This is a genomic window from Mongoliimonas terrestris, assembly GCF_001927285.1.
GTDB lineage: Bacteria > Pseudomonadota > Alphaproteobacteria > Rhizobiales > Pleomorphomonadaceae > Chthonobacter > Chthonobacter terrestris.
On the sequence record NZ_MSIG01000018.1, the window covers coordinates 2,501 to 59,039 of the forward strand.

General features: G+C 70.4%; 49 protein-coding genes (1 of these 49 only partly in view). 25 read left to right on the top strand and 24 right to left on the bottom strand.

The features are described 5' to 3' along the window. The first annotated feature begins 42 nt into the window (after positions 1 to 42). Positions 43 to 1,266 carry a metallophosphoesterase family protein gene (locus BUQ68_RS19425; protein ID WP_075217683.1) on the top strand — a complete coding sequence of 408 codons (1,224 nt, stop codon included), beginning with the start codon at positions 43 to 45 and terminating at the stop codon, positions 1,264 to 1,266. Then, on the top strand, positions 1,266 to 4,748 hold the full coding sequence (locus tag BUQ68_RS24470) for an ATP-binding protein (RefSeq protein ID WP_075217684.1): 3,483 nt from the start codon (positions 1,266 to 1,268) through the stop codon (positions 4,746 to 4,748). The genes BUQ68_RS19425 and BUQ68_RS24470 overlap by 1 nt, the downstream gene beginning before the upstream one ends. A 25-nt stretch (positions 4,749 to 4,773) precedes the next feature. Here the strand turns inward: BUQ68_RS24470 and BUQ68_RS19435 are convergent, their stop codons facing one another. Next, positions 4,774 to 5,184, bottom strand: coding sequence for a GFA family protein (locus BUQ68_RS19435; protein ID WP_075217685.1), 411 nt, complete (start codon positions 5,182 to 5,184; stop codon positions 4,774 to 4,776). A 68-nt stretch (positions 5,185 to 5,252) separates the two neighbouring features. Further along, entirely contained in the window at positions 5,253 to 5,675 is a 423-nt protein-coding gene (arfB, locus tag BUQ68_RS19440) for an alternative ribosome rescue aminoacyl-tRNA hydrolase ArfB (RefSeq protein ID WP_075217686.1), read from the bottom strand. A 141-nt stretch (positions 5,676 to 5,816) separates the two neighbouring features. On the opposite strand from arfB, the gene BUQ68_RS19445 reads away from it, so the two are divergent. Next, positions 5,817 to 7,064: a TIGR03862 family flavoprotein gene (locus BUQ68_RS19445; RefSeq protein ID WP_075217687.1), complete on the top strand. Its 1,248-nt coding sequence runs from the start codon at positions 5,817 to 5,819 to the stop codon at positions 7,062 to 7,064. 345 nt (positions 7,065 to 7,409) lie between these two features. Here BUQ68_RS19445 and fae read toward each other — a convergent pair whose 3' ends face one another. The 3 genes from fae to BUQ68_RS19460 form a co-directional block, all read right to left on the bottom strand. Continuing rightward, on the bottom strand, positions 7,410 to 7,949 hold the full coding sequence (gene fae, locus BUQ68_RS19450; protein ID WP_075217688.1) for a formaldehyde-activating enzyme: 540 nt from the start codon (positions 7,947 to 7,949) through the stop codon (positions 7,410 to 7,412). A gap of 119 nt (positions 7,950 to 8,068) precedes the next feature. Continuing rightward, positions 8,069 to 8,938: a bifunctional methylenetetrahydrofolate dehydrogenase/methenyltetrahydrofolate cyclohydrolase FolD gene (folD, locus tag BUQ68_RS19455; protein WP_075217689.1), complete on the bottom strand. Its 870-nt coding sequence runs from the start codon at positions 8,936 to 8,938 to the stop codon at positions 8,069 to 8,071. Between the two features lie 412 nt (positions 8,939 to 9,350). After that, on the bottom strand, positions 9,351 to 9,968 hold the full coding sequence (locus tag BUQ68_RS19460; RefSeq protein WP_075217690.1) for an EF-hand domain-containing protein: 618 nt from the start codon (positions 9,966 to 9,968) through the stop codon (positions 9,351 to 9,353). A 260-nt stretch (positions 9,969 to 10,228) separates the two neighbouring features. Here BUQ68_RS19460 and BUQ68_RS19465 point away from each other — a divergent pair, with 260 nt between their 5' ends. From BUQ68_RS19465 to BUQ68_RS19490, 6 genes are all read left to right on the top strand, one after another. After that, a complete protein-coding gene (locus tag BUQ68_RS19465) occupies positions 10,229 to 10,957 on the top strand; it encodes a response regulator (RefSeq protein ID WP_075217691.1) in 729 nt (242 codons plus the stop codon). Positions 10,958 to 10,968: 11 nt separating this feature from the next. Beyond that, a complete protein-coding gene (locus tag BUQ68_RS19470) occupies positions 10,969 to 12,414 on the top strand; it encodes a HAMP domain-containing histidine kinase (RefSeq protein WP_075217736.1) in 1,446 nt (481 codons plus the stop codon). A 172-nt stretch (positions 12,415 to 12,586) separates the two neighbouring features. Continuing rightward, positions 12,587 to 13,111, top strand: coding sequence for a peptide deformylase (gene def / locus BUQ68_RS19475; protein WP_075217692.1), 525 nt, complete (start codon positions 12,587 to 12,589; stop codon positions 13,109 to 13,111). Between the two features lie 141 nt (positions 13,112 to 13,252). After that, positions 13,253 to 14,185 (top strand): methionyl-tRNA formyltransferase, encoded by a 933-nt coding sequence (gene fmt / locus BUQ68_RS19480; RefSeq protein WP_075217693.1) that lies wholly within the window; start codon positions 13,253 to 13,255, stop codon positions 14,183 to 14,185. Positions 14,186 to 14,188: 3 nt separating this feature from the next. Further along, positions 14,189 to 14,932 (top strand): tRNA pseudouridine(38-40) synthase TruA, encoded by a 744-nt coding sequence (truA, locus tag BUQ68_RS19485; protein ID WP_075217694.1) that lies wholly within the window; start codon positions 14,189 to 14,191, stop codon positions 14,930 to 14,932. 146 nt (positions 14,933 to 15,078) lie between these two features. Next, positions 15,079 to 15,531, top strand: a complete 453-nt coding sequence (locus BUQ68_RS19490) for a nuclear transport factor 2 family protein (RefSeq protein ID WP_075217695.1) — start codon at positions 15,079 to 15,081, stop codon at positions 15,529 to 15,531. A 144-nt stretch (positions 15,532 to 15,675) separates the two neighbouring features. Here BUQ68_RS19490 and glgB read toward each other — a convergent pair whose 3' ends face one another. The 7 genes from glgB to BUQ68_RS19525 form a co-directional block, all read right to left on the bottom strand. After that, positions 15,676 to 17,865 (bottom strand): 1,4-alpha-glucan branching protein GlgB, encoded by a 2,190-nt coding sequence (gene glgB, locus BUQ68_RS19495; protein WP_075217696.1) that lies wholly within the window; start codon positions 17,863 to 17,865, stop codon positions 15,676 to 15,678. 476 nt (positions 17,866 to 18,341) lie between these two features. After that, positions 18,342 to 19,790, bottom strand: coding sequence for a gamma-aminobutyraldehyde dehydrogenase (locus tag BUQ68_RS19500; protein WP_075217697.1), 1,449 nt, complete (start codon positions 19,788 to 19,790; stop codon positions 18,342 to 18,344). A gap of 50 nt (positions 19,791 to 19,840) precedes the next feature. After that, a complete protein-coding gene (locus BUQ68_RS19505; RefSeq protein ID WP_075217698.1) occupies positions 19,841 to 20,644 on the bottom strand; it encodes an ABC transporter permease in 804 nt (267 codons plus the stop codon). A gap of 233 nt (positions 20,645 to 20,877) precedes the next feature. Next, positions 20,878 to 21,822 (bottom strand): ABC transporter permease, encoded by a 945-nt coding sequence (locus tag BUQ68_RS19510; protein WP_075217699.1) that lies wholly within the window; start codon positions 21,820 to 21,822, stop codon positions 20,878 to 20,880. A 4-nt stretch (positions 21,823 to 21,826) separates the two neighbouring features. Next, the gene (locus tag BUQ68_RS19515) at positions 21,827 to 22,822 is read right to left on the bottom strand and encodes an ABC transporter ATP-binding protein (protein WP_075217700.1); all 996 of its coding nucleotides are present in this window, start codon (positions 22,820 to 22,822) and stop codon (positions 21,827 to 21,829) included. 330 nt (positions 22,823 to 23,152) lie between these two features. Further along, on the bottom strand, positions 23,153 to 24,322 hold the full coding sequence (locus tag BUQ68_RS19520) for an ABC transporter substrate-binding protein (protein WP_083656738.1): 1,170 nt from the start codon (positions 24,320 to 24,322) through the stop codon (positions 23,153 to 23,155). Between the two features lie 142 nt (positions 24,323 to 24,464). Next, positions 24,465 to 25,406, bottom strand: a complete 942-nt coding sequence (locus BUQ68_RS19525; RefSeq protein ID WP_075217701.1) for a LysR family transcriptional regulator — start codon at positions 25,404 to 25,406, stop codon at positions 24,465 to 24,467. A gap of 73 nt (positions 25,407 to 25,479) precedes the next feature. Here BUQ68_RS19525 and BUQ68_RS19530 point away from each other — a divergent pair, with 73 nt between their 5' ends. Then, the gene (locus BUQ68_RS19530) at positions 25,480 to 26,661 is read left to right on the top strand and encodes an AAA family ATPase (RefSeq protein ID WP_075217702.1); all 1,182 of its coding nucleotides are present in this window, start codon (positions 25,480 to 25,482) and stop codon (positions 26,659 to 26,661) included. 4 nt (positions 26,662 to 26,665) lie between these two features. On the opposite strand, the gene recD2 is transcribed toward BUQ68_RS19530, so the two are convergent. Then, the gene (recD2, locus tag BUQ68_RS19535; protein ID WP_075217703.1) at positions 26,666 to 28,849 is read right to left on the bottom strand and encodes an SF1B family DNA helicase RecD2; all 2,184 of its coding nucleotides are present in this window, start codon (positions 28,847 to 28,849) and stop codon (positions 26,666 to 26,668) included. Positions 28,850 to 29,002: 153 nt separating this feature from the next. Here recD2 and BUQ68_RS19540 point away from each other — a divergent pair, with 153 nt between their 5' ends. Further along, entirely contained in the window at positions 29,003 to 30,589 is a 1,587-nt protein-coding gene (locus tag BUQ68_RS19540) for an OpgD/OpgG family glucan biosynthesis protein (protein WP_075217704.1), read from the top strand. Positions 30,590 to 30,652: 63 nt separating this feature from the next. Here BUQ68_RS19540 and BUQ68_RS19545 read toward each other — a convergent pair whose 3' ends face one another. From BUQ68_RS19545 to BUQ68_RS19555, 3 genes are all read right to left on the bottom strand, one after another. After that, positions 30,653 to 31,573: a C40 family peptidase gene (locus BUQ68_RS19545; protein ID WP_075217705.1), complete on the bottom strand. Its 921-nt coding sequence runs from the start codon at positions 31,571 to 31,573 to the stop codon at positions 30,653 to 30,655. Beyond that, the gene (locus BUQ68_RS19550; RefSeq protein WP_075217706.1) at positions 31,570 to 31,920 is read right to left on the bottom strand and encodes a MarR family transcriptional regulator; all 351 of its coding nucleotides are present in this window, start codon (positions 31,918 to 31,920) and stop codon (positions 31,570 to 31,572) included. The genes BUQ68_RS19545 and BUQ68_RS19550 overlap by 4 nt, the downstream gene beginning before the upstream one ends. A 464-nt stretch (positions 31,921 to 32,384) precedes the next feature. Beyond that, positions 32,385 to 33,332, bottom strand: a complete 948-nt coding sequence (locus BUQ68_RS19555; protein WP_075217707.1) for a glycosyltransferase family 8 protein — start codon at positions 33,330 to 33,332, stop codon at positions 32,385 to 32,387. Positions 33,333 to 33,743: 411 nt separating this feature from the next. Here BUQ68_RS19555 and BUQ68_RS19560 point away from each other — a divergent pair, with 411 nt between their 5' ends. Then, a complete protein-coding gene (locus BUQ68_RS19560; protein ID WP_075217738.1) occupies positions 33,744 to 34,664 on the top strand; it encodes a LysR family transcriptional regulator in 921 nt (306 codons plus the stop codon). 37 nt (positions 34,665 to 34,701) lie between these two features. Next, positions 34,702 to 35,502 carry a dimethylarginine dimethylaminohydrolase family protein gene (locus BUQ68_RS19565; RefSeq protein ID WP_075217708.1) on the top strand — a complete coding sequence of 267 codons (801 nt, stop codon included), beginning with the start codon at positions 34,702 to 34,704 and terminating at the stop codon, positions 35,500 to 35,502. 55 nt (positions 35,503 to 35,557) lie between these two features. On the opposite strand, the gene BUQ68_RS19570 is transcribed toward BUQ68_RS19565, so the two are convergent. From BUQ68_RS19570 to BUQ68_RS19595, 6 genes are all read right to left on the bottom strand, one after another. Then, complete coding sequence (locus BUQ68_RS19570; protein ID WP_075217709.1) at positions 35,558 to 36,232, bottom strand: ABC transporter permease; 675 nt, start codon at positions 36,230 to 36,232, stop codon at positions 35,558 to 35,560. Between the two features lie 2 nt (positions 36,233 to 36,234). Then, positions 36,235 to 36,954, bottom strand: a complete 720-nt coding sequence (locus BUQ68_RS19575) for an ABC transporter permease (RefSeq protein WP_075217710.1) — start codon at positions 36,952 to 36,954, stop codon at positions 36,235 to 36,237. A gap of 222 nt (positions 36,955 to 37,176) precedes the next feature. Next, positions 37,177 to 37,953, bottom strand: a complete 777-nt coding sequence (locus BUQ68_RS19580; protein WP_095407386.1) for a transporter substrate-binding domain-containing protein — start codon at positions 37,951 to 37,953, stop codon at positions 37,177 to 37,179. Between the two features lie 200 nt (positions 37,954 to 38,153). Continuing rightward, positions 38,154 to 39,212 (bottom strand): succinylglutamate desuccinylase/aspartoacylase domain-containing protein, encoded by a 1,059-nt coding sequence (locus tag BUQ68_RS19585; RefSeq protein ID WP_075217711.1) that lies wholly within the window; start codon positions 39,210 to 39,212, stop codon positions 38,154 to 38,156. Between the two features lie 81 nt (positions 39,213 to 39,293). Continuing rightward, positions 39,294 to 40,754 (bottom strand): siroheme synthase CysG, encoded by a 1,461-nt coding sequence (cysG, locus tag BUQ68_RS19590; protein WP_075217712.1) that lies wholly within the window; start codon positions 40,752 to 40,754, stop codon positions 39,294 to 39,296. A 248-nt stretch (positions 40,755 to 41,002) separates the two neighbouring features. Beyond that, a complete protein-coding gene (locus BUQ68_RS19595; RefSeq protein ID WP_075217713.1) occupies positions 41,003 to 41,923 on the bottom strand; it encodes a sugar kinase in 921 nt (306 codons plus the stop codon). Between the two features lie 417 nt (positions 41,924 to 42,340). Here BUQ68_RS19595 and uxaC point away from each other — a divergent pair, with 417 nt between their 5' ends. From uxaC to BUQ68_RS19645, 10 genes are all read left to right on the top strand, one after another. After that, positions 42,341 to 43,744 carry a glucuronate isomerase gene (gene uxaC / locus BUQ68_RS19600; RefSeq protein ID WP_075217740.1) on the top strand — a complete coding sequence of 468 codons (1,404 nt, stop codon included), beginning with the start codon at positions 42,341 to 42,343 and terminating at the stop codon, positions 43,742 to 43,744. A 43-nt stretch (positions 43,745 to 43,787) separates the two neighbouring features. Next, a complete protein-coding gene (locus BUQ68_RS19605) occupies positions 43,788 to 44,768 on the top strand; it encodes a TRAP transporter substrate-binding protein (protein ID WP_075217714.1) in 981 nt (326 codons plus the stop codon). Positions 44,769 to 44,937: 169 nt separating this feature from the next. Then, positions 44,938 to 45,462 carry a TRAP transporter small permease gene (locus BUQ68_RS19610; RefSeq protein WP_075217715.1) on the top strand — a complete coding sequence of 175 codons (525 nt, stop codon included), beginning with the start codon at positions 44,938 to 44,940 and terminating at the stop codon, positions 45,460 to 45,462. Beyond that, complete coding sequence (locus BUQ68_RS19615; protein WP_075217716.1) at positions 45,462 to 46,742, top strand: TRAP transporter large permease; 1,281 nt, start codon at positions 45,462 to 45,464, stop codon at positions 46,740 to 46,742. Before BUQ68_RS19610 ends, BUQ68_RS19615 begins: the two co-directional genes overlap by 1 nt. A 77-nt stretch (positions 46,743 to 46,819) precedes the next feature. Beyond that, positions 46,820 to 48,298 carry a mannitol dehydrogenase family protein gene (locus BUQ68_RS19620; protein WP_075217717.1) on the top strand — a complete coding sequence of 493 codons (1,479 nt, stop codon included), beginning with the start codon at positions 46,820 to 46,822 and terminating at the stop codon, positions 48,296 to 48,298. Beyond that, on the top strand, positions 48,295 to 49,818 hold the full coding sequence (locus BUQ68_RS19625; protein ID WP_075217718.1) for a UxaA family hydrolase: 1,524 nt from the start codon (positions 48,295 to 48,297) through the stop codon (positions 49,816 to 49,818). The genes BUQ68_RS19620 and BUQ68_RS19625 overlap by 4 nt, the downstream gene beginning before the upstream one ends. Positions 49,819 to 49,906: 88 nt before the next feature. After that, positions 49,907 to 50,677 (top strand): FadR/GntR family transcriptional regulator, encoded by a 771-nt coding sequence (locus BUQ68_RS19630; RefSeq protein ID WP_075217719.1) that lies wholly within the window; start codon positions 49,907 to 49,909, stop codon positions 50,675 to 50,677. Positions 50,678 to 50,861: 184 nt separating this feature from the next. After that, complete coding sequence (gene kduI, locus BUQ68_RS19635; RefSeq protein WP_075217720.1) at positions 50,862 to 51,698, top strand: 5-dehydro-4-deoxy-D-glucuronate isomerase; 837 nt, start codon at positions 50,862 to 50,864, stop codon at positions 51,696 to 51,698. Positions 51,699 to 51,709: 11 nt separating this feature from the next. Beyond that, the gene (gene kduD / locus BUQ68_RS19640) at positions 51,710 to 52,459 is read left to right on the top strand and encodes a 2-dehydro-3-deoxy-D-gluconate 5-dehydrogenase KduD (protein ID WP_075217741.1); all 750 of its coding nucleotides are present in this window, start codon (positions 51,710 to 51,712) and stop codon (positions 52,457 to 52,459) included. Between the two features lie 23 nt (positions 52,460 to 52,482). After that, positions 52,483 to 52,827, top strand: a complete 345-nt coding sequence (locus tag BUQ68_RS19645) for a cupin domain-containing protein (RefSeq protein WP_075217721.1) — start codon at positions 52,483 to 52,485, stop codon at positions 52,825 to 52,827. A gap of 82 nt (positions 52,828 to 52,909) precedes the next feature. Here the strand turns inward: BUQ68_RS19645 and BUQ68_RS19650 are convergent, their stop codons facing one another. Both BUQ68_RS19650 and BUQ68_RS19655 read right to left on the bottom strand, forming a co-directional pair. Further along, positions 52,910 to 55,009, bottom strand: coding sequence for a DUF6030 family protein (locus BUQ68_RS19650; protein WP_075217722.1), 2,100 nt, complete (start codon positions 55,007 to 55,009; stop codon positions 52,910 to 52,912). Between the two features lie 188 nt (positions 55,010 to 55,197). Then, entirely contained in the window at positions 55,198 to 55,620 is a 423-nt protein-coding gene (locus BUQ68_RS19655) for an organic hydroperoxide resistance protein (RefSeq protein ID WP_075217723.1), read from the bottom strand. Positions 55,621 to 55,783: 163 nt separating this feature from the next. Between BUQ68_RS19655 and BUQ68_RS19660 the strand changes: the two genes are divergently transcribed. Further along, a complete protein-coding gene (locus tag BUQ68_RS19660) occupies positions 55,784 to 56,281 on the top strand; it encodes a MarR family winged helix-turn-helix transcriptional regulator (RefSeq protein WP_075217724.1) in 498 nt (165 codons plus the stop codon). A gap of 101 nt (positions 56,282 to 56,382) precedes the next feature. Beyond that, a protein-coding gene (kefF, locus tag BUQ68_RS19665) for a glutathione-regulated potassium-efflux system oxidoreductase KefF (RefSeq protein ID WP_075217725.1) crosses the window boundary here: on the top strand, positions 56,383 to 56,539 show its 5' portion. It continues 404 nt past the right edge of the window; only the first 157 of its 561 coding nucleotides appear in the window; its start codon is at positions 56,383 to 56,385; its stop codon lies off the right edge, out of view.

Genomic DNA, 56,539 nt, shown 5'->3' on the forward strand with positions numbered 1-56,539 from the left:
ACGTTCTCGACACGCCCGACCTGTCCGCTCCCGGAGTCCCGCTTGGCCTTTCGCTTCCTGCACGCCGCTGATCTTCACCTTGGCAGCCCGCTCGCCGGGCTTCGGATCCGTGCCCCGGAGCTCGCGTCCCTCTTCGACCGGGCGTCCCGCCGCGCCTTCGAAGCTCTGGTCGATCTGGCCATCGACGAGAAGGTCGCCTTCGTGGTCATCGCCGGTGACGTCTTCGACCAGGATTGGCAGGACTATGCCACCGGGCAGCTGTTCGTGCGCGGGCTGGCACGCCTGTCGCGCGCCGGGATCCGGGCCATCATCATTCGGGGCAATCACGACGCCGAGCATGTGATGACCCGAAGCCTTCCGCTGCCGGACGGCATGGCGTGGCTCGGCGCCGACGCCGCGGGAACGGTCGACCTTCCGGAGGTCGGCGCCGCCGTGCACGGCATGAGTTTCAAGACGCGGGCCGTGACGGAGAACATGATCCCCCGCTATCCGGCCGCCATGCCCGGCCGGTTCAACATCGGCCTTCTCCACACGTCGCTCGATGGCCGGCCGGACCATTCCGGCTATGCGCCGTGCAGCATCGCCGACCTTGCCCGGCTCGGCTACGCCTACTGGGGCCTCGGGCATATCCATACCCGCGAGGTGGTCCAGCAAGATCCCTTCGTGGTCTATCCCGGCAACATCCAGGGCCGCCATGTGCGCGAAGCCGGCGAGCGCAGCGCGACCCTCGTGACCGTCACGGACGGGCGGGTTTCCGCGATCGAACACCGGCCCGTGGACGCGGCAAGGTGGGCGCTCGTTGAGGTGGACGTCTCCGGTGCGGAGACCCTCGATGCCGTGCATGACCGCGCACGGGCTCGGCTGGAGGACGCCGCCACCGCGGCCGCCGGACGCCCCCTCGCCGTGCGCGTCCGGGTCATCGGCGAGACCGTTCTGCACGACCGGCTGCTCGCCGACCGCGAGCGGTTCGCCGCCGAACTCCAAGCCCTGGCGGCGGCGGTCTCCGAGACGGTCGCGATCGAACGGGTCAAGGCCGAGACACGGCCGCCGCGCGGGTTCGGCGGGATCGCCGTGGCTCTCGACGATCTCGACGAGGCTTTCGCCGCCGTGTTGGCCGATCCGGCCATCGCGGCGGACCTTGCCGCCGACCTCGCGCTCATCAAGGGCAAGCTGCCGCCGCTCGCGGCCGGTCGTCTCGAAGGGGATACGGAGGGCGTTCTCGCCGCCGCCCGCGCGCTCATCCAGTCCCGGCTCGCCAACCCCTGATGCGCCTCCTCGCTCTTCATCTGGACCGCTGGGGTCCATTCACTGATCGCACCCTGCTGTTTCCGCCGGACAAGCCGCTGGTGGTGGTTCACGGCCGCAACGAAGCGGGGAAGTCTTCGGCTCTCGCCGGCCTGGTGGATGCTCTCTACGGCATCGAGGCCCGGAGCCGGTTCGATTTTCTGCACGACTACGGGTCCATGCGGGTCGGCGCGACGCTGCAGACCAAGGACGGACGGCGCGTCGACTTCCGTCGCCGAAAGGGCAACCGCGCCACCTTGCGGGACGACACCGGCGACGGCGTGCTGCCGGACGACGCGCTCGTCCCCTTTCTCGGCCGGGTCGACCGCGCCCTCTTCCTGGAGGCGTTCGGGCTCGACCAGGACCGGCTCCGCGCTGGAGCAAGGGCGCTGGCGAAAGGCGAAGGCCGGCTGGGCGAAGCGCTGCTCTCCGCGGCGCCCGGCCTCGGCCGCCTGGTGGAGCTCCGTCGGATCGTCACCGAAGAAGCCGCAGCCACGTTCACGGAGCGCCGCTCGGCCGGAAAACCCGTCTATGCGGCGATGGATCGCTATCTGGAGGCGCGCAAGCGGGTCACCGACCTGTCGTTGACCGCCGAAGCCGTCCAGCGGGCACGGGCGGACCTCGACGGCGCGTCCGCCAAGGTCGCCGCGCTCGACACGGAACGGCGGCAGGCGCGCATCGACGAGGCACGCCTGCAGAGGCTGGCGCGAGCCCTGCCGCATCTGGCGGCGCTCGACAGGCTCGTCACGAGCCGACTTGCCCTTGGCGAAGTGCCTGATCTGGCGGCTGATTTCGCCGACACGCTCCAGGCGGCGGAGGGGGAGCGCGAACGGCTTGCCGAACGCCGCAACGTCCTCCTTGCCGACCGGCAGCGGGAGGTCGACGGACTTGCCGCCCTCACGGTGGACGCGGCGCTGACCGAGGCGGCGGAGCGGATCCGCCGGCTCGCCGACGGGCGCCGGCAACGGGAGGCCGCGAGTGCCACCGTGGCGGATTTCGGCGGACGCATTCTGCGTCTGGAGGAGGACCTTGCCGACCAGGCCCGGCGGCTGGGGTTTGCGGACGCCGGCGACGTGATCGTCCGCCGCCCGACCGCCGCAGCGATCGCGCGGATCCGGGAGTTGATTGCCGCCCGCGCCACGCTCGACGCCCGATTGGAGGCGACCCAGCGCCAGGTTTCCGAGGCGCGGGACAGGCTGGCCCGGCTGAAGGGCCTGCGAGAGGCGGATCCGGCCGGGGGCGATCCCCGTCCGCTGCGGGCCAGCCTCGACGTGCTCGGCGCTCTGGAGGCGGCGTTGAAGCACGTAGCCGGCCGACGGGCCGCCGCGGCGACGGCCGTCCAGCGGCTGGAGGAGGCGGCGCGGAACGCCGGATTGGGTCCGGGCGCGCCGATCCGCGCGCGCCGGCTGCCCGCGCGGGCCGAGGTGGAGGCCGCGCGGGTCGCCGGTGAGACCGCGGGCCGGGCCGTGGAGAGCGCGGCCGAGCGGCTGGCGGACGCGCGGCGCCGAAAAACCGAAGCGGAACGGGTGCTTGGCGGTGCCGCACCCGACGCGGAGGTTCCGGCTCTTGCCGCAGTGACCGAGGCCCGCGCCCACCGGACGGCGGCGTGGACTGCAGTTCGGGCGGTGCTCTTCGGCGAGGCGGAAGCGTCGGCCTCGGAGCGGTTTTCGGCGGCGCGGACACTCGACGCGGCCATCGAGACCGCCGATCGGCTGGTGGATCGGCGGCTCGCCGCCGCCGACAAGGCCGCTGCGGCGGACCGCCGGCAAGAGGACGTGCTGGCGGCGGAAAGGGCTGTCGCCGACGCCGGCCTTAGTCTCGACGCCGCGACGGCGGCAGCCGGAACCGTGGCGGCCAGTTGGGCTGCGCGCCTTGTCGAATACGATCTGGAGCCGACGCTCTCGCCGGCACAGGCCCTCGCGGCGCTCGACCGGCAGGCGGACCTGGTGGCTCTCGCCGATGCGGCGGAGGCCGCGAAGGCGGACTGCTGGGTTGCCGAGGAGGAGGCGGATCGTCTCTGTGCGGCGCTCCGCCGGCTTGCCGCCGACGTGGGCGAAACGTTCGATGTGGCAGATCTTTCAGGGACTTACGCACGCGCGCGGGCGGCGGTCGGCGAGCGGGAGGAGGCTTGGGCCGCCGCCCGCCGACGGGACGAGGCGATCGTGGAGGCCATGAGCCACGTGGAAGCCGGCGGCGAGACGGCCGCGCGGGCGGCAGAGGCGCTGGCCGCCTGGACCGGCCAATGGTCGGCCGCGGTGGCGGCGATCGGGCTTGCCCCGACCGCGTCGACGGTCGAGGCGGAGGCGGCGCTTTCGGTCTGGACCGAGGTCCCGCAGACGGCCATGCGCTTGCACGAGGCGCGCGATCTGTTGGCCAAAACAGAGCGGGAATCCGCCCGTTTCGACGCGGCGGCGGAGGCGCTCCGGGTCGCGGTCGCGCCCGATCTGTCCGCCGGGATGAGCGGGACCGACGTGGTCCAGCGGCTCACCGAGCGCCTGGACGAGGCGGTGCGGACGAGCGAGCGGCGGGATGCCGCCAGGGAGCGGCTGAGGACGATCGAGGCGGATCTCGCCCGGGTCGAGGAGGCGACGGCTGCCGCCGCGGCGGCGCTCGCCCGACTGGCGGCGGCTGCGGGCCAGCCCGCGGGGGGGGATCTGAGGGCGGTGGTCCGGCTCGCCGAGCGGGCGGCGGCGGTCGATGGCGAGATCGCCCTGCATCGGTCGGCGCTCCTCCGGGAAGCCGGGGACGATGAGGCTAGCCTTCGGGCGGCCTTGGCGAATTTCGACGCGGACAGCCTCGGGGCGGCGCTGGTGGAGGCCGGCGAGACCCTTGCGCGCCTCGACCTTGCGCACGAGGAGGCCGTGGCCGGACGGACCGTGGCGGAGAAGGCCTACGAGGCCGTCATCGGCCGCGATGGGGCGGAATCCGCAGGCCAGGAGGCGGAGACCGCGCTTGCCGATCTTGTCGACGTTTCAGAGACTTGGCGTGTCCTGCAGGCGGCGAGCCGGCTCGCCGGGGCGGTCGTGGAGGAGTTCCGGCGGCGGCACCAGAACCCGGTTCTCGCGGAGGCGAGCCGCTTCTTCGCGGACCTGACGGAGGGGCGCTATGGCGGCCTTGCGCCGGACTATGACGCGGACGGGGAGGCAAGGCTCGTGGCGGTGCGGGCGGACGACCGGCGGCTGGCGCCGGAGGCCCTTTCGGAGGGGACCCGCGATCAGCTCTATCTCTCTCTAAGACTTGCGACTTTGCTCGATCACGGCAGTCGGGCGGAGGCGCTTCCATTCATTGGGGACGATCTGTTCGTGACGTTCGACGAGGGCCGGACGGCGGCCGGATTGGCCGCTCTCGCCCGGTTCGGCGAGAGCGCGCAGGCCATCCTCTTCACCCACCACGAGCACGTGGCCCGCATCGCCGCCGAGACCCTGCCCGACCGGGCCGCCGTCATCCGGCTGGAAGAGCGCTGATTCCACTCGGCTTTTCGCCGCCGGCTCACACGTCGTAAGGCACGTCCTCCGGGTGGCGCGGCAGGTCGTCGGCGATGCAGAGCCAGCTCGGTCGGGCGGAATCCCAGCCGTGGACGGTGGGGCGGACGGCCTCCGGGTCGTCCAGGGTGGCGACGGTTATCCCCGTGGAGCGGCCGGCGGGGTAGGTCATGGCGATCTGGCTGCCGCAGCGGGTGCAGAAGTGCCGGCTGGCCTTCGGGGAGGAGACGAAAACCCCGAGCGTTCCGCGGGTTAGCGTGAAGTCGGCGGGCTCCACCTGGATCCAGGCGGGCGCCAGACCGCCGGTCGACTTGCGGCACATGACGCAGTGACAGTAGTCGATGTAGGGGGTGTTGAAGCGGACTTTGTAGCGCACCGCGCCGCAGAGACAGCCGCCTTCGAGCACCGGATCCGACATGGCCCATCCTCCCTGTAGAGACGGCCCCAGCATCGCGCCGCATGATGACACCGGGTGGCAGCAGCCGATCAGTCGTCGCCCGGCGGCGACTGACGGTTGCGCTTGACGCTGCTGCGCTTGGCCTTGCCGTCGAGGCGGCGGAGCTTGCTGGAATAGGTGGGCTTGGTGGCGACGCGCGGCTTCGGCGGCACCGCCGCCTCCTTGAGGATGTCCACCAGCCGATCGACCGCGTCGGCGCGGTTGCGCTCCTGGGTGCGGTGGCGCTGGGCGGTGATCACGATGGCGCCGTCGCGGGTTACCTTGCGGCCGGCGATGCGGGCGGCGCGCACCTTCACGTCCCACGGGATGCTGGCGGCGTTGTAGAGGTCGTAGCGCAGCGACACCGCCGTCGCGACCTTGTTGACGTTCTGCCCGCCCGGCCCGGAGGCCTGGACGAAGCTCTCGGTCAGGTCGTTCTCGTCGATGAAGAGGGTGTCGGTGACGCGGATCATGGCGGGACCCTACACGAGGGTTTCGCCGGACGGAACGGTCCCGGCGCCGGCTGCGACCCTTGATCCGGGGCGTCAAACCGGGCACTCACGGCGGCTCCTGGCCCCATCGAGGTATAACATGTCGCCCTACGTAGTCCCGTCATGTCGCCCCTTGTAGCCGTGGTCGGCGGAGGCCCCGCGGGTCTCGCGGCGGCGGAGCGCTTGTCGGAGCACGGCATCGCCGTCGTGGTCTACGACCGCATGCCGACTGTCGGCCGGAAGTTCCTGCTCGCCGGCAAGTCGGGGCTCAACCTCACCCACGCGGAACCCTTCGACGCATTCATCGGCCGCTATGGATCGACGGGATCGGCGGCACTTGGACCGAGCCTCGAGGCGATGCCGCCCGACGCCGTTCGGGCGTGGGCGGACGGGCTCGGGGCGGAGACCTTCGTCGGGACGTCGGGGCGGATCTTCCCCAAGGTGATGAAGGCCTCGCCGCTCTTGCGCGCCTGGCTCAGGCGGCTGGAGGCGCGGGGGGTGACGATCCGCACCCGGCACCGCTGGACCGGCTTCGCGGACGGGGGGCTCGGCTTCGAGACGCCGGACGGGCCGGTGATCGTCCGGCCTGTCGCGACCGTGCTGGCGCTCGGTGGCGCTTCCTGGCCCAGGCTCGGCTCCGACGGGGCCTGGGTGGAGACGCTGGCGGCGGCCGGCGCGCCGTCGACGCCGTTGGAGGCCTCCAACGCCGGGGTGCACGTGGCCTGGTCGGCGCACCTGCGGGAGCGCTTCGCCGGGGCGCCGGTGAAGTCGGTGATCGCCAAGGTCGACGGCCTCAAAGTGCCGGGGGAATGCGTGGTGACGGCGCGGGGCCTGGAAGGCGGGCTCGTCTACGCGCTCGGCGCGGCGCTTCGGGCGGCACGGGCCGAGGGGCGGCCGGCGGTGATCCGCTTCGACCTGATGCCGGGCCGATCAGCGGACCGGCTTGTCCGCGACCTCTCCCGGCCGCGCGGCAAGGAGAGCCGGGCGTCGTTTCTGCGGAAGACGGTGGGGCTTGAAGGGGTGAAGGCGGCGCTTCTGCGGGAGGTGGCGGGCGCGGACCTGCCGGCGGATCCGGCCGCGCTCGCGGGGCTCCTGAAGGCGCTGCCGATCCCGGTCGGAGCGCCCTTCCCCATCGCCGAGGCCATCTCCACGGCCGGCGGCGTGCGGTTCGACGGGCTCGACGACGGGCTGATGATCCGCGCCCGGCCGGGCGTGTTCGTGGCCGGGGAGATGCTGGACTGGGACGCGCCCACCGGCGGCTACCTGCTGACCGCCTGCTTCGCCACCGGCCGCAGGGCCGCGGACGGCGTGGCGCGCTGGCTTGGGCGCGGCGGTTCGGGCGAACTGTCAGCCGGCTCAGGAAACGGATGAAGGAGCGCATCCGGACGTGGATCGGGAAGACGCTGATGCTCCGTCGAGGATGAAGCGGGTGAGACGACGGGTGAGGACCGGCGGAGGGGTTCAGACTTCACGTGCGGGGATCGATGCAAGGGATTCTGTTGAATCGACTTTCTTGCATTCTTGAAGTGGTTTGGAGCGTTGGTCGTCTGGAAGGCTGTCGGCCGGGAAACGGTCTGCGCAAGCGAAACGGCAGACCCCTCCCCCGGCCTCCGGCCGAACCCGCGACGCAGTCACGGGACTGCTTCGCCTTGCCCCTCGGCCGAACCCGCAAGGGGGAGGGATTTTTGGCGGCGGGCTTCTACGGCGCTCTTCGGCTCAATAGTCGACCACGCCGTCGAGGGCGTAGTGCTTGATCGTCTTGCGGTTGGCGATCAGCTCGTCGATGGTCGGCTCGCCCTTGAGGGCGCGGGCGATGGCGAGCTTGGTGGCCTCGTAGTTGGTGTCGTAGAGGTTCTTCTTGTCGAGGTTCGCATCGTCCGCGCAGCGCGGGTCGAGCCAGACCATGATGATCATGCAGACGTCGTCGACGATCTCCTTGGGGATGATCCCCTCGGCGACCGCGTCCACGATGGCGTCGCCGATGGCGCCCTGCACCACGCCGCCGAGGAGGTTCACGTACTCGGCCGACTGGATGGTGACCTTGGTGGTCATCATGGTGGCCGGGCGGACCAGCTGGTTGCAGTCGCGCACCACGAACATGCGGGTGTGGCCCTGGGCCTGGCCCATCATGGTGGCGAAGGCCTGGCCGGCCGGGCCCTTGGTGGAGCCGATGAGCACCTCCGGCATGGCGTCGGTGGCCTGGCCCTCGGCCGCGAACACGGTGGCCTCACCCACCTTGAACCAGATGTCGGACATCGAGACTCTCCTGCGTTGAAACAAAACGAAGGCCGCGAGCTAGACCATTCCGCGCGGACGATGTCCAGCGCCGGGATGGCCGCACGCGGCCCCTTGGTGGTCGATGCCCGGCGGTCTCGTCAGGCGGCGCCTGAGGCCCGGCGGGCGCTGTCGAGCGTGTTCAGCATCAGGCAGGCGATGGTCATCGGGCCGACGCCGCGCGGCACCGGCGTGATGGCGCCCGCCACCTCCTTGGCGCTGTCGAAGTCCACGTCGCCGACGATCTTGCCCTTGCCGTCCACCTCGATGCGGTTGATGCCGACGTCGATGACGATGGCGCCCGGCTTGATCCAGTCGCCCTTGACCATCAGCGGCCGGCCGACGGCGGCCACCAGCACGTCGGCCGTGCGGCAGACGGCCGGCAGGTCCTTGGTGCGGGAGTGGGCGATGGTGACGGTGGCGTTCTTCTGCAGGAGAAGCTGGGCCATCGGCTTGCCGACGATGTTGGAGCGGCCGATCACCACGGCGGTCTTGCCGGAGAGATCCGGCAGGATGCGGTCGATCAGGATCTGCGACCCGCGCGGGGTGCAGGGCACGAAGCCCGGCAGGCCGACCGAGAGGCGGCCGGCGTTGACCGGGTGGAAGCCGTCCACGTCCTTGTCCGGGTCGATGAGGCCGAGCACCTTGTCGCTGTCGATCTGCTTGGGGAGTGGCAGCTGAACGAGGATGCCGTGCACGGCGGGATCGGCGTTGAGGCGCTTGACGAGCGCCAGCACCTCCTCCTCGGTGGCGGACTCCGAGAGCTTGAACTCCAGGCTTTTCAGGCCACACTCGGCGGTCGCCTTCAGCTTGTTGCGCACGTAGACCGCGCTTGCCGGATCCTCGCCGACCAGCACCACGGCAAGGCCCGGGACCACGCCGTGGCTGGCCTTGAGGGCGGCGGCTTCGCGGGAAACCTGTTCGCGAAGTTCGGCTGCGGCGGCAAAACCGTCGATGATGGACGCAGTCATCTCAACTCCCTATCCAAGGCCTACCGGCGTTCCAGGTTCGCTGCCGCTCCGGCACCGTGCCCCCGCCCCTTTCGCCCCGTTGCTGCTTTTCCTTTTGCGACGCTGCCTGACGGAAGTCATCCGAAAAGGCAGCCTTGAGGCAACTCGACGCAGGAGATTGCCATCAAATACATGGATGAAGGCAGATAAGGCGCGGCATGTACAGGGAAAGCGGGCAGTTTCACTGTTTCTTTGCTTGGCTTCAGAAGAAGTTTACACCGGATCGGGATGGCGGAAAGGCCGCGTCGTGGCCCGGTGCAGATGGACCGGCGATGCTTTCCTTCCACTCTCCCACCACTCCTCAACCCCCCACACGAAAACCCCGCCCGCCGGTTCGGCGGACGGGGCTTTCTCTTCAATCGGCTTCAACCCGTCACGGCGTGTCGTCGCCCTCATCCACCGGCGCGTCCGGCCCGCCCATCGGGCCGTCGCCCATCGGACCGTTGCCCATCCCCGGGCCGTTGCCCATGCCCGGGCCGCGGCCTTCGCCGCGCTCGCCCTGCCACCAGCCGCGGCGGCCTTCGCCACGACCCTCACCGCGGCGGCCGTCCGTCGGCGCCAGGGCGCCGTCGCCGTCGCGGTCCATGCGGGCGACCATGCCGTCGGTGCGGCGGTTGAACTCCTCGCGGGTCACCTGGCCGTCGCCGTCCCGGTCGAGCCGCTGGAAGGCGCGGACCATGCGCTCCCGGTGCTCGGCGTTGTAGAGGGTCTCGAACTGGTCGATCGAGATGGACTGGCCGTTGGCGCCGGCCGCCGTGGTGAAGCGCTCCGCCTGCACGGCGTCGATCTCCGCCTGGGTGACCTTGCCGTCCTTGTCGGTGTCGTAGCGCTCCATCAGCATGCGCGCCATGCCGGGTCCGCCGTGGCGGCCCCCGTGGTGGCCATCGCGGTGACCGCGCCAGCCGTCCCGGTCGCCGGGACCGGCATGGGCGAGCGGCATGGCGGCGACGAAGGCCGCGGCGACCACGGCCGTCCAGGTGAGGGTCTTCATGGGCATTCTCCTTGACCTTTCTGTCCCGGCGGCGCCGGAGGCGCCGGCCGGGGGCGGCGTTGGTGTGCCGCCGACAAGGCCAACATAGGCATCGAATGTCGCATAACTTCGTCCCGAAACCGGGCAAGTGTCGCCGACCATGTCAGGCACCCGCCCTGACACAGGTGGATACAAGTTCGGCTGGCCCCTTGGCCGGTCGCCGTGACAGATAGGGTCATGACAGATCGGGGCCTCGCCCCGTCCGACCGGCGGACCCGCGCATGACCGACCCCTCCCCGCACATCCTCGTCGTGGACGACCATCGCGACATCCGCGACCTGATCGGCCGCTACCTCACCAAGAACGGCTTCCGGGTGACCACCGCGGAAAACGCCGCCGCCGCCCGCAAGGCCATGAAGGCGGCCGCCATCGACCTCCTGGTTCTCGACATCATGATGCCGGGCGAGGACGGCCTGTCGCTCTGCCGGCACGTGCGCGAGAGCGGCGACACGCCGGTCATCCTCCTCACCGCCATGGCGGAGGACACCGACCGGGTGGTGGGCCTGGAGATCGGCGCCGACGACTATCTGACCAAGCCGTTCAACCCGCGCGAACTCCTCGCCCGCATCCGGGCAGTGCTCCGACGCACCCAGGCGGTGCCGAAGCCGCGCGATCCGCTCGCCGCCAAGCGGCTCGCCTTCGACCGCTTCGTGCTCGACGTCGCCCGCCGCGAGCTCTTCGACGACGCCGGCGTCGGCATGCCGCTCTCCACCGCCGAGTTTCAGCTGCTCGCCGCCTTCCTGAAGCGGCCCAACATGGTGCTCTCCCGCGACCAGCTGATGGACCTCACCTCCGGCCGCACCCCGCAGGTGTTCGACCGCTCCATCGACAATCAGGTCAGCCGGCTGCGCAAGAAGATCGAGGCGGACCCGAAGGCGCCGCACCTCATCAAGACCGTCTGGGGCGGCGGCTACATGTTTTCCGCTGACGTGACGGAGATCGACGGGTGAAGCTTCGCCTGATGCCTCGCAGCCTCGCCGGCCAGCTGATCGCGCTCCTCCTCGGGGCGCTGATCGTCGGCCAGATGCTGTCCGTCGTCTATTTCGCCATGAGCCGGCGCGACGCCATCGAGCAGGCGACCCGCGAGCAGGTGCTCGCCCGCGCCGCCGCTCTCGTCCGCCTGGTGGACGACGTGCCGGCCGACGTGGAGGAGCGCGTCGTGCAGGCGGCGAGCACCAACCGGGTGCGCTACACCATCGACCCGGACCCGCTGATCGGCCCCCAGGCGCCGGACGACGACGCCTTCGCCGCCTCGGTGATCCGCGACGCCTTCGACGGGCGCGAGGTGCGCGCCGAGGTGCGCGGCCGTCCGCTCCAGGAGTTCCGCGACCGCCGCGACGGCCGCCGCGAGGCCGAAGAAGAACGGGACGACGACGGCCGGCGGGAGCGCGGGCCGCCGGACGGCGCCGCCAGGGGGGCCGGCGGGCCGGAGCGCGACCTTGCCGGCCGCGGCCGGCCGCTTATCCCGGTGGTCAGCGTCTCCGCCCGGCTCGCCGACGGGCGCTGGCTGAACGCGGAGACCATCCTGCCGCGCCCGAGCCTCTGGGCCTGGCCGATGGCGACCCAGACCCTGCTCGTCGCCGCCGGCATCGTGCTCGTCGCCGCCTTCATGGTCCGGCGGATCACCCGGCCGCTCCGCGACCTTGCCGGGGCCGCCGACCGGATGGGCCGCGGCGAGACCGTCGACGCCTTGCCGGAGACCGGCCCGGAGGAGGTGCGCCGGACCGTGCAGGCGTTCAACGCCATGCACGACCGGGTCCGCCGCTTCGTCGCCGACCGCACCCGCATGCTCGCCGCCATCAGCCACGACCTGCGCACCCCGCTCACCTCGCTGCGCCTGCGCGCCGAGTTCGTCGACGACCCGGAGGTGCGCGACCGCATCATCGAGACGGTGGAGGAGATGAGCCGGATGACCGAGGCGACCCTCGCCTTCGCCCGCGACGATGCCCTCGCCGAGGACTCCCACCCGACCGACCTCGCCGCCCTCGTCTCCGCCGTCGCCGACGACTTCGCCGACATCGGCCATCCGGTGACGGTGGAGGGACCGGACAAGCTGGAGATGCCGCTCCGGCCGGTCTCGCTCCGCCGGGCGCTCCGCAACCTCGTGGAGAACGCCATCCGCTACGGCACCAGCGCCCGCATCCACGTGGCGGCGACGCCGACCGAGGCGATCATCACCGTGGACGACGACGGTCCCGGCATCCCGCCCGACCGGCTGGAGGAGGTGTTCGAGCCCTTCGTGCGGTTGGAGACATCCCGCAACCTGGACACCGGCGGCGTCGGCCTCGGCCTCTCCACCGCCCGCTCCATCGTGCGCCGGCACGGGGGAGACCTGACCCTCGCCAACCGCGCCGAGGGGGGCCTCCGGGCGACGATCCGGCTGCCGCGGGCGACCGGGCGGGGGTGAGCGGACGGGCGCCGACCCGAAGCCGGCTGCACCGGGCGACATCGGGGCGACAAGGCCGCTACGGGGCCGCTACAAGGCCCAACCAAGACGTCGTCGGCGCAACAGGATGTTCGACGGATGTCCGGTTTCGTGCCGTATTGACCGCCGTTCCGGCTTCCCATATTTCCGATCCATGTCCATCCGTCCGCTCGTGATCCTCCCCGATTCCCAGCTCCGTCTCGTGTCGTCGCCGGTGGGCGAGATCACGCCGGAGGTTCGTCGTCTGGTCGACGACATGTTCGAGACCATGTACGACGCCCCCGGTATCGGTCTTGCGGCGATCCAGGTCGGCGCGCCGCTGCGCATCGTCACCATCGACGTGTCGAGAGACGACGACGCGCGGGTGCCGCAGGTCTTCATCAACCCGGAAGTTCTTTCCGTGTCGGAGGAGACCTCGACCTACGAGGAAGGCTGCCTCTCCATCCCGGAATACTTCGAAGAGGTGGAGCGTCCCTCGCGCGTGACGGTCCGATACAGGGATCTGACCGGCGAAACCAAGGAGGTGGAGGCCGAGGGCATCCTCGCCACCTGCCTCCAGCACGAGATCGATCACCTGAACGGCGTGCTCTTCATCGATCACATCTCCAAGCTGAAGCGCGACCGGGTGGTGCGCAAGTTCACCAAGCAGGCCCGCGAGCGCGCCAAGGGCGTCGCCTGACTGCCGCCGGTCTGCTGGACCGCGCTGCTGCTTGGGTCTAAGACAAGGCGCCAGTGACGGGCTCGTGCCGTCCTAACCCTTTGGCGACGTTGAGTTTGCGCTGCCACCAAGGCGCCGACGCCGCGTCGCCCGGATACGCTGATGCCGCTCAAGATCGTCTTCATGGGCACGCCCGACTTCGCGGTGCCGGTGCTCGTCTCCCTGATCGGCCACGGCCACGAGGTGGTGGCCGCCTACACCCGCGCGCCCCGCCCCGCCGGCCGGGGCCTTGCCGAACGGCGCTCGCCGGTGCACGAGCAGGCGGACGCCTTCGGCATTCCGGTGTTCACCCCGAAGACCCTGAAGGACCCGGACGCCCAGGCGATCTTCGCCAGCCACGAGGCCGACGTCGCGGTCGTGGTGGCCTACGGCCTCCTGCTGCCGACGCCGATTCTGGAAGCGCCGACCGAGGGTTGCCTCAATCTCCACGCGTCCCTCCTGCCGCGCTGGCGCGGCGCCGCGCCCATCAACCGGGCCATCATGGCCGGCGACAGCGAAACCGGCGTCATGGTGATGCGCATGGAGGAAGGGCTCGACACCGGCCCGGTCGCCATGGCCGAGCGGCTGGCGATCGGCCCGGACATGACCGCCGGCGAATTGCACGACGCCCTCGCCCCCCTCGGCGCCGACCTGATGATCCGCGCCCTCGGCGGCCTGGAGCGCGGCGGCCTCACCTACCGGCCGCAGGCGGAGGACGGCGTCGTCTACGCCCACAAGCTCGGCAACGCGGAGACCCGCATCGATTGGACCCGGCCGTCCAAGGCCGTCCACGACCACGCCCGCGGCCTCGCCCCCTTCCCCGGCGCCTGGTTTTCCGCCGACCTCGGCAAGGGACCGGAGCGGGTGAAGGTGGTGCGCACCTTCCGGGCGGAGGGCGCCGGAGCGCCCGGCACCCTCCTCGACGGCGACGGCACGGTCGGCTGCGGCGAGGGCGCTGTCCGGCTCGCCACGGTCCAGCGGGCCGGGTCCAAGGCCATGTCCTTCCAGGACTTTTTCCGAGGCGCCCGGCTCGCCCCCGGCGCCGTGTTCGGCTGACCCATGCCGCGCTACAGGATCCACGTGGAGTATGACGGCACCCCGTTCGTCGGCTGGCAGCGGCAGGCGGACTGGGCCGGTGAGAGCGTGCAAGGCCTGATCGAGACGGCGATCTTCCACTTCACCCACGAGCGGGTGACCCTGAAGGGCGCCGGCCGCACCGACGCGGGCGTCCACGCCACCGGCCAGGTTGCCCATTTCGACCTTGCGGCGCCCGTCCGCCCCGGCACCATCCGCGACGCCGCCAACGTGCACCTCCGCCCCTGGCCGGTGACCATCGTGGACGCGGAGGCGGTCGGCGACGACTTCGACGCCCGCTTTTCCGCCCGCCGCCGCCACTATGTCTACCGGATTTTCGACCGCCGCGCCCCGCCGACCCTCGACCGGCACCTGGTCTGGCACGTGCCGAAGCGGCTCGACGCGGAGGCCATGCACGCCGCCGCCCGGCGCCTCCTCGGCCATCACGACTTCACCACCTTCCGCTCCACCCACTGCCAATCCGCCAGTCCGATGAAAACCTTGGACCGGCTGGACGTGGTGCGCGCCGGCGACGAGATCCGCGTCCTCACCGATGCCCGCTCCTTCCTGCACAACCAGGTGCGGTCCATGGTCGGCAGCCTGCGCAAGGTCGGCGACGGCAGCTGGACGGCGGACGATATCGCCGCGGCGCTGAAGGCCGCCGACCGGACCGCCTGCGGCCCGGTGGCGCCGGCCGCCGGCCTCTGCCTCGTCCAGGTCGACTATTGAGCGGGCGACCGCAGAGCGTCAGCGCCAGCCTGACCTTACGGAAATTTAATCGATTAGATCTCTTCAACGCCTACGTGGTTCCACCTAGCTGAGGCTGAGCCCGGCGGCGGGAGGCCGTCGGCGCCTTAGCCCAGTGGAGGAACCCCATGACTGCGAAGCATTCGATTGCCGTTGCCGTGTCGTCCCTCGTCCTCGTCGCCGCCACGCCGGCGCTCGCCAACACGGCCGGCTGCGTCGAGATGGACGCCACCAAGGCCACCGCCCTGTTCGACCGCTGGGCCAAGGCCCTGCCGGGCCAGAACCCGGACCTCGTTCTCGCCCACTACACCAACGAGCACACGTTCAAGCCGCACGACAAGGACGGCGCGATGAGCGAGCGCACCGAAATCCGCGACTACTGGAACACCTTCGTGGACGTCACCCCGCGCGCGACGCTGAAGGAGAGCACCGCCCAGATCGACTGCGACACGGTGGTGAAGACCGGCGTCAAGGAGATCGTCGCCGGCTCCGAGACGGTGACCGCCAACTTCACCATGGAGTTCCAGAACACCGACGGCGTCTGGCTGATCTCCCGCCACGAGATCACTCCCGTCAACTGACACCAGCGTCCCCCGCCCAGGGGACGGTCAGCGGGCCCCGGATCCCGCTGACCGTCCCGTCGGAGGACCGGCCGGCTCGGGCGTCTCCACCCCGGTGGAGGCGCCCGGTCGCGTCTTGAACGCCCGGGATCCGCGGTTTTCCGGTCACCGCAGGAGCCGGAACACCACGGTGGCGAGCGGCGGCAGGGTGAGAGTGAGCGACTGCGCGTGCCCGTGGCTCGCCTCCGCCTCCGTCTCCAGCGCACCCCCGTTGCCGACATTGCTGCCGCCGTAGAGCGCCGCGTCGGTGTTCATCACCTCTTCCCAGGTGCCCGCCACGGGCACGCCCACCCGATAGCCGCCGCGCGGCACCGGCGTGAAGTTGCAGACGACGAGCGCCGGCGGATCGGTCTCGAAGCCGTGGCGCAGATAGGCGTAGACCGAGTGGTCCCGGTCGTCGCCGATCACCCACTGGAACCCGCCCGGCTCGTGGTCGCGGGCGTGCAGCGCCGGTTCGGCCCGGTAGAGCGTGTTGAGGTCGCGGACGAGCCGGTTGAGGCCGGCGTGCTCCGGCTTCTCCAGCAGCCACCAGTCGAGCTCGCCGTCGTGGTTCCACTCCCGCTCCTGGGCGATCTCGCCGCCCATGAAGATCAGCTTCTTGCCCGGATGCGTCCACATCAGGCCGTAGTAGGCCCTAAGCGTCGCCATCCGCTGCCAGGCGTCGCCCGGCATGCGGCCGATCAGCGAGCGCTTGCCGTGCACGACCTCGTCGTGGCTGAGCGGCAGCACGAAGCGTTCGGAGAAGGCGTAGACGAGGCCGAAGGTGATGGCGTCGTGGTGGAAGCGCCGGTGCACCGGCTCGCGTCCCGCATAGCCGAGCGTGTCGTGCATCCAGCCCATGTTCCACTTCAGCGAAAACCCCAGGCCGCCGTGGGCGAGGTCGCCGGTGACCCCCGGCCAGGCGGTGGATTCCTCCGCGATGGTCAGCGCGTTGGGCACCTCGAACCGGACCACCCCGTTGAAATGCTTGAGGAAGGCCACCGCCTCCAGGTTCTCCCGGCCGCCGTGCTGGTTGGGGATCCACTCCCCGTGCTTGCGGGAATAGTCGCGGTAGAGCATGGAGGCGACCGCGTCGACCCTCAGCCCGTCTACGTGGAAGCGCTGCAGCCATTCCAGCGCCGAGGCCACCAGGAAGCCGATCACCTCGGTGCGGCCGAAGTTGTAGATCAGCGTGTTCCAGTCCTGATGGAAGCCCTCGCGCGGGTCCTCGTGCTCGTAGAGGGCCGTGCCGTCGAACCGCGCGAGCCCATGGCTGTCGGCCGGGAAATGGGCCGGCACCCAGTCGAGGATGACGCCCACCTCCTCCTGGTGGCAGCGGTCGACGAAGCGGGCGAAGTCGGCCGGCTCGCCGTAGCGGGCAGTGGGCGCGAACATCCCGAGCGGCTGGTAGCCCCAGGAGCCGCCGAACGGGTGCTCGGTGATCGGCAGGAACTCGATGTGGGTGAAGCCCATGTGCCGCACGTAGGGCACCAGCGTGTCGGCGAGGAAGGCCCAGTCCACGGCACCGTCCGGCCGGCGGCGCCAGGATCCCGGATGCACCTCGTAGATGCTCATGGGCGCCGTCGCGGCCTGCCGGTCGGCGCGCGCGGTAAGCCAGGCTTCGTCGGTCCAGGCGAAGGGCGCCGGGTCGGCCACGATGGAGGCGGTGGCGGGAGGATGCTCGAACCGGCGGGCGAGCGGATCGGCCTTCAGCGGCAGCACGGTGCCGTCGGCCGCCATGATCTCGTACTTGTAGCGCTCGCCGGGGCCGAGCCGCGGCAGGAAGAGCTCCCACACCCCGCATTCGCGGCGCAGCCGCATCGGGTGGCGCCGCCCGTCCCAGGCGTTGAAGTCGCCGACCACCGACACCCGCCGGGCGTTCGGCGCCCAGACGGCGAAGCGCACCCCCGGCACGCCCTCCACCGTGGTGACCACCGCCCCGAGCGTGTCGGCGAGCTGCCGGTGGGCGCCCTCGGCCAGAAGATAGACGTCCATCTCGCCGAGGAGCAGCGGGAAGGCGTAAGGGTCCTCCGCCTCGTGCGTGCCGGCGTCCCAGGTGGCGCGAATCGTGTAGTGCTCCGGCAGACGCTCCACCGGGGCGACCCAGAGGCCGGCCTCCACGTGCGCGAAGGTGCCGACCGTCTCGCCGCCCGACCGCACCTCGGCGCTGACGGCATTCGGCAGGAAAGCGCGGATCACGCTGCCGCGCGGCGTGCGATGCGGCCCGAGCACGGCGAACGGATCCCCGTGCGCGCCGTCCACGATCGCCCGAAGGGCGCCCGCCTCCAGTCCCGCTCTCACGCTCTCCACCGCCATGGGGACCTCCCGTCCTCGTTCGTTTGGCGAGAGCCTTATCCGAAACGACGGAGGGAGCAAGCCGTGGGATGGGCGCTGGCGCGCCGGCGGACGTGCGCGGGGGTGCGCGGAGGGTGGCGGAGAAGGCGGAGGACGGCGGAGGGTGGCTGAGAAGGCGCCGCCCTCCCCCCAGGTCGTCACCCCGGCGAACGCCGGGGTCCAACCGACGGAGTCATCACCCGCACCGGCACGGAGTTTCCGCCGTCGGTTGGATCCCGGCGTACGCCGGGACGACGGCCGATCGGCGGCATCCTGCCCTCCCCCAGGTCGTCACCGCGGCGAACGCCGGGGCCCGACCGACGGAACCATCACCCGCACCGGCGCGGAATATCCGCCGTCGGTTGGATCCCGGCGTACGCCGGGATGACGGTACAGGTGGGCTATCCGGAGACACCCACCTTGTGAAAGGGCGCGCCCGCCCCCCTCCCCGCCGCCCCTCAGGCGAACTTCACCATCACATGGCGGACGACGGAATAGTCCTCCAGGGCGTACTGGCTCATGTCCTTGCCGTAGCCGGACTGCTTCAGGCCGCCGTGGGGCATCTCGTTGGTCAGCATGAAGTGGCAGTTGACCCAGGTGCAGCCGTAGCGGAGCCGGCTCGCCACATTCATCGCCTTGGCGACGTCGCGGGTCCACACCGACGAGGCGAGGCCGTAGTCGCTGTCGTTGGCCCAGGTCACCGCCTCGTCCGGGTCGGAGAAGCGGGTGACCGACACCACCGGGCCGAACACCTCGCGCCGGACGATCTCGTCGGACTGGAGCGCGCCCGCCACCACGGTCGGCTCGTAGAAGAAGCCGGCGCCGGAGGCGACCTTGCCGCCGGTGACGATCTCGATGTGCTTCTGCTCGGAGGCGCGCTCCACGAAGCTCGCCACCCGGTCGCGCTGGCGCCGGGAGATCAGCGGCCCGATCTCGTTGGCCTCGTCGTCCTCGTGCGCGTAGGCGATCGACGACACCGCCGAGGCGAGGTCCGCCACCAGCTTGTCGTAGACCTTCTCGCCCGCGTAGATGCGGCAGGCGGCGGTGCAGTCCTGGCCGGCGTTGTAGTAGCCGAAGGTGCGAATGCCTTCCACGACCGCGTCGATGTCGGCGTCGTCGAACACGATCACCGGCGCCTTTCCGCCGAGCTCCAGGTGGGTGCGCTTGACCGTGGCGGCGGCGGCGGCGAGCACCTTCTTGCCGGTGGCGACGTCGCCGGTCAGCGACACCATGGAGACCTTCGGGTGGTTGATGAGGGTGGAGCCGACGCTGCCGCCGCGCCCGACGATGACGTTGAGGACGCCGCCCGGCAGGATGTCGGCCGCCACCTTGGCGAGGCGCAGCGTGGTCAGCGGCGTCTGCTCGGAGGGCTTGATCACCACCGTGTTGCCGGCGGCGAGCGCCGGGCCGAGCTTCCAGGCCGCCATCATCAGGGGATAGTTCCACGGCGCGATGGAGGCGACCACGCCGATCGGGTCGCGCCGGATCATGGACGTGTGGCCGGCGATGTACTCGCCCGCCGCCTGGCCCGGCAGGGTGCGGCAGGCGCCGGCGAAGAAGCGGAACACGTCGACGACGGCTGGGATCTCGTCGCGGAGCACGGCCGGATAGGGTTTGCCGCAGTTGAGCGCCTCCACGGCGGCAAAGCCCTCCGCGTCGTCCTCGATGGCCTGGGCGAGCTTCAGGAGGTAGCCCGCCCGCTCGCCCGGGGTGGTGCGCGACCAGGACGCGAAGGCCGCGTCGGCGGCTTCGACAGCCGCGTCGATCTGCGAGGGCGAGGCCTCCGGCAGGGTGAGGATGGTCTCGCCGGTCTTCGGGGCGAGCACCGTCTCGGCATCCTCGGTGCCGGCGACGAAATCGGTGCCGATCAGCATGGCGGTGTCGGAGACGACGGGGTTGGTGAGCATGCGGGCCTCCCTGGTCTTAACGGTTGGTCGAAACGCGATCGAGGTCGGACTCACTTGCCCGCGCCGGCCGTTTCGGCCGTGTCGCGGGTGAGGATGTAGGCGGCGAGGATGGGCAGGAAGGTGACCACGATGACGAACACCGCCACCACGTTGGTCACCGGGCGCTGACGCGGGCGGATCAGTTCGGACAGCATCCAGATCGGCAGCGTGGTCTGCTGGCCGGCCGTGAAGGTGGTCACGATCACCTCGTCGAAGGAGAGCGCGAAGGCCAGCATGCCGCCGGCGAGCAGCGACGTGGCAAGGTTCGGCAGGATCACGTGCCGGAAGGTCTGGAACCCGTCCGCCCCGAGGTCCATCGACGCCTCGATCAGCGACGGCGAGGTTCGCCGCAGCCGCGCCACCGCGTTGTTGTGCACCACCACGATGCAGAAGGTCGCGTGGCCGAGCACGATGGTCCAGAAGCTGAACGGGATGTCGCCGAGCGAGAAGGCGGCGCGAAGCGCCAGCCCCGTGACGATCCCCGGCATGGCGATCGGCAGGATGATGAGAAGCGACACCGCCTCCCGCCCGAAGAAGCGCGACCGGGCGAGCGCCCCGGCGGCGAGCGTGCCGAGGACGAGGGCGAGGACGGTGGCGATGGTGGCGACCTGGAGCGACAGGGTGAGCGCGTCCCAGATGTCCTGGCGCTCGTAGGCGACCGCGAACCAGCGGGTCGTGTAGCCCGGCGGCGGGAACTGGTAGCTCTTCTCCTCGGTGGAGAAGGCGTAGAGCACGATGAAGGCGAGCGGCAGGTGCAGGAAGAGCAACCCGGCCGCGGCGGCGAGCTTCAGGGAGAAGGAGGCGCGCTCAGGCATGGGGGCGGCTCCGGGTGGGGTGTGGGCGGGGCTGCGGAGCAGGCGCTGTTGTCGGACGGCGTCGGCGGTTCACCCCCCTCCCCAACCCTCCCCCACAAGGGGAGAGGGGGTCCGACGAGGCTCCGGCGGCTCTGTCGGTCAAGCGTCGGTCGGCGCCGCCCGTGCCCCCTCCCCCCTCGTGGGGGAGGGTTGGGGAGAGGGGGGAACCACCCCCGCCGATCGATGAGCACCCCTCACATCGCATCGAATGCCCCCATCCGCCGGGCGATCATCAGATACGCCCCCATGATGACGATCGGCACCACCGAGAAGGCGGCGGCGAGGGGGATGTTGCCGGCGACGCCCTGCTGAACGTAGACGACCTGACCGAGATAGTAGGTGCTGGTGCCGACGATCTGCGGGACGATGTAGTCGCCGAGCGTGAGCGAGAAGGTGAAGATCGACCCGGCAGCAAAGCCCGGCAGGGCGAGCGGCAGCACCACGTGGCGGAAGGTGGCGCGCGGGTCGCCGCCGAGGTCCGCGGAGGCCTCCAGCACCGAGCGCGGCACCCGCTCCAGCGCCGCCTGCAGCGGCAGGATCATGAAGGGCACCCAGAGGTAGACGAAGACGATGAAGGTGCCGTAGGTGGACACCGAAAAGGACGGCCCGCCGAGCCCCGGCACGGCGAGGATCGCGTCGACGAGCGGCATCAGCCCGGTCGCTTCTGCCGCATAGGTGACGACGCCCTCCTTGGCGAGGATCAGCTTCCAGGCGTAGATCCGGACGAGGTAGCTCGACCAGAGCGGCAGCATGACGGCGAGATAGAAGGCCGCCTTCAGCCGTCCCCGCGCATAGCGGGCGGCGTACCAGGCGATCGGGAAGGCGAGGAGCGCCGAGGCGAGCGTGACGGCCGCCGCCATCAGCACCGAGCGGCGGATGATGTCGAAGTTGGCCGGCGCGAAGAGCTCGCCGTAGGTGCGGAGCGTGAACTCGCGGACGACGAGGCCGGTGAACTCGTCGATGGAGAAGAAGGACTGGGCGAGAAGCGCCACCAGCGAGCCGACGAAGACGACCCCGAGCCAGAGGAGCGGCGGCGCCAGGAGCACCAGCACCAGCACGCCCGGCCGCGACAGGAGAAGATCCGACAGGCGGCCGCGCAAGCCGATCGGGCGGGTCGGGGCGGCGAGGCCGGACGCCATCGGGTCAGCCCTCCAGCCGGGCGGCGGCGCCGGGCGCCACCGACAGGGCGACCGGGTCGCCGGCCTCGAAGGCCGGCGCGGACGCCGGCGCGACGGCGGCGAGCGATGCCCCGTCGAGCGCGAGCCGGTAGCGCCGCGTGGCGCCCTGGTAGTCCACGTCGGTGACGACGGCGTGCACGCCACCCGGGGCCGCGGCGGCGGCCGTGACGGTCAGCTTCTCGGCCCGCAGCGCATAGAGGCCCGCCGGCAGGCCCAGCCGGGCGGCGATCGGCGGCTCCAGCACGTTGGCGCCGCCGACGAAATCGGCCACGAAGCGGGTGCGCGGCCGCTCGTAGATCTCCTCCGGCGGCCCCACCTGCACCACCTTCCCGGCGTTGAACACGGCCACCCGGTCGGCCATGGCGAGCGCCTCGGTCTGGTCGTGGGTGACGAACACGAAGGTGATGCCGAGCCGCGCCTGCAGCGCCTTCAGCTCGGTCTGCATCTCGCCGCGGAGCTTCAGGTCGAGCGCGCCGAGCGGCTCGTCGAGGAGCAGCACCTTCGGTTCGTTGACGAGCGCCCGGGCGAGCGCCACCCGCTGCCGCTGGCCGCCGGAAAGCTGCGCCGGCCGCCGGTCTCCGTAGCCGGAGAGGCGCACGAGATCGAGCATCTCGGCGGCGAGCGCCCGGCGCTCCACCTTGCGGATGCCGCGGATCATCAGGCCGTAGGCGACGTTATCGATGACGCTCATATGGGGGAAGAGCGCGTAGTCCTGGAACACGGTGTTCACCGCCCGCCGATAAGGCGGCACGCCCTCCACATGCTGGCCGAACACCTCGATCGTCCCGGCGGTCGGCTGCTCGAACCCGCCGATCAGGCGCAGGCACGTGGTCTTGCCCGAACCGGACGGCCCCAGCATGGCGAAGAACTCGCCCGGTTCGATCGCCAGATCCACCTCGTCCACGGCCTTGACCGGACCGAAATGACGGGACACCCCGGAAAAGCGCACGGCGGTCGTCATCGGGTGGATTCCTGGGGCGAGGCGGGTGTGGTCGAGCGGGCGCATGGGCGGGGGTCCGGACTGACGATCAGCGGAAGGCGGACGCGGCTGGGAACGCGGGTTTTCCGGACCGGCGGAGGATCTCCCCCCACCCGGCCCTCCCCCTCAAGGGGGGAGGGTTTCGGTGGAGCAAGGGGTCAGGGCGTTCGCGAAGTCGGTCAGCCGATGACTGCCCGAACCGCCATCATAAGCCCTCCCCCCTTGAGGGGGAGGGTTGGGTGGGGGGGGACACCGCGACATCAGGACGACATCACGGCCACATCGCCCCTCCATCCCCCCCTACATCCCGCGTCAACGCCCGCCGAGGACGGCGATGTAGTCGGTCACCCACTTGTAGTAGGGCACGCAGGCTTCCTGGGTGGCGCACTTGGCGACGGGGGTGCGCCAGAAGCGGATCTTCTCGAAGTTGTCGAGGCCGTTGATCTTGCAGCCCTCCTCGCCGAGAAGCGCGTTGCCGGTGCAGGCCTCCAGGTTGGACGGCACGGAGCCGAACCAGGCGGCGAGGTCGCCCTGGACCTTGGGGCTGATGGAATGCTCCATCCACTTATAAGCGCAGTTCGGATGCGGCGCGTCGGCGTGCATCATGGTGGTGTCGGCCCAGCCGGTGGCGCCTTCCGCCGGCACCGTGGAGGCGATCGGTTTGCCCTGGCTTTTCAGGATGTTGACCTGGAACGGCCAGGACGAGGAGGCCACCACGCCCTCGTTGGTGAAGTCGTCGATCTGGATGAAGGCGTCGTGCCAGTAGCGGTGCACGATCTTGCGCTGCTCGCGCAGGAGCGTCAGCGCCTCCTTGTATTGCGCCTCGGTCAGCTCGTACGGGTCCTTGATGCCGAGGTCCGGCTTGTGGGTCATCAGGTAGAGGGCGGCATCGGCAATGTAGATCGGGCCGTCGAAAGCCTGCACCCGCCCCTGATTGGGCTTGCCGTCCGGCAGGTCCATGGGCTCGAACACCACGTTCCAGGAGGTCGGCGGGGTCGGGAAGACGTCGGTGCTGTACATCAGCACGTTGGAGCCCCACTGGTAGGGCACGCCGTAGTGCACGCCGCCGACCGTGTGCCAGGGCGCAGCCTTCAGCCGCTCGTCCACCTTGCTCCACGACGGGATCAGCGCGGTGTTGATCGGCTGCACCGTCTTGCCGGCGATGAGGCGGAGCGACGCGTCGCCGGAGGCGGTGACGAGGTCGAAGCCGCCCTCGTTCATGAGCGCCACCATCTCGTCGGAGGTGCCGGCGGTCTTCACCGTGACCTTGCAGCCGGTCTCGGCCTCGAACGACGTCACCCAGTCATAGGCCTTGTCGGTCTCGCCGCGCTCGATATAGCCGGGCCAGGCGACGATGGAGACCTCGCCCTCGCCGTCCCCGATCGCCTGCAGCGGCTCCTGGGCGATGGCGACGGGCACGACGGAATGGCTGAGAAGGGCGGCGACGGCGACCACCGCCGTCGGGCGCGACAAGCTCCGCATGGCACTCTCCCTGAAGGGCTGCCGGGGTGGCAGCCGGCGTGAGCCCGGCGGGTCGTCCCCCTCGTTTGTTGATTGTCGAGACCCCCGCCCGGGGTTCGATGGAGAGAGTGGAACCTCTCCCGACGTTTCGCCAGACCATAATTCAGAATGGCATTATCGGTTTTGCCGATAGATCCGCCCGTGCCCGGTCCATGCGCCGCATGCGCCCGATTTCGATGAAATCCTGGGCAATCCGCGGCAGGGACGCGCCCCGACGCCAGGCGATGCCGACCTTCACGGTCGGCAGCGGCTCCGACGCCGGCCGCGCCTCGATGCGGTCGCCTTCCAGCGACCAGGGCCGGTAGACCAGCGTCGGCAGGATGGTGATGCCGGCGCCGGTCGCCACCAGGCTGCGCACCGCCTCCACGGAGCGGGTGCGGAAGGCGGTGCGCGGCCGGAAGCCGTGCTCGCGCCAGAAGGCCCGGGTGGTGCCCTCGATCTCGTCCACCGTCAGCACGATGTGCGCCTCGCGGGCCGCGTCGGCGAGCGACACGTCCGCCTGCCGGCCGAGCGGATGGCCGAGCGGCAGCCAAACCTGGTAGGGCTCCTCGCCGAGTATCTCCACGTGGAGGGCCGGGTCGGTGCCCCGGTCCGGCACCACCACCACGGCCACGTCCAGCTCGCCGTTGACGAGCAGGTGCTCCAGGTAGTCGCGGTCGTCCTCCACCGCGTAGACGATGACGCCGGGGTTGGCGCGCCGGTAGCGGGCGAGGAGGTCGGAGAACACATAGCCGGCGACGAGGGCCGTCACGCCCACGTGCAGTTCGCCCGTGCCGCTCGGCGCCTCTTCGGCGAGCGATCGCCGCGCGTCCGCCACCGTCTCCAGGATGCGGCCGGCGTGACGCAGGAACATCTGCCCCTTGTGCGTCAGCGCCACGCCGCGCCCGTGCCGTGCCACCAGCTGAAACCCGAGATCCGCCTCCAGCTCCTTCACCGCCTCGGTGACGGTCGACTGCGAAATCGACAGGAGCTGCGCCGCCCCGGAGATGGACCCGGTGTCGGCGACCGCGACGAAATACTGGAGCTGGCGAAGCTTGAAGGCCATGGCGCTCGATTGCATCTGGAGCGAGTTTATCTATTTTGAACGTCACGTCGATATAAACGGATAAACTCACTCCATGGACCGTGTCCGCAACCCGTTCGCGCCCGGCGCCGGCAACCCTCCTCCGGAGTTGGCAGGCCGGCAAACGCTGCTTGACGACATAGCCACCGGGCTCGGGCGGACGGCCATGGGACGGCCCGCCCAAGGCACCATTCTGGTCGGACTGCGCGGCGTCGGCAAAACCGTGCTTCTCGTCAAAGCCCAAGAGCTCGCAGAGGGTCTCCACTACCGTACCTTGCTGACGGAAGCGCGAGAAGGTCGGCCACTTCCGGACTTGATCGTACCGGGTCTGAAGAGCCTGTTGTACAGCCTCAGCACCATCGAGAGTGCGAAGGAGCTTTCCAAGCGAGCGATCCGGGTTCTGCGTAGCTTCGTGGCGTCGATCAAGATATCGATCGACGACTTCGAGTACGGGTTGTCCGTCGATCCGGAACCCGGGGTAGCCGACTCCGGCACGCTGGAGTCCGATCTGCCCGACCTCTTCGAGGCTGTCGGAATGGCCGCTCGCGCAGCAGGCCGCCCCGTACTCCTTCTGGTCGATGAACTCCAATACTTCGACGAGCGGGAATTCGGTTCGCTGATCATGGCGATGCACCGCATCAGCCAGAAGGGCCTGCCGATACATTTCATCGGCGCGGGTCTTCCCCAGATCCTCGGACTGGCCGGCGAGTCCAAGTCCTACGCGGAACGCCTTTTCCGGTATCCACGGATCGGCGCTCTGGCGACCCCCGACGCGCACGCCGCCATCGTCAACCCCGTCGAGGACGAAGGAGCCGCCATCGACGAGGCTGCCGTCCGCCGCATTATCGAGATTACCGAAGGATATCCCTACTTCCTGCAGCAATGGTCGCATGACGCCTGGAATATCTGCACGACGGACCGCATCACCGAAGACGACGTGATCAAGGCGAACGTCGTCTCGGTCGGCGAATTGGACGAAAGCTTCTTCCGTGTGCGGTTCGACCGATGCACGCCTGCCGAGAAGCGCTACATGAGAGCGCTCGCCGAACTCGGCCCGGGACCTCATCGATCCGGCGAAATCGCCGATCTGCTTGGAGTGAAGACCACAAGCGTCGGACCCGTTCGCGGAAAGCTCATTCGAAAGGGCATGATCTATTCGCCCCAACATGGGGACACAGCATTCACGGTACCGCTGTTCGACGCCTATATGCGGCGCGCCATGCCGACCTTGGACTGACCGTTCACCCCGCCAGCATCGTCTTCAGCCGGGTCCAGCGTTTGCGCGATCGGGTGCCGGCGACCGCCGTTTCCAGGGCGTAGGGTTCGGCGACCAGCACGACCAGAGCCTTGCCGCGCGTGGTGGCCGTGTAGAGGAGGTTGCGGGCGAGCATGATGGAATGCTCGCGGACGAGCGGGATCACCACGGCCGGGTACTCGCTGCCCTGGCTCTTGTGGATGGTGATCGCATAGGCCCGCTGCAGGGCCTCCAGGTCCTGCAGGCCGTAGGAGACCTCGCGGCCGTCGAAGCCGACCACCAGTTCGTCGTCCTTGGCGCGGATGCGGCGGATGAGGCCGAGGTCGCCGTTGAAGACGTCCCGGTCGTAGTCGTTCTCCACCTGCATGACCTTGTCGCCGACGGCGAGTGTCTGGCCGAGCCGCTCCACGCTGTCGAGGGGCGCGGGGTTCAGGAGCCTGGCGAGTTCGTCGTTGAGGTTGCGGGCGCCGACCAGCCCCTTCTGCATGGGGGTGATCACCTGCACGTCGCGCATGGCGTCGAGGCCGAAGCGGCGGGGGATGCGGGTGCCGACCACCTCCAGCACCTTGGCAAGGGCATCCTCCGGGCCGCTGGCGTTGATCAGGTAGAAGTCCGCCGTCTCGCCGGCGGCCGGCGCCACCGGCATCTCGCCGCGGTTGATCCGGTGGGCGTTGACGATGATGCGGCTCTCCTCCGCCTGGCGGAAGATCTCCGTCAGCCGGGCGACCGGGACGAGGCCGGAGGCGATCACGTCGGAGAGCACCTGGCCGGGACCGACGGAGGGCAGTTGGTCCACGTCGCCGACGAGGATGAGGCCGGCGTCCGGCGGCATGGCCTCCAGGAGCGCCGCCATCAGGGCGACGTCCACCATCGAGGCCTCGTCGATGACGACGAGGTCCGCCTCCAGCGGCTCGCCCGGGCCGCGGCGGAAGCCGCCGGTCGCCGGGTCGATCTCCAGCAGCCGGTGGATGGTCCGCGCCTCCCGGCCGGTCTGGTCGGCCATCCGCCGGGCGGCGCGGCCGGTGGGGGCGGCGAGCGCCACCCGCATCTTGCGGGCCGCTACGGTGGCGAGCAGCGCGTCGAGGAGCGTGGTCTTGCCGACGCCGGGGCCGCCGGTGATGACCGCGACCTTGGACGCCGCCACCGTGGCGAGCGCCGCCCGCTGGGACGGCGACAGCGTCTTCTTCGTGCCGGCCTCGAAGGTCTCGATGGCGCGGGCGACGTCCACCGCCCCCCAGGGCGGCCGGCCATCGGCGAGCTTCTTCAGGCGGACGGCGACGCTGGTCTCGAAACGGGCGAGCCGCTTGGCGGCCAGACACGGCACGTCGTCGATCAGCGCCTCCTCCACGTCGCCGTGGCGGATCGCCTCGGCGATGGCGTCGGTCACCGCGTCCGGGTCGACGCCGAGGAGGCGCGCGGCGCGGTTGGCGATCTCGTCGCGCGGCACCGCCGTGTGGCCGTTGTCGGCGAAATCCTCCAGGGCGTAGGTGACGCCGGCGCGCAGCCGCTCCGGCGCGGTGCGGGTGACGCCGAACTTCTCGGCGATCTCGTCGGCGCCCTCGAAGCCGATGCCGCGCACCTCGCGGGCGAGCCGGTAGGGATCCTCCTCGATCACCTTCACGGCGTCCGGGCCGAAGTGGCGCCAGATGCGCACGGCCCTGGCGGTGCCGACGCCCTTCTCCTGGAAGGCGATCATGATTTCCTTGACTGATTTCCGCTCCCGGTAGCTCTCGGCGATGCGGGCGGCGAGCTGGCGGCCGATGCCCGGCACGGTGACGAGCCGCATGGGCTCGGTCTCGATCACGTCGAGGGCCTTGGCGCCGAAGGTCTGCACGATGCGCTCGGCCATGGCGGGGCCGACGCCGGCGATCAGGCCGGAGCCGAGGAAGCGCGCCACCGCGTCGCGGCCGGTCGGCTCGCGGGTGGCCAGGCTTTCCGCCTTGAACTGCAGGCCGTGGGTGCGGTCGGTGGTCCAGTTGCCCTCCGCCTCGATCTTCTCGCCGGCGGAGACGGACGGAACGTGCCCGACCACGGCCACGGGCTCCTTGCGGCCGGTCACCTTCACGCGGAGCACGGCAAACCCGTTTTCCTCGTTGTGGAAGGTGACTCGCTCCACGGTGCCGGTGATCCGCTCGAACAGTCGGGACTCGGGCGCTCTCTCGTCTGTCATCGCCCTCGTTATGCCGTCTTCCGTCGCTTTTTGTCGACCCGCCTCGCCGCCGTTGACGGCAGGCCCGCACCGTTTGTACATGCCATGCGGAACCGGCCCGGTTTTCTCCGGATCACCCCGGGTTCCGCTCCTTTGCGAGAGGCTCCGCTTCCCATGACCGCGCTGACCCGCCGTGACGTGCTCGGGGCGCTTGCCGCCCTCGGATTGACCCCCGCGCTGCCGGCGCCCCTGGCGCTCGCCGAGGAGGCGACCACCCTCGGCAACCCCCGACCCTTCTCGTTCGACGTGCTGATCGCGGAGGCCAAGACCCGCGCCGCCGCGCCCTATGCGCCGATCCCGGTGCGGGCGAGCGACGTTCTGGAGACGATCGACTACGATCAGCACTGGAAGATCAAGTTCCGCAAGGACCACACGGTCCAGATCGGCGACGGCAAGGCGCCGCTGCGCTTCTTCCACCTCGGCCGCTACTTCAAGGAGCCGGTGGGCATCTACCTGGTGGACGGTCCGGAAGCCCGGCCGGTTCAATATGCGCCTGATTTCTTTGACATTCCGGCTGACAGCCCGGCGCGCGGCCTGCCGCGCGACATCGGCTTCGCCGGCTTCCGGGTGATGGAGCCGGGCGGGGTGGAACGCGACTGGCTGGCCTTCCTCGGCGCCGCCTACTTCCGCTCCTCCGGCGAACTCGACCAGTACGGCCTCTCGGCCCGCGCGCTCTGCATCGACGTCGCCATGCCGACGCCGGAGGAATTTCCGCGCTTCACCGACTTCTTCTTCGCCGACGGAGCCGACAGCACGCTCCTGATCTATGCGGCGCTGGAAGGGCCGAGCGTTTCGGGCGCCGTGCGCTGGGACATCAAGCGCGGGACCGAGCCGGGCGAGCGGGGCGTCGTCATGGACATGGCCTGCCGCTTCTTTGCCCGCAAGGACATCGCCCGCTTCGGCGTCGGCACCCTCACGTCCATGTTCTGGTACAACGAGACCAACCGCAACCGCGCCCCCGACTGGCGGCCCGAGATCCACGATTCGGACGGCCTCGCCATCGCGACCGGTGGCGGCGAGCGCCTGTGGCGGCCGCTGAACAACCCGCCGCGGGTGATGACGTCGACCTTCGTGGACCGCGATCCGAAGGGTTTCGGGCTGCTGCAGCGGGACCGGAATTTCGAGAACTATCAGGATGATGGGGTCTTCTACGAGAAGCGCGCCAGCGTCTGGGTGGAGCCCAAGAACGGCTGGGGCGAGGGCGCGGTGCAGCTCGTCGAGATCCCGACCGACGACGAGATCCATGACAACATCGTCGCCTACTGGGTGCCGGCCAAGCCCGTGCGCACCGGCGACCAGGTGGCGGTGGACTACCGGCTGACCTGGCTTGCCGACGAGCCGAACCCGCCGGCGATCGGCCGGGTGGTCTCCACCCGCGTCGGCATGGGCGGCGTCCCCGGCCAGCCGCGGCCGAAGGATGCGAGCAAGATCGTCGTTGATTTTGAAGGCGGTACGCTGGCGGACTATGGCCAGAACGAGGGTGTCGAGGCGGTCGTTTCGGCAGCCAGCGGCACCGTGTCGGGTATCTACGTGCTGCCGGTGGTGGGGACCGGTCGCTGGCGGGCGGTGTTCGACTTCAAACCCACCGGCCTCGACCCGGTGGACATGCGGCTCTTCCTGAAGGTCAAGGACGAGGCGCTGACGGAGACCTGGCTCTACCAGTTCCATCCGGAGCAGTTCCAGGCGCCGCGCGCCGGGTGACGACCGCCGGCGACGGGGCGATCCGGGCCTCTCCGGGTCGCCGCGCCGTCGCGGTTTTTTGTCTCATATCAAGCGCTTGACGCTCGTTACCGGGTGCCCGGCCGCAGCGATGCGGTCGATCGCGCCGGCAAGCGGTTCGTCCACCGTCATCATGTGGAAACCGTTGGCGTGGAGGAGACGGCCGGGGGCGGAGACGATGCCCACGTGCCCCTTCCAGAACACGAGGTCGCCGGTCCGGAGGGCCGCCGGATCCCCGTCGAACGGCACCAAAGACCCGAGGTCGCGTTCCTGCATGTCGGTGTCGCGGGGGGCCGGCCTGCCGACCGCCGCGAGTGCCGTCTGAACGAGGCCAGAGCAGTCGAGGCCGAGGCTGGTGCGGCCACCCCAGAGATAGGGCACGCCGATGTAGCGTTTTGCAGCGTCGACGATGCCGGATGGTGCACCGATGTAGCCGGATGAGACGCCGACGTAGCCCGCCATGTCGGGCGATGTAGCCTCGCCGATCGGCGAGAGGTGCTTCTCCACCACGAAACCGCCGCCGGCGAGGGCCGCGTAGCGCGTGCCGCGCCGCTCCACCGTCTCGGTGACGGTGACGCATGCGGCTTCCGTGATCTGGTGGACCACCGGCAGCTTCAGGTCCGGCCCTGGGAAGACGAGGGTGCGCAGGACCGCGACCTGGTGGGTGGGCTCGGCCCCGAGGGGACCGAGCGCCTCGGCGGGGAGCCAGCCCACGTAGCCGTCGCGGTCGAGCTGGCCCCAGGCCCAGCCCTCGGGCGTCTCCTCGTAGACCATGACGGTCTCGCCGAGGATGGCCTGGGTGTCGAGCGGGTGGTCGAGGCGCGGTTCGGCGCGAAGGTCCGCCACCGGCACGACCACCCGGCGGCGGGTGCCCTCCACGAAACGGGCGGCCTCCACGGTGCCTTTCAGGTGGGCGGCGGCGAGATCGGGCCGCGCGGGGGTGAGGCGGCGGTCGAAGCCGGTCATCGGGGCAGGTCCTTGGCTTTGGCGACGATCAGGTCGGCCAGCTTCTCCAGATAGAGGGCGCCGTCGACGGTCCGCTGGACGATGACGTTGCGCTTGTCCTTCTCGTCCCGCCGGCGGGAGAGGAGCTTCATCTCGCCCATGGTGTCGAGCGCCCTCGTGATCGCCGGCTTGGTGACGCCGAGCTTCTCGGCAAGCCCGCGAACGGTGTGTGGCGGCGGCTCCAGGTAGACGGTCAAGAGCACCGTCATCTGTCGCGGCGACAGGTCGGCGTCGTGCTCCCGGACGACGGCGAGCGAGACGTCGTGCCAGAGGCGGAGGGCCTGGGAGGAGCGCAGGTCGACGGGCATGGCCGGACAGTAGTGGCCGCGGGGTCGTTTCGGAAGCGGTTTTATCGAAGTGAGGGAGAAGAGGCGGAGGCTTGGAAGAGACAGATGCGGCGGGGAGGAAAGGGAGTGGGTTGCACCTCTATCCCTAAATGCGTGGGTGGTCCGCCTGCGCGGACCATGACGATCGGGAAGGGTGGGGATGAGGGGGCGCGGGTCCGGTGAAGTGGGGTGCTTGGGGCAGTGGGGCGAGGCGCTTCCCCCGCGCTCATCCCTCGTCATGGTCCGGTTCAGCCGGACCAGCCACGCATGTGACCGGGGTGGTTGGGGAATGCGTGGGTGGTCCGCCTGCGCGGACCATGACGGCGGAGGGTGGGGATGAGGGGGCGCCCGGGGCTACCGACGGGGCTGCCGCGCGCGCGGGGGTCAGGCGCGCTGGTCCAGGACCGGATCGCCTATGCGGCGGGCTGGGCCGGCCCGCGCGAGGGTCAGGCTGGGCGGAGGGCTTTGCGGCGTTTGGGGGTGGTGCGGGTGGCGGGTTCGGGGGGCCAGGGGCGGAGGGCCAGGCGCCAGCGCTGCCAGCGCAGGAAAAGGCGGATCTGCATCAAGGGGGTGATGCCGGACCGGCGGACCACTTCGGGGTAGAAGTCGGTGGGACCGAGAGCCTTCCAGTAGAGCCAGGCGTAGGGGTGGTAGGTGTTGGGAAGCCAGGGTTTGTGCTCGGTGGTGAAGTGCACCACGTAAGCGGTGCGGCCGAGGGGGGTGCCCGGGTTGGCGGCCGGCTTCCAGGCGTCGTCGATCAGCATGTTGCGCTGGACGTTCCAGGCCACGTGGATCGGCTGAATATGGTCCCAGCAGGTCGCGTTGATGGCGTCCTGGTCCACATAGGGGCAGTCGTCGAGGTTGCGGGTCAGGAATTCGAGCGCGGCGTCGAAACGGCGGTTGGACCGCAGCGCCTGCAGGTCCAGCAGGAGAACGCCGGTGTTGAAGTAGGCGGGCGAACCGTCGTGCGGCAGGCTCCACCGGTCGCGGAACGCTGCCGCGTCGGCGAAGCCGTCCGCCACCGCGGCGAGCGGCTGGGTCATCGGCAGGTCCCAGAGGACCGCGAGATCCTGGCAGACGACGAGGTCGCAATCCAGATAGATCAGCCGGTCCACGTGGGGCAGCAGGTCCGGCAAAGCAAGGCGGTAGTAGGCCGACTTGGCGAAGCGGCCCTTGCCGGCGAGGTTGCGGATGCTCTCGTCGGGCACATGCAGCCAATTGTAGACGAAGCCGGGCGCCGCCTTTTCGATGCGCCGCCGGAGCGTGACGTCGAGCCCGTCGTGCGCGATATGGACCCGGATGCCCTCGGAACCGGAGCTGTCGCGGATCGACCGGATGGTCGCGGCGAGATGCGGCGCGTAGAGGGCGTCGGTGCCGAAGCCGATCTCGATCATGGGGGGCAGCCCTCACGGAGGCGCCACATGCTGCGGAAAGAGCGGGGCGTGCGCCGAATATATTCAGTGCGATAACAGGATGATTCCTAACACAAACGATCGCCGCTCCTCAATGTCCGGCCACCGCCCAAGGTTAACGAATGGCTGGATTCCGCCGTTGACGGCCGGCGGACCCTTTCAGGCCATGGCCTCCCGATGCTTGCCGCGCGGGCCGCGGCGCGGTGGGACGATGGAGGCGGACGGGGCTTGGGACGCGAAGGACGCTGACGCGGATTGAGCCGACCCCGTCCGGTCGTGTAGGGTCGGCTCGACGCTCTCGAAGCGGAGGCACGGCCGGCGGAAGGGCGTCGCGGGCGTCCGGACCGGCGCCGACGGGCGCATGTCCGACGCCGGACGCGGGACAAGTTGAAGATGGATATCCGACAACTCCAGTATCTCTCCGCCCTCGCCCGCGAGCAGCACTTCACGCGGGCCGCCCAGGCCTGCAACGTGACGCAGCCGACGCTCTCGGAGCGCATCCGTCAGTTGGAGGAGGAGCTGGGCGTGCCGATCGTGGAGCGCGGCCAGCGGTTCCACGGCTTCACCGCCGAGGGCGAGCGGGTGCTGAAGTGGGCGCAGGTCATCCTCGACAACTGGTCGGCCATGCGCCAGGAGGTCAACCAGCTGCGCGAGGGCGACGCGGCCATCGGCGGCCGGCTGACGATCGGCGTGATCCCCTCGGCGCTGCCGATCGCCGCGCGGCTCGCCAAGATCATCCGCACGGCGCATCCGAACGTCGACATGGTGATGCTGTCGCAGACCTCGGTGGAGATCCTGCGCTCGCTCGACGACTTCTCCGCGGACGTGGGCCTCACCTACCTGGACAACGAGCCGATCTCCGGCCTCGTGTCGCGGCCGGTCTACCGGGAGCGCTACTGCCTGTTCGTGCGGGCGGACGATCCGCTCGCCAAGCTGAAGACGGTGACCTGGGCGGAGGCGGCCAAGCACACGCTGGCGCTCCTGACGCCGAACATGCAGAACCGGCGGATCATCGACCGGGCGTTCGCCACGGCCGGGGCGAAGCCGGTGACGCGGGTGGAGACGAACTCGCTTCTCAACCTCTGCGCCAACGTGCGCGAGACGGGGCTGGCGGCCATCATGCCGGAGTATGTGAAGACGACCCTCGGCCCCGGCTCCGACCTCGTGGCGGTGCCGCTGACGGACCCGGACGTGCAGCACGCGGTGGGTCTCGTCGCCATGAGCCGCAGCCCGATGCCGCCGCTCGTCACCATCGCGCTCGACACCGCCCTGCTCCTCGGCAAGGAGCTGAAGTCGACCGACCTCGGGCTCTGAGGCCCATCCCGTTTCCCCTCCGTCGCCCGAGGTCCCTATGCCGACATCCGCCTTCGCCGCCACCCGCTTCGACCATGCGCTGACGCGCGCGCCCGCCGCCTCGGCGGTGAACGGGCTGCGCGCGGTCGACCGGGGGGCGCCGGACGTGGCGGCGCTGGCCGCCGAGCACGCCGCCTACGTGGCGACGCTGCGCCGGCTGGGGCTGACGGTGGACGTGCTGCCGGCGCTGGAGGCCTATCCGGATTCGGTTTTCGTGGAGGATCCGGCGCTGGTGTTTCCGGAGGGCGCGGTGCTGCTCCGCCCCGGCGCGCCGACCCGCCTCGGCGAGACGGCCGAGATCGCACCGGTGTTGCGGGAACGGTTCGGGCGGGTGATCGACCTGCCGGGGACGGGCTATGCGGACGGGGGCGACGTGCTCGTCACCGCCCGGCACGTCTACATCGGGCTGTCGGCGCGCACGGACGCGGCGGGCGCGCGGGCGCTGGCGGGCGTGCTCGCCGACCTCGGCCACGCGGCCTCGCCGGTGGCGCCGCCGGCGGGGGTGCTGCACCTGAAGACGGGCTGCTCGCTCCTCGACGAGGAGACGGTGCTGGCGACGGAGGCCGTGGCGGCGGCGGGGCTGTTCGACGGGCTGGAGACCGTGGTGGTGCCGGCGGGCGAGGAACCGGTGGCGAACGCGCTCTCGGTCAACGGCACGGTGCTGATCGCGGCGGGTTTCCCGCGGACGGCGGACCTTCTCGCCGCACGCGGGCTGACGGTGGAGACGCTGGTGCTCGACGAGGTAATGAAGCTCGACGCCGGGCTCTCCTGCATGTCGCTGCGCTGGATGGCCGGCTGAACGTGGGCGGGCCGTCGGGTCCGGCTCTCTTCCTTGTCGCCCTCGTGAGGGACCATCAGCGCAGCCGCCAGCGGTTGAGCCGCGTCTCGGCGACGGCGAAGCTGCGGCGGATGGTGAAGGTGAGCGCCAGATAGAGGACGGCGGCGCTGAGGAGCGGCTCGTAGATGCGGAAGGTCTGGGCGCGGAAGATGTTCGCCTCGCCCATGATGTCGTGCACCGTGATGGTGAACACGATGGCGCTCGCCTTCAGGAGAAGCACGGTCTCGTTGGCGAGCACCGGCAGCGACTGGCGGATGGCGAGCGGCAGTACGATGGTGAGCCGGATCTGCCACTTGCCGAGCCCCACCGACTTGCCGGCCTCCACGAGGCCGCGCGGCACGTTGGCGATGGCCCCGCGCAGCACCTCGCCCGAATAGGCGGCGGTGGAGATGGAGAGCGCCAGGAAGGCGCACCAGAGCGGATCCTTCAGCACCACCCAGAAGATGCTCTGGCGCACCTCCCGGAACTGGCCGAGCCCGTAGTAGATGAGGAACATCTGGACGATCAGCGGGGTGCCGCGGATCAGCGTGATGAAGCCGATGGCCGGAAAGCGGAACCAACCGCGCTCCGACATGCGGGCGAGCGCCACCAGGACCGCCAGGGCGTTGCCGGCGACCGCCGACGTCACCACCAGGAGCACGGTGATGGGGAAGCCTTCCAGGAGGTTGAGGATCAGCCGTTCCCAATCCATCGTCAGCGCCTCACGTCCGAGCGGGCCACACGGGCCTCCATCAGGCTGAGGAGCCAGCCGGATGCGATGGAAAGCACGAGATAGACCACCGCCACCGCCGCGTAGAAGGTGAAGGGCTGGCGCGAGAAGGACGCGCCGGAGGCGGCGACGCCGAGAAGGTCGCGGATGCCGACGACGCTGACGAGCGCGGAGTCCTTCAAGGTCACCAGCCAGATGTTGCCGAGCGGCGGCAGCGCCAGCCTGAGCGCCTGGGGCGCCAGGATGGTGAGGAAGACGGCGATCGGCCGCATGCCGAGCGCCCGCGCGGCCTCGGCCTGCCCGCCCGGGATGCCCTGGAAGGCGGCGCGGAACACGTCGGTCGCGTAGGCGCCGCAGATGACGCCGAGCGAGGCGACGCCCGCCGCGAAGGCGTTGATCTCGATGTTGGCGCCCGGCACCAGGAGGCCGGCGAGGTCGCGCACCGCCGAGGTGCCGCCGTAGTAGACGAGGAGGATGACCAGGATGTCCGGCAGGCCCTGGATCAGCGTGGTGTAGCCCTCCGCCGCCCGGCGCAGCCACTTGGGCCCGCGCAGCTTGGCCCAGGCGAGCAAGAGGCCGACGACAAGGCCGAGCAGATAGGAGGCGAGCGCGATCTGGAGGGTCACCCAGGCGCCCGCGAGGAGCACGGGCCCCCATCCGCCCTCGCCGAAGCCGAGCAGGACGAAGGGATCTGTCGGTTTCATCGGGGACGGCGCTCCGGACGGGCGGCGGCGGGATGGGGACGGGCTAGGGGCGCGCGGCGTTCGAACCGGCGCGGACGGTCGGATCGCGGGCGCTAGGTGGCCGCGCGCAGAGGCGCGACCGGATCATCGATCCGGTCAGCGCCAAGTTGGTGACGCTCGGACGGCACTGGCCTGACCGGCGTGCGGTTCACGCCGGTCGAACCACGGGCCGCCCGGCTGGCGTCAGCCGCCGTAGACGTCGAAGGGGAAGTACTTGTCGTTGATCGCCTTGTAGGTGCCGTTCTCGCGGATCGCCTTGATGGCGGCGGAGAACTTGTCCTTCAGCGGATCGCCCTTGCGGATCGCGACGCCGACGCCGTCGCCCATCATCGGGTCGGTGAAGGGCTCGCCCTTGACCTCGAAGTCGACGCCGTCCGGCGTCTTCAGGAGGCCGTCCTCCAGAGCGATGCTGTCGGCAAGCAGAAGGTCCACGCGGCCGGCGATCAGGTCCAGGTTGGCGTTCTCCTGGGTGTCGTAGGTCTTGATCTCCAGGATATCCTTGTACTTCGCCTCCACATAGGCGAGGTGGATGGTGGCGACCTGCAGACCGATGGTCTTGCCCTTCAACCCCTCCGGCGAGATGGTGATCTCCTCGCTCTTCGGACCCACGAAGGTGGCCGGGGTGTTGTAGTACTTGTCGGAGAAGTCGACGACCTGCTTGCGCTCGTCGGTGATCGACATGGACGCGATGATGGCGTCGAACTTGTTCTCGGTGAGCGCCGGGATGATGCCGTCCCAGGCCTGCAGCACCCACTCGCACTTCACCTTCATCTCGGCGCAGAGCGCGTCGGCGAGGTCGGCCTCGAAGCCGGTCACGGTGCCGGAGGCGTCCACCACGGTGAAAGGCGGATAGGATTCCGGCGTGGTGCCGATCCGCACGACCTCCTGGGCCATGGCGCCACCCGAAAGGCTGGCGGCGATGACGAGGCCGGCGGCGAAGCGTTTGATTGCGAACTGCATTGGCTGAACTCCAGCGGTTGAACGATCCCTGGTCCCACTCTGTCGCCGCCGGCCCGTCTGATGCGGATCCTGGCGGCCCCCTGCCCCACCGGCACCATCCCGGTGGTCGTCGTTTCCACCGGCTTCAAGGCCGGCGGTCCCTGGTTCGCGCCGGCCGAACGCCGGCTTGTCGGTCTCTTCCTCGGCCGTCCTAAGGCCGATCAGTCCTCCAGCGCGCCGGGGCGCGCGTCGGCGGCGCGACGGCTGCCGAGAAGCTTGGCCAGATCCTCGCCGGGCCGCGTGAAGCGGTGGCACCGGCGGGTTAGGATCAGCCCGTCCTGCGGCGCCGTCACCGTGATGGCGCCGCCGTCCTCGCCCGGCGCGGTGACGATGGTGGCGATCGGATCGCCCGCCGCCACCCGGTCGCCCGGCCGCACGTGGTAGAGGATGGCACCGGCGGCGGGCGCCCGCAGCATCTCCACATGGTCGATCGGCACCGACAGCCCCGAAAACGCGGCCGGCGGCACAACGCCGGCGTCCTCAAGCACATGCCGGGCCACAAGGAAGGCATAGAGGCCATCGGCGTCGGACTTGGCGGTTTCCGGCGCCACATCGGCCCGCCCGCGAAACTCCACGGTGGAGACCACTTTGCGCTGCAGTGCGGGATCGCCGTCAGAAATGCCTAAGAAGGGAGCAACCGCCGCTTCTTCGAACGCCGCGTCCGACGTGTCGGACCAGACGATGGCGGCCTTCGCGCCGAGCGCCGCCGCCAGATCGTCCATGCCGGGCCAGAGCTTGGCCGGCGCGTAGATGTAGGGCACCGCCTCGTCGTCGCAGTGGAGGTCGAGCACGAGGTCGTGCCCGAAAGAGAGGCGGAGGAGCAGCGCCTTCAGCCGCTGCTCGGCAAGGAGCGGCGCGTCGTCGTCCGGCAGGCCGGCCGGGTCGGGCGCCTTGAGGAGGGGGAAGCCGCGGTTGAAGTTGGTGCGGCTGCCGAGGGCGAAGCGGCCCATGTGCTCGCCGAAGAGGTGGTGGCCGAGGCCGATGGGATTGGCGTAGGGCACCACGGTGACGGAGCCCAGAAGCCGGCCCTCGCGCTCGGCGGCTGCAAGCTGCGGGATCAGGTAGTGGAGGGCGACCACGCCGGGCAGTTCGTTGCCGTGCAGCGCGGCCTGCAGGTAGGCGGTCGGCGCATGGGCGGACCGGCCCTTGAAGCGCAGCACCGTGAGCCGCCATTCCGTTCCGGGCGAATCGCCCCGGATCACCTCGACCGTCTTATCCATTCACCTCGACCCGAACGCGACGTCTGCGAAAGGCGGAGGCTATTGGGTCTGTCGGAAAAGTAAAGCGGACGGCGAGCCGGCTCAGCCGCCGGTGGCGGCGGCCGGGAGGGAGGCGGCGGCGGTGACGGCGGGCTCGAACACCCGGCCGATGCCGATCACCACCGGGGCGCCGGGGGTGACGGCGCCGGGCGCCAGAAGGCCGGCGAGACGGATGGGCACGAGCTTCTGCTCCGCCTGCCCGATGGCGTAGCCGAGGACCACGGGGGTTTCGGGGGAGAGCCCCTCGGCCATCAGGCGGGTGGCGATGCCGGCGGCGGTGCGGCCGCCCATGTAGACGACGAGCGTCGTCTCCGGGTCGGCAAGGCCGCGCCAGTCGAGCGTTTCGTCGAGCTCGCCGCTCTTTGCGTGGCCGGTGACGAAGCGCAGGGAGTGCGAGGCGTCGCGGTGGGTGAGCGACAGGCCGAGGGCGGACGCCATGGCGATGCCGGCGGAAATGCCCGGCACGACCTCCACCGGGATGGACTCGCGGCGGAGCCGCTCGATCTCCTCGCCGGCGCGGCCGAACACCATGGGATCGCCGGCCTTGAGACGGACGACGCGCTTGCCCTGGCGGGCGAGGCTGATCATCAGGTCGTTGATGTCCTCCTGCCGGCAGGACTCCCGGCCGCCGCGCTTGCCGACCATCATGCGCTTGGCCTCGCGCCGGGCGAGCTCCAGCACGTCGGCGGAGACGAGGTCGTCGAAGAGGATGACGTCGGCGGACTGGAGCGCGCGGACGGCCTTGAGGGTGAGGAGTTCCGCGTCGCCCGGGCCGGCGCCGACCAGGATCACCCGGCCGCGCCCATCGCCGCCGCCGGCGATCCGCCGCGCCTCGGCCAAGAGGGCCTCGCCGTCGCCATCGGTGGGGGACGGCCCGAAGGCCTTCTCGGACAGGTGCTCCCAGAAGGCGCGCCGCTCCTGGCCGGGCTTCAGCCGCTCGGTGACGGCCTCGCGGATGCGCTTGGCGAGGGCGCCCCAATCGGCGAGCGACGGCGGCAGCAGGGTTTCGATGCGTCGGCGGATGGCCTGGCCGAGGATGGGGGCGGCGCCGTCGGTGGAGATGCCGATGACCACGGGCGAGCGGTTGACGATGGAGCCGAACTGCACGTCGCAGAAGGCCGGCTTGTCGACCACGTTGACCGGCACGCCGGCCGCCTTGGCGGCGCAGCGGAAGGCCCAGGCCTCGCCGTCGGTCTCCGCGTCGCAAAGCGCGAAGGCGGCGTGCGCCACCACGTCGGTCGACCAGGGGCGGCGGTGGAGCGTGACGCTGCCGGCCTCGGTGCCGCGGACGGCGAGCGCCAGCATCTCGTCGGAGGGGTGGGCTGCGTAGACGGCGACGTCCGCCCCGGCGGCGGCGAGCAGCTCGGCCTTCCAGGCGGCGCCGGCGGTGCCCCCGGCGACCACCACCCGCTTGGCCGTCAGGTCCATGAAGAGCGGCAGCTTGGCGAGACGGCCCATGCGGGCCGGCGCCGCCTCGCGCGGGGAACGGGGTGCGGACGTCATAAAGGATCCTTCATGCCGGGCCGGCAACGGCCCACTCACCGTCGAGCCTTGGCGATGACGGGAGCCGCCTGTCGCTCGACGGCGCAAGACTGCCGCCGGGCGCGCGCGGACGCAAGGAACCACGTGCTGCGGCGCGGGCATCCTTTGGCAGGGTTTTGCCGGATATGGACGCCCGCTGGGGCGATCTGCCCCAGGGTCGGGGTTAACGGCCTGCCGTCACGCCGAGCGGGCGGTCGAACCGACTGCCGTCACACCAGGCCGGCGAAGCCCTCCATGGGCGCGAGGGCGCCCTTCACGCCGATGACGCGGGAGGCGACCTGATGGCCGAGGCGGGCGGCGGCGACCGGGTCGCGGCCGGCGAGGCGGGCGGCGAGGTAGCCGGCGTTGAAGCTGTCGCCGGCGCCGGTGGTGTCGACCGGCGCGTCGACCTTGACGGCCGGGACGAGGGTGTCGGTGCCGTCCGCGTGGACGAGGGTCGGTTCGGCGCCGTCCTTGGCGACGATCTCGCGCGGGCCGTAGCCGGCGATGCGGCGGACGCAGGCGGTGATGTCGGCGTCGCCGAAGAGGTCGCGGTCGTCCGGATAGGTCGGCATGGCGACGGTTGAGACCCGGTAGCCCTCGATGAGGGCCGCGCGGGCGGTGTCGGCGTCGGGCCAGAGCCGCAGGCGGATGTTCGGGTCGAAGGCCACCATGCCGCCACGGTCGCGCACGGCGGCGAGGGCGTCGAGGAGGGTCCGCCGGTGGGCGGGCGACACGATGGCGAGGGTGATGCCGGAGACGTAGGCGCACGCGACGTCGGCGAGGGCGGCGGCAAGGGCGGCCGGATCCTCGGCGAGAAGGCGGGCGGCGGCGGTCTCGCGCCAGTAGGAGAAGCTGCGCTCGTGGCCGTCGAGGTGGATGGCGTAGAGGCCGACCGGGCGGCCGGCCTTACGCTGGAGGGCGGACGTGTCGATGCCGGCGTCCGCGATGAAGGCGGCCAAGTCGTCAGACAACCTGTCGTCGCCGAGGGCCGTGACGTAGCGGACCGTCCAGCCGTCGGCGGGCAGGAGCGCGCGCACGTACCAGGCGGTGTTGAACGTGTCGCCGGCAAATCCTTGACGATAAAGGCGTTCTCCGGCGGACGAGAGTTCCACCATGCACTCGCCGATGCTTGCGAAAACCTGTGGCACGAGGCCCTCCTGATCCTGCTGGCATGGGTCCCCCGCGCATCTCCTAACCGCGGCGGACGGGGCCGTAAACCAATCTCATCATCTGAATTGCGAATAATTCATCTTATCACTTGACGAGACATATCCTGCTCGCCGATCTTCTCCGCCAACTCGCCGCCACGATCAAGACCCGATCGACGGCGGCGCGGGGGATGGTGAGGACCATCGGAGAAGACTTCGGAAGAAGAACCGGTTCGGCGCGGCCCTGTCGGCGGACGACCGGCAACGCCGGCGGAACGGGTGACAGGACGGCGCACCGGCGGTAGAGGTCGGCGGCGCCGGCTGACGGCCGCCTCGGTCCAAGGCCGGGCGGACCCGACGGCCGGCACGACGGTGGCCCCGCCCCCGAGGGGCCGCGAAGGACAGGGAGTGGATCCGTTGCTCATTCATGAAGATCGCCTGTTTCCCGCCGATCCGACCGTCCGGTCGATCGCCCGGCGCCTCTATGCGGAGGTGAAGGACCTGCCGATCGTCAGCCCCCACGGCCATACCGATCCGCGTTGGTACGCGGAGAACGAACCCTTCCCGGACCCGGCGCAGCTGTTCGTGGTGCCGGACCACTATGTGTTCCGCATGCTGCTCAGCCAGGGCGTGGCGCTGGAGGATCTCGGCGTGCCTCGGCGCGACGGCGGCCCGGTGGAGACCGACGGGCGGGCCATCTGGCGCCGCTTCGCCAAGCATTACCACCTCTTCCGCGGCACCCCGACCCGCATGTGGCTGGACCACGCCTTCGCCACCTTGTTCGACATGGACGTCCGGTTGTCATCCGACACGGCGGACCTCTATTACGACCGGATCGCCGAGCGGCTGGCGACCGACGCCTACCGGCCGCGCGCCCTGTTCGAGCGCTTCAACCTGGAGGTGATCGCCACCACCGAGGGGCCGCTCGACGATCTGCGCTGGCATCAGCAGATCCGCGACAGCGGCTGGAAGGGCCGGGTGCTGACCGCCTACCGGCCGGACGCGGTGGTGGACCCGGACTTCGAAGGCTTTGCCGCCAACGTGACGGCCTTCGGCGAGCTGACCGGCTGCGACGTGGACGCCTGGGACGGCTATCTGGACGCCCACCGGCAGCGCCGCGCCTTCTTCAAGGCCATGGGCGCCACCTCCACCGACCACGGCCACCCGTCCGCCCGCACGGCCAACCTGTCAGCCGTGGAGGCGAACGCGCTCTACACCAAGGTGCGGGCCGGCAAGGCGACGCCGGAGGAGGCGGACCTCTTCCGCGGCCAGATGCTGACCGAGATGGCCAAGATGAGCCGCGACGACGGCCTCGTGATGCAGATTCATCCGGGCTCGCGGCGCAACCACTCGCCGGTGCTCTTCGAGCGCTTCGGCCGCGACAAGGGCGCGGACATTCCCGGCCCGACCAACTACGTGAACGACCTGAAGCCGCTGCTCGACGCCGTCGGCATGGAGCCGGACCTCACGGTCATCCTGTTCACGCTCGACGAGACCGCCTATGCGCGCGAACTGGCGCCGCTCGCCGGCGTCTATCCGGCGCTCCGGCTCGGCCCGGCCTGGTGGTTCTTCGACAGCCCGGAAGGCATGGTGCGCTACCGCGAACTCGTGACCGAGACGGCGGGCTTCTACAACACCGTCGGCTTCAACGACGACACCCGCGCCTTCCCGTCCATTCCCGCCCGGCACGACGTGTCCCGGCGGGTCGACTGCGGCTTCCTCGCCCGCCTCGTGTCGGAGCACCGGCTGGACGAGGACGAAGCCCGCGAGGTCGCGCACGACCTCGCGTACGGACTTGCAAAGCAAGCCTACAAGCTCTGACCGGGGGAGGTCGGGGCGATCCAAGTGGAGGAGAGTGATACCCATGAATAGCCTCAAGTCGTTCACCGCCGCGATCGCGGTCGCGGCCGCGCTCGTCGGCACCCCGGCGTTCGCCGCCGACATGGTGCTGCGGTCCGCCGACATCCATCCGGACGGCTATCCGACCGTCGATGCGGTCAAGTACATGGGCGAGCTGATCAAGGAGCGGTCCAACGGCCGCATCGAGATCCAGGTGTTCAACAACCGCCAGCTCGGCGAGGAGAAGGACACCATCGAGCAGACCCGGTTCGGCGTCATCGACATGAACCGGATCAACCTCGCCCCGCTGAACAACCTCGTCCCCGAGACGGTGGTGCCGGCGCTGCCCTTCATCTTCAAGTCCACCGCGCACATGCACGCGGTGATGGACGGCCCGATCGGCGAGGAGATCCTGGCGGCGCTGGAGCCGAACGGCCTCGTCGGGCTCGCCTTCTACGATTCGGGCGCGCGGTCGTTCTACTCGGTCGGCAAGCCGATCAAGTCGGCGGACGACATCAAGGGCATGAAGATCCGCGTCCAGCAGTCGGACATGTGGCTCTCCATGATGGGCGCGCTCGGCGCCAACGCCACGCCGATGCCGTTCGGCGAGGTCTATTCCGCGCTGGAGACGGGCGTGATCGAGGGGGCCGAGAACAACTGGCCGAGCCTTGAGTCGTCCAAGCACTACGAAGTGGCCAAGCACTACTCGCTGACCGAGCACTCCATGTCGCCGGAGGTGCTCGTCATCTCCAAGGTGACCTGGGACAAGCTCTCGGCCGAGGACCAGGCGATGCTGAAGCAGGCCGCCAAGGACAGCGTGCCGAAGATGCGCGAGCTCTGGACCGCCCGCGAGAAGAAGTCCGAAGAGGTGGTGCGCGCCGCGGGCGTCGAGGTCTACGAGGTGGACAAGGCGCCGTTCCAGGCCGCCATGGGCCCGGTCTACGAGCAGTTCGCCAACACGGACACGCTGAAGGATCTGGTCAAGCGCATCCAGGAAACCGACTGACGACAAGCCGGGGCGCCCTCCTGGGCCCCCCTGACCAACGGATCGGGGCGCCCCTTGTCGCGGGCGCCCCGACGATCGGATCGGAGCGCCCCCAGCGAGGGGCGCTCCGGTGCCGATCGCCTCGCCGTCCAGCCTTCCGCCGAATGCAACACCCCGGAACCCAATCCCGATGCGGTCCCTGCTGAATTCCGTCTCACGCGTGACGAGCGTCCTTGCGACCCTCGCCCTCTGGCTCTCCGGCATCGGCCTCGTGGCGATGACCGGCATCGTCGGCTGGCAGGTCTATGGCCGCTATGTGCTCAATGCGACGCCCGTCTGGTCGGAGCCGATCACGCTCCAACTCATGGGCTGGTTCATCCTGTTCGGCGCCGCGGTCGGCGTGCGGGAGAACTTCCACCTCGGCCTCGACCTTCTGCACCACGTGCTGCCGAAGGCGATCGGGCGCATCATGGACATTGTTTCGCTGGTGCTCATGGTCGGCTTCGGCGCGGCGATGAGCTGGTACTCCACCCAACTCGTGATCGGCACCTGGAGCGCCACCCTGCCGGCGCTCGGGATTCCCGGCGGCTGGGACTACATGCCGCTCGCCATCGGCGGCTTCCTGATCGCCCTCTTCGCGCTGGAACGCCTCGCCGAACGGCTGGTCGGCGTCGAGCATGCGGAAGTGGTTCCGCCGGTCACGGAGGCGGTGTGATGGAACTCTGGATTCTCTTCGGCTCGTTCGCCTTCCTGGTGCTGATCGGCATGCCGATCGCCTTCTGCCTCGGCATCTCGTCCTTCATCACGGTGGTCTACCTCGGCCTGCCGCCGATCATCGTGTTCCAGCGGATCAACTCCGGCATGAACGCCTTCGCCATGATGGCGATCCCGTTCTTCATCTTCGCCGGCGACCTGATGATCCGCGGCGGCATCGCCGAGCGGCTGGTGAACTTCGCCGCCACCCTGGTGGGCCACCTTCGCGGCGGCCTCGGTCAGGTGAACATCGTCGCCTCGCTGCTCTTCGGCGGCATCTCGGGTTCCGCCGTGGCGGACGCCTCGGCGATCGGCGGCCTGATGGTGCCGCAGATGGTCAAGCGGGGCTACGGCCGCGACTATGCGGTGAACGTGACCGTGACGTCCGCCATCATCGCGCTGATGATCCCGCCGTCGCACAACATGATCATCTATTCGATCGCGGCTGGCGGCACCGTGTCGGTGGCGGATCTCTTCACCGCCGGCGTGCTGCCGGGCATCCTGTTGGCGCTCGCCCTGATGGTGACCGCCTCCGTGGTGGCCCGTCGCCGCGGCTATCCGGCCGATCCCTTTCCGGGCGGGCGGGCCATCGCCATCGCGCTCGCCGTGGCGCTGCCGGGCCTTCTCCTCATCGGCATCATCTTCGGCGGCGTGCGCTCCGGCGTCTTCACGGCGACGGAAAGCTCCTGCATCGCGGTGCTCTACGCGCTCCTGATCGCCGTCGCGGTCTACCGGCAGCTATCGTGGAGCGGCTTCATCGAGGCGACCCTCGGGGCGGTGCGGACGACCGCCATGGTGCTGCTGGTGATCGGCTGCGCGGCCGCCTTCGGTTGGCTGATGGCGTTCCTGCAGGTGCAGACCATGACGGTGGCCGCCCTGAAGGCGCTGTCGGAGGACCCGACCACCATCCTGCTCCTCATCAACGTGGCGCTCCTCCTGCTCGGCACCTTCATGGACATGGCGCCGCTGATCATCATCGCGACGCCGGTGCTCTTGCCGGTGGTGCAGGCGTTCGGCATCGACCCGGTGCACTTCGGCGTCATCCTGGTGCTGAACGCCGGCATCGGCCTGACGACGCCGCCGGTCGGCTCGGTGCTGTTCGTCGGGTGCGCGGTGGGCAAGATCACCATCCGCGAGGCGGTCCGGGGGATCTGGCCCTTCTTCGGCGCGTCGGTGGCGGTGCTGATGCTTGTCACGTACATTCCGGCGATCTCGCTCTGGCTGCCGAGCCTGTTCCGCTGAGACGCCGCGCGCCGGACCGTCGACCACGGCCCGGCGCCCTCCCCTGCCCTGATGTCGCCAAAGAGAATTCCAAGCGCATGCCCCTGTCCCTCGCCTCGCTTTCCGGCCTGCCCGTCCCCGTCCGCCGCCCCGACTACGACCGGACCGCGGTGACCCCGGGCATCGTCCACCTCGGCATCGGCGCCTTCCACCGCGCCCACCAGGCCGCCTACGTGGACGCGCTCCTGAAGGACGATCCGAGCTGGGGCATCGTCGGTGCGTCCCTGCGCTCGCCCGACACGGCGGACGCGCTCAATCCGCAGGACGGGCTCTATACGCTCGCCGTGCGCGAGGACGAGCGGACGGAGATGCAGGTGATCGGCTCCATCCTGGAGGTGATCGTCGCGCCGACCGCGCTGGAACGGCTGTTGTCCGTGATGGCCGATCCGCGGGTGCGGATCGTGACGCTGACGGTGACCGAGAAGGGCTACTGCCACGACCCAGCGACCGGCCGGCTGGACGAGACCCACGCGGGCATCCGGGCCGACCTCGCCAACCCGACGGCGCCGACGACGGCCCCCGGCATCCTGGTGGAGGCGCTCGCCCGCCGGTTCGCCGCCGGGGTCGCGCCCTTCACGGTGCTGTCGTGCGACAACCTGCCGGCCAACGGGCGCACGGTGAAGCGCATCGTCACCCGCTTCGCGGAACTCCGCGACCCGGCGCTCGGCCGCCACGTTGCGAGCGCGGTGGCCTTCCCGTGCGCCATGGTGGACCGCATCGTTCCGGCGACCACGGACGCGGACCGGGCGACCGTGACGGCGGCGCTCGGCACCGAGGATGCGTGGCCGGTGATGACCGAGCCCTTCACCCAGTGGGTGGTGGAGGACAACTTCCCGACCGGCCGGCCGAAACTGGAGACCGTGGGCGTGGAGATGGTGGCGGACGTGGAGCCGTTCGAGCTGATGAAGCTTCGGATGCTCAACGGCTCGCACTCCACGCTCGCCTATCTCGGCTATCTCGCCGGCTACGAGACGGTGGCCGACGTGATGGCCGACCCGGCCTTCGCCGCGCTGGTGACGGACCTGATGACCGAGGAGGTGATGCCGACGGTGGACGTGCCGGGCATCGACCTCGGCGCCTATCGCGATGCCCTCGTCCGCCGCTTCCGCAACCGCGGCCTGAAGCACCGGACGTGGCAGATCGCCATGGATGGCAGCCAGAAGCTGCCGCAGCGTCTGCTCGGCACGATCCGGGCACGGCGGGCGGCGGGGGCTTCGATCGACCGGCTGGCCCTTGGGGTGGCAGCCTGGATGGCTTATGTCAGAGGGATCGACGAGAAGGGCCAGCCCATCGACGTGCGCGATCCGCTGAGCGGCCGCCTGCGCCTGATCGCGGACGCCGCCGGCACCGACGCGGACGCCCTTGCCAGCGGGCTCCTGGCGGTGACGGACGTGTTCGGGACGGACCTTCCCGCCGACCCGACCTTCCGGTCCGCCGTCACGGCGGCGCTGACGCGGCTTCTGGAGGCCGGGTCCGCCGCGACGGTCGCCGCCGCAGCCCGGATACCCCAAAGATGAACGCCATCGCGAAGTCCCCCCGCGTCCTCCGCCTCAACCCGATCGACAACGTGGTCGTGGCGCTCGACGCCATCGAGCCGAACACGCCGGTGACGGGCCTCGTCGCCCGCAACCGGATCCCGAAGGGCCACAAGCTGGCGGCCGCGGGCATCCGGGTGGGCGAGCCGATCCTGAAGTTCGGCCAGATCATCGGCTTCGCCAGCCAGCCGATCGAGCCGGGCGAGCACGTGCACGTGCACAATGTGGAGATGCACGCCTTCGAGCGCCACGCGGAGGCGGCGGATCTCGCCACCGTTTCGGCGCCGACCCTGGCGCCGGCGACCTTCGAGGGCTTTCGCCGGCCGTCCGGCAAGGTGGGCACCCGCAACTATGTCGGCATCCTCACCTCGGTGAACTGCTCGGCGACCGTCGCCAAATACATCGCCAAGGCGGTGGAGCAGTCCGGCATCCTGGACGGGTTCGAGAATGTTGACGGGGTTGTATCGCTGGTGCACGGCACCGGCTGCGGCATGGCCGGCAAGGGCGAGGCGTTCGACGTGATCGAGCGCACCCAGTGGGGCTATGCGACCCATCCGAACTTCGGCGCGGTGCTTCTGGTGGGCCTCGGCTGCGAGGTGTTCCAGATCCCGCGGCTGAAGGAGCGATACGGGCTGGTGGAAGGCCCGCACTTCCGCACCTTCACCATCCAGGAGACGGGCGGCACGCGCCGGTCGATCGAGATGGGCGTCGGCGCGGTGAAGGAGATGCTGGCGGTCGCCAACGAGGCCCGACGCGAGACGGTGCCGGCGAGCGAGCTCACTGTCGGGCTGCAGTGCGGCGGCTCGGACGGCTATTCGGGGCTGACCGCCAACCCGGCGCTCGGCGTCGCGGCCGACCTGCTGGTGGCCCAGGGCGGCACGGCCATCCTGTCGGAGACGCCGGAAATCTATGGCGCCGAGCATCTGCTGACGGCCCGGGCGGAGACGCCGGAGATCGCCGCAAAGCTGATGGAGCGGATCCGCTGGTGGGAGGACTACGCCGCCCGCAACGACGGGGACATGAACAACAACCCCTCCCCCGGCAACAAGGCCGGCGGCATCACCACCATCCTGGAGAAGTCGCTGGGCGCGGCGGCCAAGGGCGGCACCTCGCCGCTTCGCGGCGTCTACCGCTATGCCGAGCCGGTGGACCAGCGCGGCTTCGTCTACATGGACAGCCCCGGCTACGACCCGGTTTCGGCCACGGGTCAGATCGCGTCGGGGGCCAACCTGATCGCCTTCACCACCGGCCGCGGGTCCGCCTTCGGGGCGAAGCCGGTGCCGTCGATCAAGCTTGCCACCAACTCCGACCTCTACGCCCGGCAGACCGACGACATGGACCTCAACTGCGGCGACGTGCTCGACGGCGTGTCGCTGGAGGCGAAGGGCCGGGAGATCTTCGACACGCTGCTGGCCGTTGCGTCCGGCACCCCGTCGAAGTCGGAGGCGCTCGGCTATGGCGACGCGGAATTCGTGCCTTGGCAGATCGGCGCCGTGATGTGATATCGGCAGAACCGCCCCGGCCGGTGCGCAATCCGCTCACCTGCCGGGGCCGATACCCCGCGGGGGACCGCCCGTCCGGAGTGGCTTGATGAGCAAGATCGCGGCGACCAAGGCGAAACCCAAGCGCGCCGAGCGGGTGATCGACACGCTCCGCGGCCGCGTGGTGAGCGGCCTGTTGCCGCCCGGCAGCAAGCTGCCGACGGAGGTGGAGCTGATCAAGGAGTTCGGCGTGTCGCGCACGGTGGTGCGCGAGGCGATCGCGGTGCTGGCCGCCGACGGGCTGGTGCAGGCGCGCCAGGGCGCGGGCGTGTTCGTGCTGGAGAAGCCGCGCGACGGGCTCGGCCTGATGCCGGACCTGCCGAACCGGCTGACCGCCGTGCTCGACGTGCTGGAGGTGCGCATGGCGGTGGAAATCGAGGCCGCGGGCCTTGCCGCCCAGCGCCGCACGGGCGCCCAGGAGGCGGAGATCCGCGAGGCGTTCGAGCGCTTCAACCAGGACCTGGAGGCGGGGCTTCCCACCGGCAACGCGGACTTCGCCTTCCACAGGGCGATCGCGGAGGCGACCAACAATCCGTATTATGTGGAAATCCTGGACGTGCTCGGCCGGCGCACCATCCCGCGCGATCTCGTCTCGATCGCGGCGCCCGAGTACGTGCTGTCGAAACCCTATCTTCAGACCATGCAGGCCGAGCACGCGGCCATCCTGGAGGCCATCGCGGTGTCGAACCCGCACGGCGCGCGCGACGCCATGCGCGATCATCTGGCCCAGAGCCAGCGGCGGTATCAGGTGCTGTTCCAGAAGACCGCCGGCACCCGCAGCGCCGCCGCCGAACGGGATCTGGCGGCGACACTGGGGTGAGGCGGCGGACAAGCGCGAAAGTCGTCTGACGATTGGCTTTCCACAGAGGTCCGTCAGCGCCGTTCGGCTTGGGGTGGCGCACGGCATCACATTTGAAAAGCGCCGTTCGGCGATTGCCTCTCGCCCTGCCCTCGATTAGTATAATGACTACTAAAGTCATCATACGAATTGGAGCGCTCGCGCGATGCACGTTGAAACCCGTCAGGCCGTGGACCCGGTCCGCGCCAAGTCCCTCGACACGGAGGCGCTGCGGGCGGCCTTCCTGGCGGAGGGGTTGTTCGAGGCGGGCGAGATCCGCCTCGTCTACTCCCACTACGAGCGGCTGGTGGTGGGCGGCGTGGTGCCGGAGGGTGGCGCGCTGACGCTGACGGCCACCAAGGAGACCGGCACGGCGAGCTTCCTCGCAAGGCGCGAGATGGCGGCGCTGAACATCGGCGGCGCGGGCCGGATCACCGTCGGCGGAACGGCGTTCGAGGTCGGGCCGCGCGACGTGCTCTACATGGGCATGGGCGCCGGCGAGGTGACGTTCGAGAGCGTGGACGGAGCGCGCCCGGCGCGCTTCTATCTGGTGTCGACGCCCGCGCACGCGGCCTACCCGGCCAAGCTCCTGAAGATCGCCGACGCGCGCAAGCTGGAACTCGGCGACGCCAAGACCGCCAACGTGCGGACCATCTACCAGATGGTGCACCCGGACGTGTGCCAGAGCTGCCAGCTGGTGCTCGGCGTGACGGAACTCGCCGCCGGCTCGGTGTGGAACACCATGCCGCCGCACGTGCACGACCGCCGCTCGGAGGTCTATCTCTATTTCGACCTCGCCCCCGGCTCCAAGGTCATCCACCTGATGGGCGAGCCGAACGAGACGCGCCACCTTGTGGTGGGCGACGGCGAGGTGGTGCTTTCGCCGCCCTGGTCGATCCACTGCGGCGCCGGCACGGGGGCCTACACCTTCTGCTGGGCCATGGGCGGCGACAACATCGACTACACCGACATGGACCCGGTGACCCTGGAGGTGCTGAAGTGACCGCCCCGGCGATGTTCGACCTCTCCGGCCTTCGGGCCGTGGTGACCGGCGCCAACACCGGCATCGGCCAGGGCATCGCGCTGGCGCTCGCGGAAGCCGGCGCCACGGTGGTGGGCGTCGGCCGGTCGTCCATGGACGACACGGCGGCGCGGATCGCCGACGTGGGCGGGCGGTTCCAGGCGGTTCAGGCGGACCTTTCCGCCCCGATGGCGGCGGCCGGCGTGCTGGACGACATCGCGGCCGGGCACGGGCCGGTGGACGTGCTCGTCAACAATGCCGGCATCATCCGACGGGCGGAGGCGGTGGACTTCACAGAGGCCGACTGGGACGCGGTGATGGACCTCAACCTGAAGTCCGTCTTCTTCGCCGCCCAGGCGCTCGCCCGGCGGGCCATCGCGGAAAACCGGCCGGCGAAGATCATCAACATCGCCTCCATGCTGTCCTTCCAGGGCGGCATCCGGGTGGCGAGCTACACGGCGTCGAAAAGCGGCGTCGCCGGCCTGACGAAGCTGCTCGCCTGCGAGTGGGCGGGCAAGGGCATCAACGTCAACGCCCTCGCGCCCGGCTATGTGGAGACCAACAACACCGAGGCGCTGCGCAAGGACCAGGAGCGGTCGTCCGACATCCTGAAGCGCATCCCGGCGGGGCGCTGGGCCCGGCCGGACGACATGGGCGGCGCCGCCGTCTTCCTCGCCTCGCGGGCCGCCGACTACGTGCACGGCATCACGCTGCCGGTGGACGGCGGCTGGCTGGCGCGCTGAACGATCTGCAGGAGCATCCCCCAATGGCGAAATACCACGACGACCTCTTCACCGGGCCGGAAGGCAACGAGTGGACCCCGACCGAGCCGGGCATCCGCCGCCAGATCCTGGTGCAGAACGACCAGATGATGATGGTGCGGGTGACCTTCGAGAAGGGCGCCGTCGGCAGTCTGCACAACCATCCGCACATCCAGGCGAGTCTGGTGGAGGACGGTGCCTTCGAGGTGACCATCGAGGGGCGGACCGAGCGGCTGGAGAAGGGCGGCACCTTCATCGTGCCGACCAACGCCATGCACGGCGTGGTGGCGCTCGAACCGGGCGCGCTGATCGACGTGTTCACGCCGCGGCGCGAGGAATTCCTGGGCTGACCGCTCCCACCACCACTGTCGGCCCGCGAAGGAGGCCCGGTCCGTTCTGGCGGATCGGGCCTTTTCGTGTCGGGTGGAGAAGTCAGTTGCCGGCGGGCGGGAAGAGGCCGCTGGAGGTGCGCACACCCGGCAGGGCGTTGTCGTCCGGTACGAAAGCGCTGGACGCCGCCGGGGCCCCCGGCGCGGGCTGGGCGAGATCGGGCAGGAGCACGAGCGGGCCTTTGCGGCGCGCGGGCGCCTCGGCGACCGGCGGCGGCGCGGCGCGGGCCGGCGCGGCGGCGACCACCGGTGCAGGACTGGCTGCCGGAGCGGCGGCGACCGGCGGAGTGGCGGGGGCCGACGTTTGAGCCGTGGGCGCCGTCGTGGGCGCCGTGACGGCGGCGACCGGAACGGGGGGCTTGCGGCGTGGCAACGGCGGCAGGGCCTCCGGCGCGACGGCCGCGACGGCCTCGGGGGTGGCCGGCGGTGTCGCCGGATCGAGGGATGCGGCCGGGGGCGAAGCGGGCGCGGCAGGCGCCGGCGCGGCGGCGGGATCGACGGTCGGCAAGGCGGCCGTGCGGAGCGCCGCGCCTTCCAGGGCGGGCGGGGTCTGCGACACGGGCGGGGCCGGATCCGGGGCGGCGGCGACAGCGGGCGGTTCAGGGGCGACGGCCGGCGGCGCGGGCGCGACGGGCGACGGTTCGGCGATGACGACGGGCGGGACGGGCGGTGCGGGAGTGGCCGCGATCGGGGTGACCGGCGCGGGGGCGGCCGGTGTCACGGCCGGGGCGGCGGGTGCGGGGGCGGCTGACGGCGCAGGCGCGGCAGGCGGCGCGGGAGCAGCGGCGACGGCCGGAGACGCTGAAGCATTCGAAGGCGCCGCGGCGGCAGACGGCGGCGTGGGCTCCGAGGCGGGCGGGGCGGGCTCGGCGACGGGCGGGGCATCCGTTTCGGCGGACACCAGCGCGCCGATGGGGTCGGCGGCCGGGTCGGCGGCCGTCGCCGGATCGGTCGATGCGGCGTCGGGCGGCGTCTCTGCGAGCGGCGTCGGCGCAAGCGCCGCGGGATCGGCGGCGAGCTGCGGGGTGCCGATCACGGGCGGGTCGGAGGGAAACTGGGTGGCGGTCACGCGCTGGATGCCGGTGTTCTGCGAGATGGCGGCGGCGGCGACCTCCGCCTCCAGGCTCGGATCGACCGGGAGCGCCTGGTCGGCCGGCAGCACGACCGCGTTCGGATTGGGCGCCAGCATGGGTCGCGGCCCCGGATAGGGCGTCAGCCGGTCGCCGGCGAGGATGGGCGCGGGCTCCATCATCAGGAAGACGACGTTGATCCGGTCGGCGCCGGAGTTCTCCGGGTGGATCTGCACGGTGACGCCGCTCGCGGCGCCGAAATAGCGGGTGCGCTCCCGCACCGACTCGCGGGCGGCTTCGGGCATCGACCAGGCGACGAGATCGCCGGCCTTCTCGATGAAGGCCATCAGCCGGTTTTCCGCGTCGGTCTTCACCGAGGGATCGTCGAGGTTGAGCTTGAAGCGGACGGTCTCCAGCCGGTCCCTGGTGCCGCGCGCAGAGAAGAAGAAAGTGGACGGCCGCGGCTCGCGGACCGGCACATCCAGGCTGGCGGACTGGACGGCGTTCGGGTCGGTGATGTCGGCGGCCGGCGTCTCGACCGGGGGCGGCGCGACGGGCTTGGACCCGGGCACGGGCACGAGATCGGTCATGCACTGGTAGATGGGACTGCCGTCGTAGAGCGGCTTCCAGCCGTCGTTCGGCAGGCCGGCACCGCCGAGAATGGAGCAGAAGCGTTCCGGATCGACCACCTGGTTCCAGCGGAAGCTGATCGGCGCGTCGGCGATCTCGGTGCCGAGCAGCGCCTTGCGAGCGTCCGGCGACAGGACGGCGAGCCGGTCGACCGGGCGCTGGACCGTCTCCTCCACCACCACGCGGGTGCGGGAGGCGATGCCTTCGCTGACCATGCGGACGAGGCCTTCGCCGACCGCCACGATGGGATCGACGCCGATCTTCAGGACGACGCCGCCCATCAGGAGCGCCACCACCCCGGCCACGATGAGGCCCCGCCGGTTCTGCCGCACCAGCGGCGACTCGTCATAGCCCGGATCGGCGATCACGTCCGGGTCGATGAAGAGATCCTGTTCGTCGAGGTCGATCGGCGACGACAAGGTCGGCTTGGGGGCGTTCGCCATGGAACTTCACTCGATACGCGAGGCAGCACATCGTTGGAGAATGGGAGGGCGCGATGAACGGACCCTTAGAGAAGTGAAGATTGACAGGAGAAATATTGCATGAATAAGGCCGCGCGGAAAGCGCGCGGCCTCGTGTCAACGGCGGCGGCCGGCGGAAAGCGCCGGCCAATGCTGGCGGAACCGTCCGCTCAGGCGACGCTGAGCTTCACGTCGACGTTGCCGCGGGTGGCGTGGCTGTAGGGGCAGACCACGTGGGCCTTCTGGACGAGGTCCTCCACCACGGCCGGCTCGAGGCCCGGAACCGACACGGCGAGTTCGGCGGTGATGCTGAAGCCGGTGCCGTCGTCGCGCGGGCCGATGCCGACAGTGGCGGTAACGGTCGCCTCCGGCGGGATCTTGATCTTCTCGTTGCCGGCGACGAAGCGGAGCGCGCCGAGGAAGCAGGCCGAATAGCCGGCCGCGAAGAGCTGCTCCGGGTTGGTGCCCTCCCCGCCCGGACCGCCCATCTCCTTGGGAACCACCAGCTTGACGGCGAGGTTGCCGTCTTCCGAGCGGGCGAGACCGTCGCGGCCGCCGGCGGCGGTGGCGCGTGTGGTGTAGAGGATCTTCATGATCGGCCTTTCTGGACAGGGCCGGCCCGGTCGGGCCGCGGGATCCGGAGGACACACCCTCCGTCGCTGATATGTCTTGCACGCTATTTGATTGTGCGCAATATGATTTGCGGAACGTCTTCGTGATGACCGGCCCGAGGCCGCGCCCCCCGAAAGGAAGCCCATGTCCGAGAGGGACCCGCCCGCCGACGGCCTGACACTGGCGGACCAGCTCTGTTTCAGCGTCTACGCGACGGCGCACGCCTTCAACCGCCTCTACAAGCCGCTGCTCGACCCGCTCGGCCTGACCTATCCGCAATACCTGGTGATGCTGGCGCTGTGGGAGCGGGACGGGCGGACGGTTTCGGCGATCGGCGAGGCGCTGTCGCTCGACAGCGGCACGCTGACGCCGCTCCTGAAGCGGATGGAGGCGGCGGGGCTCGTCCGCCGCACCCGCTCGGCCACGGACGAGCGGCAGGTGATCGTCACCCTGGCGCCGGGCGGCGAGGCGCTCCGCGGGCGGGCGGCGGACGTGCCGAAGGCGGTGGCCTGCGCGGTCGGCGCGGCGGGCATCGACGCCCGCGGGGTGCAGGCGGGGCTGGACGCGCTGCGGGCGGGGCTGGGGCGCGAAAGGCGGGCGAGCGGATCGGACCGGGACGGGCGCACCGGACGGACCGGCTGAGCGGGACGGCCATTCTCCTCGCGCCGGCCATACCGCGACGGGAGAAACCACATTAATGTCGGACTGGCCGCAGCCGACCCCGCATCGACCCGAGGCTCCTCATGCACCGTCGCGTTCTCGTGCTCTTCGCCCATCCGGCCATCCGCCGGTCGCGGGTCAACCGCGTCCTCCTGGAGGCCGCGCGGGGGGTGGAGGGCGTCACCGTCCACGATCTCTACGACCACTATCCGGACTTCGCCGTGGACCCGGACCGGGAGC

Coding starts and splice junctions, on each gene's coding strand:
- BUQ68_RS24470 (WP_075217684.1), top strand. CDS start 1,266: ATGCGCCTCCTCGCTCTTCATCTGGACCGCTGGGGTCCATTCACTGAT.
- BUQ68_RS19435 (WP_075217685.1), bottom strand. CDS start 5,184: ATGTCGGATCCGGTGCTCGAAGGCGGCTGTCTCTGCGGCGCGGTGCGC.
- arfB (WP_075217686.1), bottom strand. CDS start 5,675: ATGATCCGCGTCACCGACACCCTCTTCATCGACGAGAACGACCTGACC.
- BUQ68_RS19445 (WP_075217687.1), top strand. CDS start 5,817: ATGTCGCCCCTTGTAGCCGTGGTCGGCGGAGGCCCCGCGGGTCTCGCG.
- fae (WP_075217688.1), bottom strand. CDS start 7,949: ATGTCCGACATCTGGTTCAAGGTGGGTGAGGCCACCGTGTTCGCGGCC.
- folD (WP_075217689.1), bottom strand. CDS start 8,938: ATGACTGCGTCCATCATCGACGGTTTTGCCGCCGCAGCCGAACTTCGC.
- BUQ68_RS19460 (WP_075217690.1), bottom strand. CDS start 9,968: ATGAAGACCCTCACCTGGACGGCCGTGGTCGCCGCGGCCTTCGTCGCC.
- BUQ68_RS19465 (WP_075217691.1), top strand. CDS start 10,229: ATGACCGACCCCTCCCCGCACATCCTCGTCGTGGACGACCATCGCGAC.
- BUQ68_RS19470 (WP_075217736.1), top strand. CDS start 10,969: ATGCCTCGCAGCCTCGCCGGCCAGCTGATCGCGCTCCTCCTCGGGGCG.
- def (WP_075217692.1), top strand. CDS start 12,587: ATGTCCATCCGTCCGCTCGTGATCCTCCCCGATTCCCAGCTCCGTCTC.
- fmt (WP_075217693.1), top strand. CDS start 13,253: ATGCCGCTCAAGATCGTCTTCATGGGCACGCCCGACTTCGCGGTGCCG.
- truA (WP_075217694.1), top strand. CDS start 14,189: ATGCCGCGCTACAGGATCCACGTGGAGTATGACGGCACCCCGTTCGTC.
- BUQ68_RS19490 (WP_075217695.1), top strand. CDS start 15,079: ATGACTGCGAAGCATTCGATTGCCGTTGCCGTGTCGTCCCTCGTCCTC.
- glgB (WP_075217696.1), bottom strand. CDS start 17,865: ATGGCGGTGGAGAGCGTGAGAGCGGGACTGGAGGCGGGCGCCCTTCGG.
- BUQ68_RS19500 (WP_075217697.1), bottom strand. CDS start 19,790: ATGCTCACCAACCCCGTCGTCTCCGACACCGCCATGCTGATCGGCACC.
- BUQ68_RS19505 (WP_075217698.1), bottom strand. CDS start 20,644: ATGCCTGAGCGCGCCTCCTTCTCCCTGAAGCTCGCCGCCGCGGCCGGG.
- BUQ68_RS19510 (WP_075217699.1), bottom strand. CDS start 21,822: ATGGCGTCCGGCCTCGCCGCCCCGACCCGCCCGATCGGCTTGCGCGGC.
- BUQ68_RS19515 (WP_075217700.1), bottom strand. CDS start 22,822: ATGACGACCGCCGTGCGCTTTTCCGGGGTGTCCCGTCATTTCGGTCCG.
- BUQ68_RS19520 (WP_083656738.1), bottom strand. CDS start 24,322: ATGCGGAGCTTGTCGCGCCCGACGGCGGTGGTCGCCGTCGCCGCCCTT.
- BUQ68_RS19525 (WP_075217701.1), bottom strand. CDS start 25,406: ATGGCCTTCAAGCTTCGCCAGCTCCAGTATTTCGTCGCGGTCGCCGAC.
- BUQ68_RS19530 (WP_075217702.1), top strand. CDS start 25,480: ATGGACCGTGTCCGCAACCCGTTCGCGCCCGGCGCCGGCAACCCTCCT.
- recD2 (WP_075217703.1), bottom strand. CDS start 28,849: ATGACAGACGAGAGAGCGCCCGAGTCCCGACTGTTCGAGCGGATCACC.
- BUQ68_RS19540 (WP_075217704.1), top strand. CDS start 29,003: ATGACCGCGCTGACCCGCCGTGACGTGCTCGGGGCGCTTGCCGCCCTC.
- BUQ68_RS19545 (WP_075217705.1), bottom strand. CDS start 31,573: ATGACCGGCTTCGACCGCCGCCTCACCCCCGCGCGGCCCGATCTCGCC.
- BUQ68_RS19550 (WP_075217706.1), bottom strand. CDS start 31,920: ATGCCCGTCGACCTGCGCTCCTCCCAGGCCCTCCGCCTCTGGCACGAC.
- BUQ68_RS19555 (WP_075217707.1), bottom strand. CDS start 33,332: ATGATCGAGATCGGCTTCGGCACCGACGCCCTCTACGCGCCGCATCTC.
- BUQ68_RS19560 (WP_075217738.1), top strand. CDS start 33,744: ATGGATATCCGACAACTCCAGTATCTCTCCGCCCTCGCCCGCGAGCAG.
- BUQ68_RS19565 (WP_075217708.1), top strand. CDS start 34,702: ATGCCGACATCCGCCTTCGCCGCCACCCGCTTCGACCATGCGCTGACG.
- BUQ68_RS19570 (WP_075217709.1), bottom strand. CDS start 36,232: ATGGATTGGGAACGGCTGATCCTCAACCTCCTGGAAGGCTTCCCCATC.
- BUQ68_RS19575 (WP_075217710.1), bottom strand. CDS start 36,954: ATGAAACCGACAGATCCCTTCGTCCTGCTCGGCTTCGGCGAGGGCGGA.
- BUQ68_RS19580 (WP_095407386.1), bottom strand. CDS start 37,953: ATGCAGTTCGCAATCAAACGCTTCGCCGCCGGCCTCGTCATCGCCGCC.
- BUQ68_RS19585 (WP_075217711.1), bottom strand. CDS start 39,212: ATGGATAAGACGGTCGAGGTGATCCGGGGCGATTCGCCCGGAACGGAA.
- cysG (WP_075217712.1), bottom strand. CDS start 40,754: ATGACGTCCGCACCCCGTTCCCCGCGCGAGGCGGCGCCGGCCCGCATG.
- BUQ68_RS19605 (WP_075217714.1), top strand. CDS start 43,788: ATGAATAGCCTCAAGTCGTTCACCGCCGCGATCGCGGTCGCGGCCGCG.
- BUQ68_RS19610 (WP_075217715.1), top strand. CDS start 44,938: ATGCGGTCCCTGCTGAATTCCGTCTCACGCGTGACGAGCGTCCTTGCG.
- BUQ68_RS19615 (WP_075217716.1), top strand. CDS start 45,462: ATGGAACTCTGGATTCTCTTCGGCTCGTTCGCCTTCCTGGTGCTGATC.
- BUQ68_RS19620 (WP_075217717.1), top strand. CDS start 46,820: ATGCCCCTGTCCCTCGCCTCGCTTTCCGGCCTGCCCGTCCCCGTCCGC.
- BUQ68_RS19625 (WP_075217718.1), top strand. CDS start 48,295: ATGAACGCCATCGCGAAGTCCCCCCGCGTCCTCCGCCTCAACCCGATC.
- BUQ68_RS19630 (WP_075217719.1), top strand. CDS start 49,907: ATGAGCAAGATCGCGGCGACCAAGGCGAAACCCAAGCGCGCCGAGCGG.
- kduI (WP_075217720.1), top strand. CDS start 50,862: ATGCACGTTGAAACCCGTCAGGCCGTGGACCCGGTCCGCGCCAAGTCC.
- kduD (WP_075217741.1), top strand. CDS start 51,710: ATGTTCGACCTCTCCGGCCTTCGGGCCGTGGTGACCGGCGCCAACACC.
- BUQ68_RS19645 (WP_075217721.1), top strand. CDS start 52,483: ATGGCGAAATACCACGACGACCTCTTCACCGGGCCGGAAGGCAACGAG.
- BUQ68_RS19650 (WP_075217722.1), bottom strand. CDS start 55,009: ATGGCGAACGCCCCCAAGCCGACCTTGTCGTCGCCGATCGACCTCGAC.
- BUQ68_RS19655 (WP_075217723.1), bottom strand. CDS start 55,620: ATGAAGATCCTCTACACCACACGCGCCACCGCCGCCGGCGGCCGCGAC.
- BUQ68_RS19660 (WP_075217724.1), top strand. CDS start 55,784: ATGTCCGAGAGGGACCCGCCCGCCGACGGCCTGACACTGGCGGACCAG.